Genomic DNA, 57,377 nt, shown 5'->3' with positions numbered 1-57,377 from the left:
CCGGGTATATACGTATATGTTGATGAAGATGGGGTGATCGTTTCAGACGATCCATTACATGAATAGCAATTTTTTCGGTTATTCTATCGTCTAAGGGGGGATAGACGATGGATAAAAAACGAACGATCATAGAAGATGGAGTAGCGTTCGCTGAACAAGAAATCAATCGTTATTTTTATGAGCATCAAGGTGAAGAAGTTGTCCCTTTTTATATTGGCAACAATACACCTGCCATTCGTGTTAGTAAGCAAGAAGAATGAGTCGGGCGATCAGCCCGACTTTTTTAATGATCTGTTTTATCGTTTTGGTTTTTATTTTGTTCGCGCCCTTTACTGTTGTCTCCTACACCATCATGTATTTGTCCGTGCTGTGTCGGTGCGTTTTGATTTTTACTTCCCTTATTCACTTTTTTTGTCATGTTTTTTACTCCTTTCTGCTACAATAGACTTAACATGTTTAGTTTTTCGGAAAGGAGTGGAGTTATGCACACATGGCATAAAGAGGCAGAAAAACAATGGGATGAACGAGCAGAGTGGTGGCATCAAAGCAGCGAAGAGATGTGGGAGAGAGGAAGTAGAAAGTCGATTATTCCGTTTGTGACAACATATATGCGGAAGGACGGGTATATTGCAGATATTGGTTGTGGCGATGGATACGGATCATATAAACTGTGTGAACAAGGATATCGTGTCATTGGATTAGATTTATCAAGTGAAATGATTGAATTGGCGAAAAAACAAAGGCCTCATGAACATCTTCATTTTCAACAAGCGGATGTTATGAATTTGCCTTTCCCAGATGAGACGTTTGCAGGTGCCATGATCATTAATTGTTTAGAATGGACAGAACAGCCGCTTGCAGCGCTTGAAGAAGTTCGCCGTGTGTTAAAAACGAACGCATATGTATGTGTTGGCATTCTTGGACCAACGGCCGCTCCGCGAGTGAATAGTTATCGCCGTCTATATGGTGAAGCAGTCATTTGCAATACGATGATGCCTTGGGAGTTTGAACAGTTAGCGAAGGAAAATGGGTTCACTCTTATTGCTGAAGAAGGAGTATATAAGCGCGGAGTTGATGGTTCTTTCCTTCAACAGCTCTCAACTGAATTAAAACAAGCTGTTTCGTTTATGTGGTTGTTTATGTTGCAAAAAAAGTGAGGGAAGCTTATTGCCATAAGCCTCCCCCTTTTTCTTTTAGTTTTTTATTGTTAGCAATGTTAATCAATTGTTGCAGCCACTCTACTTCTGTTTCTAAATGCATAATGACCCCTTTTAATACGTATAATTTTGTCACGTATTCATTTTCACGCTTTTGTTCAAAGATCAATTTTAATTTTTCAAGTTGTTGTTTTGTTTCGTGTAATCGTTGCTTTAATACTGCACTTACTTTTTCCATATCAGCATATGCAGCAAACGACAGTCCTGCATAAATAGAGCGATGAATATGTTCGTGTTTTTGTAATTGTTCTAGTAATAGTTGTTCAAAATGTTGCTTTCCTTTTTCAGTAATGCAGTAAATTGTTTTATCCGGACGATTCGTATCACGTACAACATCGACTACTTCTACATATCCTTGTTTCTCGAGTTGCTCGAAAGCGTAATAAAGCGATCCGGCTGCTAGTTTGATGTAATGTTTCATATGACGTTCATTGACAATTTGTTGAATTTCATACGGATGTTTTTCTCCTTCCATCAACAAACCGAGAATGACGAGTTTCACGCTCATTTTATTTCCCTGCTTCTACACGTTTTTGTATTTCGAGTTTTTCATTCCCCATAAAGAAAATGAATAGAAAAGAAAGGGCAATCGGTATTAATGCAAGCGAAAACGCATAAGTAATCGATGATGCTAGCGCATCGACAATTTTTTGTAAAATGGGCGCCGGAATTTGAGCTCGTGTTCCCGCTTCAAACAGTGCGCGAGGGTCAAACGCATGTGTCGATGGCATCGAATGAAAAGCTTCTTTTAAGTTGTTAGTTAATGTATTTGTTTGAATAGTACCAAAAATGGTAATACCGAGTGTCATGCCAAGCGAGCGAAAAAACGAATTGGTTGAATTTGCTGTTCCACGAAAACGTGGCTCTAAATTGTGCATCGATGCAGTCGGTAACAAAGAAAATGAAAATCCTACTCCGAATCCAGCGACTGCCATATACACAGTTAACCATATGCGCGATGTGTCTGGTGTCATAAGACTAAGTAAGAGCATACCCGTAAAATAGGCGATTACAGAAATAAACATAATATTTCGATACGATGTTTTCGTTTGTGAAACACCAGCGAATGAACTGCCTGCGACAGACCCAAGCATCATTGGCATTAAGATGAGTCCGGCATTTTTCGCTGTACCGCCATAAACCGCTTGTACAAACACCGGGATAAAAACTGTTAAAATGACAAATGTAGCACCGTATAAAAAAGCGAGCAACTGTGCGACAGCAAACGTTCGCCGTTTAAAAAGTGAAAATGAGATAATGGGCTCCTTTGCTTTCGTTTCTACATACAAAAATGCTACTAAAAAAACGGCGCTAATTGTAAATAATGATACGATCGTGATCGAGTTCCAATCATATTTTTTTCCACCTAATTCAAGAGCAAACATTAGGCTAACGACTGTGACGACGAGGGTGAGTGCACCAAGCCAATCGATCGATTGTTTTGTATGTGGCGTTGTTTCTTTGTAATAACGAACAATGAAAAAAATAGACAATAAACCGATTGGGACATTAACGTAAAATACCCAATGCCAGCTTAAGTAATCGGTAATATAAGCACCGAGCAACGGACCAAGCACGCTTGACATCCCAAAGACCGCGCCGAGCAATCCAGTCATTTTCCCTCGTTTTTCTGGTGGAAACACGTCAAATACGATTGTAAATGCAATGGGCATTAATGCCCCGCCACCAATTCCTTGAATCGCGCGGAAAATGCTAAGTTGCACAATGCTTTGTGCTAAACCACAGAGCGCAGAACCGATTAAAAAGACGATTAACCCGAATAAAAAGAAACGTTTTCGACCATACATATCGGATAACTTTCCAAAAATAGGCATACCGGCCATGACAGTAACCATGTAGGCGGATGTAACCCAAACAAATTGATCTACCCCGCCCAAATCAGCAACGATTGTCCCAATTGCAGTTGCAACAATCGTATTATCCATCGCTGCCATTAAAATGGCCAATAGTAGCCCAGCAATAATAAACGATAAATGTCGTTGTTCACTTTCCATTTTATTACTCCTTTCTGTATGAAGAATATACAAGTTATTATATTCAAATTTGAGTAATATAGCAATAAAAATCCTCGCTGTGCGGCGAGGAATTATTCCCATACGTATGGCGTTTCTTGATAAACGTAGTAATTGAGCCAATTGACAAACAACAAGTTAGCGTGCGATCGCCATATGTTACGTGGTTGCTCATTTGGATCGTCATGTGGAAAATAATATTTTGGAATTTGAATGTCTAAGCCTTTGGCTACATCACGTTCGTATTCTTCCTTTAATGTCGTGGCATCATACTCTGGATGCCCTGTTAAAAACACTTGCTTTCCATCATTGGAAATAACAAGGCAGACACCTGCTTCTTCGGATGAAGATAAAATCGTTAGCTCTGAAACAGCTTCAATGTGCTCACGTTTTACATCTGTATGGCGCGAGTGTGGAATTTTATGAATATCATCAAATCCACGGGTGAGTTTAACGTGCTTTTGTTCTAACATATGATCAAATACACCGAAACATTTTTGTGGTAAGTCGTATTTTGGAATCCCATAATGATAGTACATCCCTGCTTGTGCACCCCAACAAATATGTAACGTGGATGTGACATTTTTCTTTGTCCATTCCATAATTTCAGTTAACTCATTCCAGTAATCAACTTGTTCAAACGGTAAATGTTCAACGGGTGCCCCGGTAATAATCATGCCGTCGTATTTTCGATGTTGAACATGTTGGAATGTCGTGTAAAATTGATCAAGATGATATTTTGATGTTGTTTTTGCCTCATGTGTTTCTGGTCGTAAGAAGGTTACATTCACTTGTAGCGGTGAATTCCCAAGTAAACGCAACAACTGTGTTTCTGCTTTTTCTTTTTGTGGCATTAAGTTTAAAATGATAATGTTTAATGGTCGAATGTCCTGGGAATAGGCGCGATCTTCATCCATAACGAAAATATTTTCTTGTTCTAGTATTTCTTTTGCTGGAAGATCACGTGGAATATTAATTGGCAATGTTCTCAACCTCCTACATCATATAAATACATTCATTATAAAAATTTTTAGAAAATTGTTCAATGTTTTTTATTTTATTGATTTTTCTATTTACATTGTTGTATTCTTGTAAAAGCAATAATGATTTGGAGGGATGTACGTATGTTTATGTCATATGAAGAATATATGCGTCAAGTAGTACAACCGATGCGCGATGAATTAGTCAACGGTGGATTTAAAGAATTGCGTACGAGTGAAGAAGTGGAACAGTTTATGGAACAAGTAGAGGGAACGACTTTTGTTGTCGTTAATTCTGTTTGTGGTTGTGCAGCAGGGCTTGCACGTCCAGCAGCTATTCAGGCGGTACAAATGAGCGAAAAAAAACCGGATCATCTCATTACTGTTTTTGCGGGACAAGATCGGGAAGCGACAGCAAAAATGCGTGAATATTTTGTCGGTATTGAACCTTCTTCTCCATCGATGGCGTTATTGAAAGGAAAAGAAGTTGTTCATTTTATTCCACGCCACGATATCGAAGCGAATTCGCTTGAAAATATTATGCAAAATATTATGCAAGCTTTTGAAAAACATTGCTAAGGGTGTCCTACAGACATCCTTTTTCTTTTGGGGTGAACATATGATTGTGACAACAGCTGGTAGAACGAATGAACAAATGATTGAGAAAGCGAAACAAATTGCGTTAGACTTACAAACTTCATATATTCCGCGTCGAAAACGTTCCATTACAGCTATTCAACAACATACGGCTCAAGCTGTTCTTGTTGTTGGGAAAGAAAGGTTAGAGGTTCATTTTCCGTACGGACACGAACCGCTATTTTTTCATCCTAATTCTGCTTCTTTTCGTGCAAAGCGTATTTTAAAAGGAGAAAGCGATCCGTTTTTACAAGCGACGAAGTTACAAAAAGGGATGACGTTTTTAGATTGTACGCTTGGATTGGCAGCGGATAGCATTATCGCTAGCTTAGTTGTCGGTGAGGATGGGAAAGTAGTAGGAATTGAGGGAAATGCGTATATTGCTTACTTAACAAAACAAGGTTTACGCCATTGGGATAGCGATGTGGTTGAACTTAATGAAGCGATGCGACGCATTCATGTGCACCATGCCGATTTTCGCTCATTTTTAGCGCAATGTAATGATCAGTCATATGACGTCGTTTATTTTGATCCAATGTTTGAAGTGACCATTGAGGAAGCAGATGGGATAAGAGGATTAAAACAAGTAGCATTATATACGGAGCTAACCACAGAAGTGATCGAACAAGCAAGGCGAGTGGCACGTCAACGAATCGTATTAAAAGACCATTGGCAAAGTTCGAGATTTCAACAATTCGGTTTTTCGGTTTATCGAAGAAAAACAGCAAAATTTCATTTTGGGACGATTGAACTTTCATGAAAGGTGCAAAATAAGACGGTAGGAGGTGAATAAAGTGGGGAAACGAAAAAAAGATGCTTCGAAAACGGGGTTGAGTTCACCGGAAATAAAAGGACAAGGAACAACTGAAAAGGAATCAAGTGGCATTGAAGTGGATTCAAGTCGTAAAAAAACAAAGCGGATGTAAACTACCACGTGATAGTGGTAGTTTTTTTTGTAAAAAAAGAAATTCAACTACTTTTCTAACAATTATATTCATTTTTTCTTTACAATTTCAAAAAAAACATTTACAATTGAAACGGTCCTCTCCTTTAACTCTTTTTTCCGTACAAAGTTGAATACGTTTTACAGCAAAAGACGCAGAACTTGATGGAGGTGTGGATATGTCGATGACAAAGAAAATTTTACTCGGAATGTTTGCAGGAATTATCGTAGGTCTTATTTTCAACTTAGCCCTTCCAACAGAATGGTTTGACCTCACAAAAACGTACGTGCTCAATCCACTTGGCACAATATTTATTAACTTAATCAAACTGCTTGTTGTTCCAATTGTACTTGTGTCGCTTATTTTAGGGGCAGCTGGTGTCGGTGATCCAAAAAAACTTGGTCGTATCGGTATGAAAACTATTGCATTCTTCTTAATTACTACTTCTTTGGCACTTATCATTGCTTTGACGTTAGGATCTGTGATTCGTCCGGGAGAAGGAAATTTTAATTTAGAAGGGGCAACGTTTGAAAAGAAGGAAGCTCCACCAGTTGTAGATACATTATTAAACATTATTCCAACTAACCCATTTCAAGCAATGGTAGAAGGGAATATGCTTCAAGTAATTGTCTTTGCAGTGCTTGTGGGGATGGCAATTGCTCGTCTAGGTGATCGGGTAAAACAAGTACGAGTATTCGTAGAGCAAGCCAATGATGTTCTCATGTACTTAGTCGAATGGGTGATGAAGTTCGCTCCATACGGTGCTTTTGCATTGATTGCTATCGCCATTGGAGGACAAGGATTCGACGCGATCGCAGCGATGGGGAAATATATGTTTGCTGTATTGTTAGCATTATTTGTTCATTTCTTCGTTGTGTATGGTGTAGCTGTATGGACACTTGGAAAAATGAACCCTATCGCGTTTATTAAAGGGTTTTCCCCAGCGATGGCTGTTGCATTTAGTACATCGAGTAGTAATGCTACATTGCCAGTATCTATGGAAACAGCACAAAAAAATTTAAACGTTCCAAAAAGCATTAGCGGTTTTGTGCAACCACTTGGGGCAACCATCAATATGGACGGAACAGCCATTATGCAAGGTGTTGCAACGATGTTTATCGCGCAAGTGTATGGTGTTGATTTGACATTTAGTGATCTTTTGACAGTCATTTTAACGGCAACACTCGCGAGTATTGGTACAGCAGGCGTTCCAGGTGTTGGTTTAATTATGCTTTCTATGGTATTGACATCCGTTGGTCTACCAGTTGAAGCTATTGCTCTTATTTTAGGAGTTGACCGTTTGCTTGATATGACGAGAACGGTCGTAAATATTACAGGCGATGCTGCATGCGCAGTAATTATAGCTAAATCAGAAGAAAAATATGAAAAGGCGAGCTAAACGAGGGGACATACCCCTCGTTTATTGTTTATAGTAAATAAGATGAGAAAAACAACGACAGTCGGATGAGCCAAATTTTTTTGCGACCCATTGCCCTCTGTATTGTTCAAAAAGTTGCTGTACACGTTCACATTCACTAAGTTCAGAGGAATATGTTTGGACATGTGTAATTTCACTGTATGGACGAATGTAATCAATATGCCAATGCTTGCGTTTTTCTACTTGGAGATGGCGTTGAATACGTGATTGTATGTTTCTTTTCGCGCTCCCTACATAAATATAATTTCCGCTTGGAAATACAATCGTCCCTAATTTTCCTACTTGTACAGTTGTATGGCTATGCAATGTAAAGAAAATAGCGTATACTGTATGTTGATTGTTAAACATTTCTCACACCCCTCAAAAATTTGTCATTGAAAAATGAAGATATTAGCAATAAAATAAAAAAGAAGCGTATGTATAAAAAAGGAGATGACGTTATGCTTTCAAATATTGGAGTACCTGGCTTAATTTTAATTCTTGTCATCGCTCTTGTCATTTTTGGACCGAAAAAATTACCCGAAATCGGACGAGCTTTTGGTGAAACATTACGTGAGTTTAAAAAATCAACAAAAGGATTGCGCGATGAAGTATTAGAAGAGCTTGATGAAAATAAAAAATAAAGAAACAAGTCAATCATAAGGCGGCAACGATGTGTTGCCGTTTTTAACATGGAAAAAGGTTGGTGTTTACGCTCGTGGAAGAAAAGAAAAGATACGAAGATGAAGAGATGACGTTGGTTGAACATTTAGAAGAGTTACGTAAACGCATTTTTATTGTTGTTGGAGCACTAATTTTATTTTTTATTGTAGGTTTTATCTTTGTTCAAGATTTATATCGTTGGCTGATTTCTGATTTAGATGTCAAGCTAACGATTTTAGGTCCCACTGATATTTTATGGGTGTATGTCGTACTAGCTGGCGTCTTTGCGATTACAATGACGATTCCGGTATTTGTTTGGCAAGTATGGATGTTTGTTAAGCCTGCTCTTACACCAAAGGAGCGAAAAATAACATTATCGTATATTCCAGCGACGTTTCTATTATTTGTGCTCGGTTTATGTTTTGGCTACTTTGTTGTATTGCCTATGGTGTTTCACTTTTTAATGAGTCTCGGTGAAGATTTGTTCGCAACGATGTTTACGACAGAAAAGTATTTTCGATTTATTTTAAACATGACGATTCCTTTCGCTGTATTGTTCGAATTACCAATCATCGTTATGTTTTTGACAAGTATTGGTTTAATTAATCCATATGCGCTACAAAAAGTAAGAAAATACGCGTATTTTATATTAGTTATTATCGCGGTAACGATCACGCCACCGGATTTTATTTCTGACTTTCTAGTAACTATTCCATTGCTGTTGTTATATGAAGTAAGTATATCGATCTCAAAATTTGTGTATAAACGAAAAGAAAAACAGTCGAAACAAGAAGCGTCTTCACAATAGAAGGCGCTTTTTCTTTTTCTGTTTTTCTACTTATTATAATAAAAACTATTTTCATGTTGTTAATATATTTAAGAACATTTTGTGACAATTATCCCTTAAAAATAACATAAAGGGAAATAATGATATATAATCAATTGTAAACGTTATCAAGTAAAGGGGAGGAGTTATGTGAAAAGAAAAACTATTTTAGAAGAAGTGCTTGATCGCGGCTTTACGAGACGCGATTTTTTAAAAATGTGTACGGCTCTTGCAGCAACTATGGGGCTAGACTTTTCGCAAACAGATCAAGTGGTTGCGGCGATGGAAAAAAATCAACGAGTTCCTGTGATTTGGCTACAGTTCCAAGACTGTACGGGTTGCTCTGAATCATTTATTCGTTCTACGCATCCAAAAGTAGAAAGTGTGCTTTTGAACATGATTTCCCTCGAATATTCAGAAGCACTTTCCGCCGCTTCGGGCCATCAAATTGAAGCCGCCCTTGAACATGTTTTGGAACATTATCCTGGAGAATACATACTTGCGGTGGAAGGAAGTTTGCCGACAGATGATGCATTTTTAACGGTTGGTGGTGTATCGGCAAAAGAAACGTTCCTTCGCGCTGCTAAAGGAGCAAAAGCGATTATCGCATATGGAAGCTGTTCATCGTGGGGGGGAATTCCTGCCGCATATCCGAACCCAACAAAAGCAAAACCGATTACGCATTTCGTGAAAGATAAACCAGTTATATTAGTCCCAGGATGTCCACCAATTGCAGAAGTCATGACAGGTGTAATTGCACATATCATCACGTTTGGAAAACTGCCAGAGCTTGACCATCTTGGCAGACCAAAAGCATTTTATCGTCATCGTATTCACGATAAATGTAATCGTCGGGCATATTTTGATGCCGGGCTATTTGCTGAATCGTTTGATGATGAGGGGGCACGACAAGGATATTGCTTGTATAAGGTAGGGTGTAAAGGACCAACAACCTATAACTCTTGTGCAGAAATGCGCTGGAACGGGGGAGTTAGCTACCCAATTCAATCTGGGAACCCATGTATTGGTTGCTCTGAAAAAGGTTTTTGGGATAACGGTCCTTTCTTTGTTCGTCGTGCTAAAATTCCTGCATCCCAAACGACGATTAATCCAGAAACGGTTGGAGCGATTGCAGTTGGTGTGACCGCTGCAGGTGTTGCTGCCCATGCTATGGTCACGGCAATGAAGAAAAAAGATGAACATCATGATCGAGGTGAATAAAGATGGCAGAACGTATTGTTGTCGATCCAGTAACGCGAATTGAAGGACATTTACGTATAGAAGTAGACGTTGATGAAAGTGGTGTCATTCAAGAGGCATTTAGTTCCGGAACAGCAGTCCGTGGCATTGAGCTAATTGTACGTGATCGCGATCCACGAGATGTTTGGGCATACGTGCAGCGCATTTGTGGCGTTTGTACAACAACTCATGCCTTAGCCTCTATCCGTTCCGTTGAAGATGCGCTCGATATTAAAATTCCAAAAAACGCACATCTCATTCGTGACATTATGAACGCAGCGGTCTTTTTACATGACCATGTCGTTCACTTTTATCATTTGCATGCATTTGACTGGGTTGATGTACTAAGCGCCTTGAAAGCAGACCCAAACGAAACGAGCCGTATCGCTCAGTCGCTTTCGAGTTGGCCGAAATCGTCTCCAGGTTATTTTAAAGACATCCAAGCGAAAGTACAAAAAGTTGTGGATAGTGGTCAGCTTGGTATTTTTGCCAACGGATATTGGGGACATAAGGCATATAAATTACCACCTGAAGTAAATTTACTTGCTGTTGCTCACTATTTAGAGGCGCTTGATTGGCAAAAAGAAATTGTGAAAATCCATACAATTTTCGGAGGGAAAAACCCACATCCTCACTATGTTGTTGGTGGGATGGCTACGCCAATTGATATTAATAGCGATAACGCCATTCATGCAGAACGTTTGATGCATGTCTCGCAAATTATTGACCAAGCAGTAGAATTTGTAAATAACGTTTACATTCCAGACTTACTAGCGATTGGATCGTTTTATAAAGATTGGACGTATGGTGGTGGCTTAAATAACTACTTATGTTATGGTGATTTTTCAACAGGTGATATTCGCGACGTCCATTTATATCGTTTCCCACGTGGTGCCATTTTAAATGGAAATTTAAATGAAGTACTTGATGTTGATCCAAAAGATCCAGAACAAGTAAAAGAGTTTATTGATCATTCATGGTATACGTATGATGGAAAAGAAGGTGGAGTTGGTAAACATCCATGGGAAGGCGAAACTTCGCTTCGTTATACAGGACCGAAACCACCATTTAAAACATTAAATACGGAGGAAAAATACAGTTGGTTAAAATCTCCGAGATGGAAAGAGCATCCGATGGAAACAGGGCCACTTGCACGTATGCTTGTTGGTTATGCATTAAAGAAAGATGAGTTTGTCGGATTAATAGATGATACGTTGAAAAAATTAAATTGGCCACTTGAAGCAATGCGTTCAGCACTCGGGCGCACAGTAGCACGTGGACTTGAGTCTATCCTCGTTGCGAAATGGATGCGTGACGATATGGATGCGTTACTTGCGAATATTCGCAATGGAAACCAAATTACATTTGATCGAACAAAATGGGAACCAAGCACATGGCCAAAACACGCAAAAGGAGTAGGATGGATGGAAGCACCACGCGGAGCGTTAGGCCATTGGATTGAAATTGAAAATGGGAAAACGAAAAACTATCAAGCTGTTGTTCCGACAACGTGGAACGCCTCACCGCGTGACCATAAAGGGCAAATTGGTGCATATGAAGCATCTTTAAAAGGAACACCGTTGCTTGACAAAGAAAAACCATTGGAAATTTTACGCATTGTCCATTCGTTCGATCCATGTTTAGCATGTGCGGTTCATTTAACAGACCTTGAATCAAAACAGACGACTCATATTCGTATTGGGTAGGAGGGGAGTGTATGTCAATCCCAACAAATCCAAAAATTGAGCAAAAACAAACACAAGTAGTTTGGAAACGGTCACGAAAAGCGAAAAACATTGAGCTAAACGATGAAATGGTGAAAGTGTACGTATGGGAATTACCTGTTCGTATTTTTCATTGGATCAATGCTTTTTCCATTATAGTTTTAATGATTACGGGCGTGTTTATCGGCCGCCCGTTTGTTTCCGCATCTATTCAAGAAGAAGCGTATTACTCGTTTTTAATGGGGTGGGCGCGCTATATTCACTTTTTTGTTGCTTTTCTTTTTACTATTAATTTAGCTGTTCGTTGGTATTGGGTATACAAAGGAAATGAACATGCGACATCGAATCCGTTTCGCTTTTCTTTTTGGAAAGAAGCATTCGAAACGATCAAATATTACTTATTTATGAAAAACAATAAAAAACATTACATTGGACATAATCCACTTGCTCAATTGAGTTATTGGATTTTTATCGGGCTTGGATCCATCATTATGATGCTTACAGGTTATTACTTATTATTCGAGCCACAGCCGGAGTCGATTTATGGAAAAATGTTTATGTGGGTGGCTCATTTATTTGGTGGTGATAGCTACTCCGTTCGTTCATGGCATCACCTTGTTGCATGGGGGTTTATGATTTTTACTGTCGTACATGTGTATATGGCGTTTCGAGAAGACTATTTACAACGAAATGGAACGATGTCGTCGATTTTTACCGGCTATAAAATAGAGCGAAAAAAAGAAGCATTAGGTGAACATGATGAAAAATAAAAAAATAACCGTTCTCGGAATTGGAAATTTACTTTATTCCGATGAAGGAGTGGGTATTCATATTTTGCCTTTATTAGAAGAAAAATTGGCGAAATACGATAATGTGGAAGTAATTGAAGGATCAACCGATGGAATGCGCCTACTTGAAACGATCGAAGAAACGGATTATTTAGCAATAGTCGATGCTGTCAATGCAGGAAAAGAAGCAGGAACGATCATTACATTAGTGGACGACGAAATTCCAGCGTATTTTGGAATTAAAATGTCTATTCATCAACTTGGTTTTCAGGAAGTATTGTCAGCGGCGAAATTACGTCAAACATACCCAAAGCAAATGGTTTTATTCGGAATACAACCAGCTTCTTTATCTCTCGGATTAGAACTATCACCGATTGTCCAAGCGCAACTTCCTTGTGTCGTCGAGCAAGTCGTTCATCAAGTAGAGAAGTGGTGTCATACGTCATGAATCGCCTGCAATTTTTAAAGATGATGCGTAATAGTTTCATTGAAACGATGAAAGAAGTTTCCGCCCCATTATTAGAGGAAGAGGTGGAAAAAGTGAAGAAATTATTTTTCGATCATCGCACGTGGCATACGATTGGCCCGTGCGATGATGTATGTGATGTCGAAATGAAAACAGTTGGTCGTATCCCGATCGTTGTTTATAAACATGATGGGACATTACATGTAAGAAAAGCCATTTGTTCACATTGTCACGTGATGCCTCATTACATTCAGCAAGATCATCGTTTTATTTGTTTATACTGTGATCGTGAATGGCACATATTCTCACAACATGGCACATTGCATATGCCACTTCTTCCAACGAAAAAAGAGGGAAATGTATGGTATGTGCAAATAGAAAGGGATTCGTATGCATGAGATGGCGTTAATGGGAGAAATCGTTCAGCTAATTGAACAAGATGCTCAAAAGAAAAAAGTGAAATGTGTAAAAAAAGTAGAGTTGGTTGTTGGTACGTTAAGCAATGCGCTTCCAGATGCATTACGGTTTGCTTTTGATGTGTATAAAATACAAGAAGATAATTGTTTAACGACCGATGCTGAATTAATCATTCATATGGAACAAGCAAAAGCCATTTGTACCATTTGTGGAAAAGAGTATGAACCAGTTACAAAAATTTCTCAATGTCCAACATGTTTGCTTCCAACTGGAAAAATGGTAGCTGGAGAAACATTTCGTATTTTGGCATATGAAGGGGGTTAATAATATGAAAATTACATTAGAAGTTGATGTGTTAACAAACAATAATCGGGCAGCTACGTTTAATCGCCAATTGTTTGAGGAAACAAATACGCTTGTAATCAATATAATGAGCTCACCCGGGGCAGGAAAGACGACCATTTTAGAAAAAACGATCGAAGTATTAGCAAATGAATTTCGCATTGGTGTCATCGAAGGAGATTTAGCAACGGAAAAAGACGCAGAGCGCATTCGTGCTCTTGGTGCGCAAGCGGTACAAATTAATACACACGGAGGATGTCATTTAGATGCCCGCATGATTGCGGCTGTGCTACCGCAATTTGATTTTCAACATCTAGATATTTTGTTTATTGAAAACGTAGGTAATCTTGTTTGTCCATCTAGTTATGATTTAGGACAGCAACATAAAGTGGCAGTATTAAGTGTACCAGAAGGAAATGATAAAATTCCGAAATACCCAACGATGTTTATGAGAACAGAGCTTGTTTTACTGAATAAAATCGATTTATTGCCATATCTTGATTTTAACGTAGAACAAGCAAAGGAAGACTTATCATGTATTAATCCGCAGTCTAAGTTACTACCGTTATCTGCAAAAAGCGGTGAAGGTATGGATGAATGGCTACATTGGATTCGAGAAGGGGTTGCTCAATGCAAAAAGCAGTCAACATCACAGTAAAAGGACGAGTGCAAGGAGTTGGCTTCCGTCCTTTTATTTTCGCGCTTGCCCAACGATATCAAGTAAAAGGAACTGTACAAAACAATATGGACGGAGTTTTTATTCATGTTGAAGGCGATGCAGATGCAGTCGACCAGTTTATTCACGTTTTACCTATCCAGGCACCGCGATTATCTCGTATTGATGAGATGGTTGTAACTATAGCACAATGGCGTGCGTTTAAAGATTTTTCTATTATTCCAAGCGAACGAAAAGGAAGTTCTTCGCTCGTGATTCCGATCGATACGGCTGTTTGCGATGATTGTTTACGGGAAATGAATGACCCAAATGATCATCGCTATCGTTATCCATTTATCAATTGTACGCAATGTGGTCCTCGGTACACGATTATTGAAAAATTACCGTATGATCGCCCGTTTACATCGATGCATTCATTTCAAATGTGTGAGCGATGTGAACAAGAGTATGAAGATCCTATGAATCGCCGTCATCATGCTCAACCTATTGCTTGTCCAATATGTGGCCCATCTGTTACATTATTGAAGGCAGATGGTCAAATCGTGCAAGGGGATGCGATTGAACAAGCGAAGCAATATATACGTGCGGGGGCGATTGTTGCGGTGAAAGGGTTAGGTGGTTATCACTTAGCTTGTGACGCGACTAACGAACAGGCAGTTCAACAATTACGTTTGCGAAAACAACGCCCAAATCGACCGTTAGCTGTTATGGCTGCTTCACTTGACATAGTAGAGCAATTATGTGAAATAACGAAAGAAGAAAAACAATTATTAATTTCACCGGAAGCTCCCATTGTTGTGATAAAACAGAAAAGAAACACAATGATTGCTCCATCGGTTGCTCCTGGGCTACAAACGGTTGGAGTGATGTTACCGTACACTCCGCTTCATCATTTATTGCTTGATAAGCAATTGCCTGTCGTTGTGATGACAAGTGCGAATCGTTCGGGAGTACCGATTATATATGAAGATGAACAAGTTTTGCGTGATTTACAAGGCATTGCTGATTATTTTCTTATACATAACCGTCCGATTGTTCATCCGATTGATGATTCAGTTGTTCAAGTAGAAAATGGTGTGATGCATTTTATTCGGCGAGCGCGCGGTTTCGTTCCAGATCCATTGTGGACGAAACACAATGTACATGAAATTGTAGCACTTGGTGGACAACAAAAAAACGTATTCGCGTTTGGTAGACATCATCAAATCTTTTTAGGTCCTCATATTGGTGACTTAGAGCATGTAGAGGTGATGGAACATTTCCAACGGGAATACGAACATTTACGCACATGGATGGGAGTGACACCGAAAGTAGTCGCTGTCGATTTACATCCAAATTATGAAACGTGGAATATTGTAAAACAATGGAATGTTGATGTTGTAGCTGTCCAACATCATCATGCGCACATGGTTTCATGCATGGAGGAAAATCATATCCACTCCCCTTGTTTTGGCCTCATTTTAGATGGAACAGGATATGGAGAGGACGGACATATATGGGGCTTTGAGTTACTATACGGAGATGCTACACAGTATAAAAGACTCGGACATTTAACATATACTCCACTTCCAGGTGGAGAACGTTGTATAAAAGAGCCTTGGCGTACGACAGTCGGCATGCTTGGTTATTATTTCGGCGAAGAAGGATACTCGTTGGCGGAGAAGCGATTTATAGAACAAGCGAACGACGTGCGTGTATTAAGACAAATGATTAAAAAAGGGTTACATTCCCCTTTAGCAGGTACATGTGGTCGACTGTTTGATGCGGTTAGCGCTTTTTTACACGTTTGTACACATAGTACATACGATGGAGAAGCAGCGATTCGACTTTCTGAATTAATCGATGATACAAAAATATATGAGACTTATCCATTTCATGTAAAGAAGTGCGATGAATGGGAGATTGATTTGACGGAGATGTGGCGGTCCATAATTAAAGATGTTGAAGCTCATGAGCAAACGAATACCATTGCTGGTCGCTTCCATGAAACGGTCGTTCAAGCGTCTGTTGAAATGATTCGTTTAGCTTTACAACAATATCCAACATACGAACGAAACATCGTGTTATCTGGAGGGAGCATGCATAACCGCTATATCACAAAACGTCTTCGACAAGAACTGAACAAACTCGGGTTATGTGTTTATACGCATCAAAAAGTACCTTGCAATGATGGGGGACTAGCGCTCGGACAGTTAATGATTGCGGCACATAGGAGGGAACGTGTATGTGTGTAGGAGTACCAGCAAAAGTGTTACATATTGACGGTTTTTCTGCATTAGTCGATGTGATGGGATCGCAAATGAATGTCGGGGTTATTTTTGTTCCTGAAGTGAAAATTGGTGATTATGTCATTGTACATGCGGGACAAGCAATGTCCATTATTGATGAGCAATATGCGAAAGAAAGTTTAGAAGAATGGAGGAAGCTAGTCGATGCTAGACGTGATGGATAGACCAACTCACTTAGCGCTCAGTCGAACGTTGCTCCAAGAAGTACGGATGTTAGCGAGTCAGTTCCAACAAACGTTCGGACGAGTGCCTTCGTTTATGGAGGTATGTGGTTCGCATACGATGGCACTTGCTCGTACGGGAATCAAAAAAGCGCTTGAAGGATATGTTCGTCTTATTTCGGGTCCTGGCTGTCCTGTTTGTGTGACTGATCAAGTAACAATTGATGCCATGATTTCTTTGACAGACGGCTCAGATCGAATCATTTGTACATTTGGTGATATGATGCGAGTTCCTGGATCTTACGGAACGTTGATGCAAGAGAAAACGGAAGGAAAAGATGTGCGAGTCGTCTATTCCCCCGTTGATGCAGTTCGTATCGCTGAACAACATCCGAATCAAGAAGTTATTTTTTTAGGCATAGGGTTTGAAACAACTATCCCCATTTTAGCAGCGGCAATAAAAGAAGCCGAAGAAAAAAAAGTACACAATTTTTCGATGTGGATGTCGACAAAGCTCGTCGAACCGATTTTGCGACAATTGCTTCACGATGAAGAAGTGCTATTAGACGGCTTTTTACTTCCGGGACATGTATCTATGGTGATGGGAAGAAAACATTTTGATTTTTTAGCAATCGAATACCGTATGCCTGCAGTAATTAGTGGATTTGAATCGTTACATATGTTAAGTGCGATTCGCCATTTATTAATGTTGGCACTCAAACAGCGTGCTATTGTATTAAACGATTACAAAAGTGTCGTGACTGAACAAGGAAACAACCAAGCGAAATATTGGATGAACCATTATTTCACATTGTGCGATGAGGCATGGCGTGGAATTGGTGTTATTCCCAAAAGTGGAATGGATTTTAAGAAGGAGTATGATCAATTTAACGCTAAGATAAAGTTTTCTGTTTCAACGCGTGAACCACGTCGAACAAAGTGTCGTTGTGGAGAAGTCATTCGGGGTCTCATTGATCCACCGCAGTGTGCATTGTTCGGAAAAGCGTGTACACCGCTAAAACCGATTGGTCCATGTATGGTGTCATCAGAAGGTAGCTGCGCGGCGTATTATCAATATATGAGGGAGGAATAATGAATGGAGCGAATTACGCTCGCTCACGGAGATGGAGGGGAATTAGCCCACAAACTAATTACAGATGTGTTTGTTTCTATGTTTCATAACGATCATTATGCCAAATTTGACTCTGCTACATTGACGTTAGGGGCACATGAGCTCGCTGTGACAACAGACAGTTTTGTCGTTAAACCTCTTTTCTTCCCGGGTGGAAATATAGGGAAATTAGCGGTGGCGGGAACAATAAATGACTTAGCGGTTGTTGGAGCGGTTCCGAAAGTTTTGACATGTGGTTTTATTATTGAAGAAGGTTTTTCAATTCGTGATTTAAAAACGATCGTTCAATCAATGGCAGAAGAAGCGAAAAAAGCGAATATGACGATTGTGGCAGGAGATACAAAAGTTGTTGAGCGAGGCAGTGCAGACGGATTATATATTAATACAACAGGGATTGGTGTCATTTCACGTCCGCTTGATCGGAAAATTTGTGAAGGAGACTCGGTCATTGTGAGCGGTTCAGTTGGTGATCACGGGGTAGCTATATTAGTTGCTCGTGGGGAATTAGGGCTTGTATCAACAGTTGAGAGCGATTGTACAACATTGTATCCCCTTATCTCCAAAGCGTTGAAAGCAAGCGGGCACATTCGGCTGATGCGCGATCCAACCCGCGGTGGCTTAGCAACAGCTCTTGTAGAAATTTGTGAAGATTTTGGTGTAACGATTGAGTTGGAAGAAGAACGTATCCCTATAAAAAAAGAAGTAGAAGGTGCATGTGAACTACTCGGTTTCGATCCGCTGTACTTAGCTAATGAAGGAAAAGTAGTCATGATCGTACCAAAAGAAGATGAACAGGCAGTTCTTGATGCACTTCGTTCCCAACCAGAAGGAAAAGACGCGACTGTGATCGGAACAGTTCGAGCAACAAACAAAGGGCAGTTGTTATTGCGGACACCACTCGGTACAACAAGACGGTTATACCGACTAACTGGACTTATGTTACCTCGTATTTGTTAGACCGTAGGGCAAATCCTACGGTTTTTTGTCTTCCCTACTTTTCTGCTTTATGTCATAATAAATGACAGTAAATAAAAAAGGGTGAGGGTATCATGAAGCAATATTTACAATTACTTGAAGATATTTTACAAAACGGTGTGTATAAAGACGATCGTACGGGAACGGGCACGCTTTCTGTATTTGGGCGTCAGTTACGTTTTGATTTACGAGAAGGCTTTCCTTTACTTACAACAAAAAAATTACATATTCGTTCCATTATTCATGAATTACTTTGGTTTTTGAGCGGGGATACGAATATTCGCTATTTAAAAGAAAATGGTGTAACGATTTGGGACGAATGGGCGGATGAAAATGGAGACTTAGGACCAGTATATGGTGCACAATGGCGTTCATGGAGGGGAGCAGACGGCCGGACGATTGATCAAATTAGCGAAGTAATCGAACAAATAAAAAGTAATCCAAATTCACGTCGCCTTTTAGTCAGTGCGTGGAATGTCGCGGAGTTAGACGATATGAAATTGCCACCTTGTCATTATGCTTTTCAGTTTTATGTTGAAAACGGAATGTTATCATGCATGTGGCAGCAACGCTCTGTTGACACATTTTTAGGTCTTCCGTTTAATATCGCAAGCTATGCGCTACTTACATACATGGTTGCCCAACAATGCGATCTGCAGCCAAAAGAACTTATTTTTACTGGCGGTGATGTTCATTTATATATGAATCATATTGAACAAGCGAAGTTGCAATTAACGCGAGAGCCGCGCCCGCTTCCGAAATTAATAATAAAACGAAAACCAGCTTCTATTTTTGAATATCGTTTTGAAGATTTTGAAATTGTTGACTATGATCCACATCCGCATATTAAAGCGGACGTGTCAGTATAAGGAAGTGAGTCGATTGATTTCAATTATTGTGGCGATGGATCGAAATCGAGTTATTGGTTATAACAATACGTTACCTTGGCACTTACCAGCAGATTTGACTTATTTTAAACGTGTAACTATGGGACATCCTATTGTTATGGGACGAAAAACGTTTGCATCGATTGGTCGTCCACTCCCAGGGAGAATCAATATAATATTGACACGAGACAAAACGTTTTTAGTGAATTCGAATGTTCAAGTCATTCATTCGATAGATAACATTCGACAAATCGAACAACAATATGGTCATGTGTTCATCATTGGAGGAGCACAAGTATTTGAACAAGCCATGCCGCTAGCGGATCGACTGTATGTCACACATATCGACGCAACGTTTACAGGCGATACATTTTTTCCGCCAATCGATGAAAAACAATGGGCGCTTCGTACCGCTCAACCTGGTGTGCAAGATGAAAAAAATCGTTACCCGCATACATTTTGCATATATGAACGAGCTCGCTAGTCGGCGAGCTTCATCTTTTTGATTAATTTTTAGAAAATTTACTTTTCTTTATCCGAAAATATGATATATTTTAGAATAACATAATTTTAACAATTACAAATGGAAAGGAAACGAGAAGATGGAACAACAGGTAAAACGAAAACATGGCGTATATGTAGAAGATATTTTAATTGCTTATCAAACGTTAAAAGATGTTGTGTATCATACCCCCTTGCAAAAAAATGAATTGCTTTCAGAACGTTATGATTGCCACGTATACTTTAAAAGGGAAGATTTACAAGTCGTTCGATCGTTTAAAATTCGCGGTGCATATTATCGAATGAAAAGTTTATGCGAAGAAGAAAAGAAAAACGGAATTGTTTGCGCAAGTGCAGGCAATCATGCGCAAGGTGTCGCTTATTCGTGTCGAGCACTCGGTGTGCATGGTAAAATTTATATGCCATCTACTACTCCACGACAAAAAGTATCACAAGTACAATTTTTTGGTCGGGAATTTGTTGATATCATTTTAGTTGGCGATACATTTGATGATTCTTATGAACAAGCGCTTGTTTGTGCCAAAAAAGAGCAACGAACATTTATCCATCCATTCGATGATGAAGCTGTCATTGCTGGGCAAGGAACGGTCGGAGTTGAAATTTTAAATGACTGCGAAGAATCGATAGACTATGTGTTCGCAAGTATTGGTGGAGGAGGGCTTATTTCTGGTGTTGGTACGTATATAAAAAGCATTTCACCAACGACGAAATTGATTGGTATCGAACCTGAAGGGGCTCCTTCTATGAAAAAATCGTTTGAAGCAAAGGAAGTAATTACTTTAAATGAAATTGATCCATTTGTAGATGGTGCAGCGGTAAAGCGTGTGGGTGAAAAAACATTTGCATTAGCAAAAGACATCGTTGACGATATTGTTGTCGTTCCTGAAGGAAAAGTATGTACAACGATTTTGCAGCTTTATAATGAAAATGCTATTGTAGTGGAGCCTGCTGGAGCGTTGCCTGTTGCTGCGCTTGATTTATATAAAGAGCATATTCGTGGCAAGACCGTTGTTTGTATTATTAGCGGAGGAAATAATGACATCGGACGCATGCAAGAAATTAAAGAGCGATCGATGATTTATGAAGGTCTTCAACATTATTTTATCGTGAATTTTCCACAACGTGCTGGAGCTTTACGTGAATTTCTTGATGAAGTGCTAGGACCGACAGACGACATTACATTGTTTGAATATACGAAAAAAAATAATAAAGATAGTGGTCCGGCACTCGTTGGTATCGAATTGAAATGTCGCGAAGATTATGGTCCACTTGTTGAACGGATGAAGAAAAAAGGTTTTCCATTTATGGAAGTGAATAAAGATAGTAGTTTGTTCCATTTACTCATTTGACAAAAATTTTTTATAAATCGATGACGAAATGTGACATACTTCAACACAAAAATCGTGTATAATATAAATAAATCGGTCAAAAAAGAGGATTGATATTTTGTTATTCAAAAGCCTAGAGTTTAAAAACGTAGATGGGCAAAAAGTGAAAATTATCGAAATTCCGGTATTGGAGGACGATAACCTTTATCAATTTATTGTCAAAGTGCGGTTGCAAACGTTTATTGCACAAGTGTATGCTAATAAAAATCCAAAGAAGGTGTATTCGTTTAAAGACTATTTAAAACGTGTGTTGAAGTGGCCGGTATATGAACAAATATTTAAATCTGAAATTTTAAAAAACAATGCATAAATGACGAAGGAGCTGTTTTGCTAATGTGCAAATCAGCTCTTTTTTTATAAAAAATTTTATGAAAACGACGACATACAGGACGATTTTATTATATAATTTCACCGTACGAAATTTTAGAATGAAATACAGGAAGTGAAAAAATGAGTAAAGTGAAAATTGTAACAGATTCTACAGTCGATTTGTCAAAGGAAATAATTGAAGCGTGGGACATTCGTGTTGTTCCATTATCTATCTCGATTGATGGCCAAACATATTTAGATGGTATTGACTTAACCCCACAACAATTTATTGAAAAAATGAAACAAGCAAACGAACTTCCAAAAAGCTCCCAGCCATCTGCAGGGCAGTTTTTGCAAGTATATGATGAACTTGGAGAAGCGGGGTACGACGTCATTTCGATTCATATGACCGGTGGAATGAGCGGTACTGTGCGTTCAGCAGAAAGTGCAGCGGCTATGACAAAGGCGAACGTCACAGTCATCGATTCGCGTTTCATTTCCCTTGCGCTTAGCTTTCAAGTGTTAGAAGCGGCAAAAATGGCTGCTGAAGGAAAAACGGTAGCAGAAATTGTTTCACGTCTTGATGTGATCCGCGCAAATACACATTTATTTGTCGTTGTTGATACACTTGAAAATCTTGTCAAAGGTGGACGCATTGGAAGAGGAAAAGCGATGATTGGGTCGCTATTAAACATTAAACCGATCGCTTCATTAGAAGATGGGGTGTATACGCCTGTAACGAAAGTTCGCAGTCATTCTCAAATCGTCAAATATTTAACAAATCAATTTGTTGAACATACGAAAGGAAAAACGATCCGAGCAGTAGGCATTGCTCACGCAGACGCTCTTGATTTAAGCGAACGATTAAAACAGTCAATTGCAGAAGCAACAGGATGGACAAAAACAGACATCGTATATACAACCCCAATTATTTCAACACATACAGGTTCAGGAGCAATAGGGTTTATGTACTATACGGAATAGGAGGACATAAAAGGTGAAACGTATACGTTTATGGTTGTTCGTTGCGCTGTTATTCTTGCTTGTTGCCTGCCAGCAATCGATTCCAGATGCAAAAAATTGGCCAATTGAAGATTTTACATTTACCGATCAATATGGTCAAAAGTTTGGGCTAGCTGATTTAAAAGGAAAAGTGTGGGTAGCTGATTTTATTTTCACACGATGCGCTGATGTGTGCCCACCGATGACAGCAAATATGGCGAAATTACAAAAAATGGCCAAGGAAAAAGGATTAGATGTTCATTTTGTTTCATTTAGTGTAGATCCTGAAAACGATACACCAGATGCGTTAAAAGCGTATGTCGAAAAGTTTCAAGGAGATTTAGGGAATTGGCACTTACTTACAGGATACGCTCAACAAGACATTGAGCGTTTTGCTCAAAAAAACTTTAAAGCAGTTGTAAAAAAGCCACAAGAAGGGGATCAAGTCATCCACGGCACAGATTTTTATCTTGTTGATCAAAACGGGACAATTGTAAAATACTATAGCGGTCTAAACAATGTGCCTTTTGAAGAGATTTTAAAACATATTGACATGTTACAAAAATAACATGATACAGACAAAAATGATGACCCTGTCATTTTTGTCTTTTCTTTTATAGAGAGGGGATCCTATATGAACAGATTGCTTCTTCTATTTTTTTGTGTATGTTTAGTCGGATGTTCCTCTACCTCTACAACTACTGCCCCAACGACCATGCAAGAAAACGAACAGGAACAAATAAAGCCACGTGATTTACATGTTGTGGCGTTAGGCGATTCGTTAACGGAGGGGGTAGGGGATGGTAAAGGTGGCTACGTCACATTAGTCAAGCAATATTTAGAACAACGTGAAGATGTAAGTGAAGTGTTCGTGCAAAACTTTGGTAAGCGAGGGTTACGTAGTGAACAACTAACAGATATTATCACGAAAAATGAACTGGTCATTCAAAAAGCAGATCTTATTTTGATCACAATTGGCGGAAACGATGTCATGAAAGTTGTTCGTTCACATTTTTTATCTTTAACATATGAGTTGTTTGTTAAAGAACAACAGGCGTTTGCTTCTCGACTTGATGAGCAATTGCAACTGCTTCGCTATATCAATCCAGATGCTTATATTGTACTCGTCGGGTTATACAACCCGTTTTCCACAGCTTTCCCAAATATACCAGAAATGAATGAGATTATACAGATGTGGAACGAGGGGAGTGAAGAAGTGCTCTCCCGTTATGATGATGCGCTCTTTGTACCTATTGTCGATTTGTTTGAAGAGCGTGACAATATATTGTATGACGATCAATTTCATCCGAACACCCGTGGCTATGAACTAATTGCAAAACGTATATATGAATACTTACAACAACATGAATGGATAGGAGAATAAATAGTGAAGTGGAAAGTATTGTTTTTTGGATTATTAGGAATAAATAGTTTAGTGGTGGCGTTATTATTTTTTTATATGTTTCAATCATCGTCTTCTCCACATATTCCGAACGTTAGTGTGAAAGGTCCGACATTTATTGTTCAAACATCAAAACAACATTTAAATACGCTAGTGAACGACTATATTCAGAAGCATGGAAAAAAGGGGAATTTTTCTTACAGTGTTCAATTAGCTGATCGTTTGTATATAACAAGCGCCATTCCGGTATTCGGAAAGACAGTCGATTTGACCATGGCATTTGATCCAACTGTGGATGAAAACGGACACGTTGTACTTGCTCATCCGACGATGACGTTTGGGCAACTTCGTTTACCTGTGCCATATGTGTTAACGTATATTAATAAACATGCTTCATTGCCAAATTGGGTGAAAATCGATGCGAAACACGAGCGCATTTATATTGTTGTAAGTAACATTCGCATAAAAGAAGGATTCGTGTTAAAGGCGAAAACGTTCGATTTAAATAAAAATGATATCACCTTTACAGTCACGATAACAAAATAAAAGGATGTCTCTCGTTTGAGGGACATCCTATTTGATTCGTAATCCTTTAGGATAAAAGTTTTTTACAACTCCTTTGACTTCTTTGCCCCAACCAAGTGAATATCCATCAACAGTGATTAATATCCACCCCCGATCGTTATTCGTCTGTAATGTTTCTCCTTTCATATATCGGAGACTTTCTTCAAACGTGAGAGACAGATATGCTTGTACTTGCTGTTTTGTTAATGCCATTGCTAATGCGTGGTTTGGTTCAAAGCGATTTTTTTTCCATTCTCCGATATGAAGACCAGGGCGAACGACTTTTAAGCCGTCTAAACGTGGGCATAAATAAGGAAGAGCAAATATATGCGTCCCAAATGCGTAAAGCGTCCCATCTATTGTCGTTTGGATTATATTGTTTATAAACGTTTCATAATCACGCCGTATTGCTTTAGATACGTTAGAAGTGGCTACTTTTCCATTCCATCGTTTTGCTTCTCCTCGTTTGCGCATTTTGGCAACGAAATGCCCTTCTCCTTGGAGATGATGAGGCCAAAGCCTTGCAGTATGTGCGATTTGTTCGTTATATGTGTTCGTCCAATTGACAACACCTGGTTGAATCCCGTGTTCTTTTTCGATTGGAACGAGTTCCATGTCGTTGTAAGTCGCTAAAAACCAGTCGATGATTTGTTCATTTTCTTCTGGGGAAAATGTGCACGTCGAATAAACGAGCGTGCCTTCTTCATTTAACATCTGATAAGCACATGATAAAATGTGTCGTTGTGTTTGTGCACATTTTTGAACGTGTTCTAAACTCCAAAATTCGATCGCTTCCCCATCTTTTCGAAACATGCCTTCTCCCGAACATGGGGCATCCACTAAAATTTTATCGAAAAATCCTTCAAATGTTTCCGATAATTTTTCAGGAGTTTCATTTGTCACAACAGTATTTGTAATTCCGAGTCGCTCAATATTTTCAGATAAAGCTTTGACGCGTTTTGGATGGATTTCGTTTGCTAGTAAAAATCCTTCGTTATTCATTAAGGCAGCTAACTGTGTTGTTTTTCCTCCTGGTGCTGCACATAAATCGAGCACTCGCTCTTCTGGAGATGGTGAGAGCACTTCAGCTACGAACATGGCACTTGGTTCTTGAATGTAGTACAATCCAGCAGCATGGTACGGATGTTTCCCAGGCTGAGCGTTGTAATAATAAAATCCTGTAGGACAAAAGGGGATCGGCTCAAGTTCCCATGGGCTCATGTTTGAAAATGTCGATGGTGATACTTTCAATGAATTGACCCGCAAACCATTGACTTTTCCTTCATTGTATGTCGCAAAAAAACGCTCCGCTTCATCTTGAAGCAAAGCATTCATTTTGGTTACAAATTCCTTTGGTAAATGACATGTAGTCACTATAACCACTTCACTTTCGGTTCTGTTTTGTTTAAAATACGCTTAATATTCGCTCGGTGACGATAAAAGACAAAAAGTGTTAATAATATGACGACAATGCGCAAAGGAACATCATCGGTCCATACAAATGCATAAGCGGTCGCATACACGCCTGTTAACATGGACGAAAGCGAGACGTATTTTGATATATATAGAATGAGAAAAAAGACAGCTAACATCGTCATAAAGAGAACGGGTGAATAAAATAACAATACTCCACCAGATGTAGCAACCGCTTTTCCACCGCGAAATTGGGCAAACACCGGATATGTATGACCAAACACAGCACACATACCTGTAATAAGCGGGTGAATATCTACAGAAAACAATACAGGCAAACTTGCGGCTAACGTCCCTTTTAAAATATCCGCAATCGTAACAATTAATCCCGCTTTTACACCGAGTACGCGAAACGTATTTGTTCCACCTAAATTGCCGCTCCCATGTTCACGTATGTCAACTCCGTACCCTACTTTTCCAACGATCAACGCGAACGGAATTGAACCGAGTAAATAACCGATGATCATAAGCAAAATAGACATCCTATGCACCCTTTACCTCGTTAATATTGCCCCATACAGAGGTCATGCTTTTATTGTAACATGCTTTTTTAAAAAATGAAGGCAGGATTATTTTTTTATATGAAGAAATACTAGTTTATCATAGGGAGGTAGATGACATGAATCCAAGTCGTGAACAAATCAAACAAATTTTAAATAAGGCAAAGCGAATTGCTGTGGTAGGATTGTCAGATCGTCCGGAGCGTACGTCTTATATGGTTGCAAAAGCGATGAAAGAAGCAGGATATGAAATCATTCCAGTTAACCCGCTTATTAAAGAATGGGAAGGTATTCCGGCTGTTGCTACGTTAACGGATATCGAAGGACATGTAGATATTGTAAATGTGTTTCGTCGTTCCGAACATTTACGTGAAATCGCTGAGCAATTTGTTCAAATAGATGCAGACGTGTTTTGGACGCAATTAGGTGTATATGATGAAGGCGTGTATCGTGATTTAACAGAAAAAGGATATACGGTTGTGATGGATCGCTGCATCAAAGTAGAACATGCGCTCACACGGTAAAAACGACCATTCTTTTTGCAATGGTCGTTCTTTTTCTTCATGACGTTGGACGTTTTACGAATGTATGTTAAAATAGAGAAAGTCGAAAAAACAGAAACAAATGTTCTTGTTGTGAAAGGGGAATGATTGTGACAGATAAGAAACTTCTTACATATAACGAAGACGCTATTCAAGTGTTAGAAGGGTTAGAGGCGGTTCGTAAACGGCCGGGGATGTATATTGGAAGTACAGATAGTCGTGGTTTGCATCATCTTGTATATGAAATTGTAGATAATGCAGTTGATGAGGCGCTTGCTGGATACGGGAAGCGTATTATTGTAACGATACATAATGACCAAAGTATTAGCGTGCAAGATGAAGGGCGTGGGATGCCTACAGGTATGCATAAATTAGGAAAACCAACCCCAGAAGTCATTTTAACGGTTTTACATGCAGGAGGAAAGTTTGGTCAGGGAGGATATAAAACGAGTGGCGGTTTGCATGGTGTTGGGGCTTCGGTTGTTAATGCTTTGTCTGAGTGGTTAGAAGTGACAATTCAACGCGATGGATTTATATATTATCAACGGTTTGAAAACGGCGGAAAGCCTGTGACTACACTCGAGAAGATTGGGGTAACAAAACATACAGGAACAACAGTTCGATTTAAACCAGATCCAACGATTTTTAGTACGACGACGTTTCATTATGAAACGATTAGCGAACGATTGAGAGAATCTGCATTTTTATTAAAAGGCTTAAAAATTGAATTATACGATGAACGAACAGGCTTGCGCGATACGTTTTGTTACGAAAGTGGAATTGAGGCGTTTGTACAATATTTAAACGAGGAAAAAGACGTCCTGCACCCTGTTGTATTTTTTACCGGTGAGCAAAGTGATATTGAAGTCGAGTTTGCCTTCCAATTTCATGATGGATATGCGGAAAACATGCTTTCGTTTGTGAACCATGTTCGAACGAAAGATGGAGGGACGCATGAAATTGGGGCTAAAACAGCGATGACTCGCGTGTTTAATGAATATGCACGAAAAGTAGGTTTATTGAAAGAAAGGGATAAAAACTTAGAAGGAACAGACATCCGCGAAGGATTATCTGCTATCATCTCTGTTCGCATTCCAGAAGCACTTTTGCAATTTGAAGGGCAAACGAAAGGCAAATTAGGAACACCTGAGGCTCGTTCGGCTGTTGAAGCGGTCGTTAGTGAAAAACTGACGTACTTTTTAAATGAAAATCCGGATGTTGCAACGATGTTAATTAAAAAGGCGATTCGTGCGTTTCAAGCGCGTGAGGCTGCACGAAAAGCACGGGAAGAAGCACGATCTGGAAAAAAGCGCAAAGGAAAAGAACATGTATTAAGTGGAAAATTAACCCCTGCCCAAACACGAAATCCACAAAAAAATGAATTGTATTTAGTCGAGGGAGACTCGGCGGGTGGCTCAGCTAAACAAGGTCGTGATCGTCGTTTTCAAGCCGTATTGCCTCTTCGCGGCAAAGTCATTAACACAGAAAAGGCGAAACTAGCTGATATTTTTAAAAATGAAGAAATTAACACAATTATTCATGCCATTGGCGGTGGTGTAGGGGCTGATTTTTCGCTCGATGATATTCACTATGATAAAGTCATCATTATGACTGACGCAGATACGGACGGGGCACACATTCAAGTGTTGTTGTTAACTTTTTTTTACCGTTACATGCGACCACTCATCGAAGCTGGTAAAGTGTTTATTGCCCTTCCACCACTTTATAAAGTAAGCAAAAAAATTGGCAAAAAAGAAGTGGTTGAATATGCGTGGACAGATGAACAACTACAATCTATTTTGAAAAAGATAGGAAAAGGATATACGATTCAGCGATATAAAGGACTTGGTGAAATGAATGCAGATCAATTATGGGAGACGACAATGAATCCCGAAACGCGAACACTTATTCGTGTTCGTATTGATGATGCAGCACGTGCTGAACGTCGTGTAACGACATTAATGGGTGATAAAGTGGAGCCGAGAAGAAAATGGATTGAGTCGAATGTGCAATTTGGTTTGGAAGAAGATATGAATATTTTAGAAAACGATCATGTGATGACAGCCGAGGGGGAATAAGTACATGGAACGAGTATTAGATTTACCGTTTGAAGATGTATTAGGAGACCGATTTGGTCGATATAGTAAATATATTATTCAAGAACGTGCTCTGCCTGATGTGCGTGATGGATTAAAACCGGTGCAACGTCGCATTTTATATGCGATGCATGTAGACGGGAATACGTGCGACAAACCGTTTCGCAAATCAGCCAAAACCGTCGGAAATGTCATTGGTAATTTCCACCCGCATGGCGATTCTTCTGTATATGAAGCGATGGTTCGCATGAGTCAAGAATGGAAAGTAAGAAACGTGCTCATTGAAATGCATGGGAATAACGGAAGTATTGATGGAGATCCACCAGCAGCGATGCGTTATACAGAAGCTAGATTATCTGCCATCGCATCTGAATTATTGCGCGACATCGATAAGGAAACAGTAGAGTTTGTACCGAACTTCGATGATACAAGCAAAGAGCCGGTTGTGTTGCCAGCGATGTTTCCGAATTTGCTTGTCAATGGTTCAACAGGCATTTCAGCTGGTTACGCGACAGAAATTCCACCGCATCACTTAGGAGAAGTCATTGATGCAGTCATTATGCGTATTGATCATCCAAATTGTACGGTTGATGATTTAATGACTGTACTAAAAGGACCGGATTTTCCAACTGGCGGTATTATTCAAGGAAAAGAAGGCATTAAAACAGCTTACAAAACTGGAAGGGGAAAAATCATTATTCGTGGTAAAGCCACGATTGAGCAAGGAAAAGGTGGCAAACAAGCGATTGTTATTACAGAAATTCCTTATGAAGTGAATAAAGCGAATTTAGTTAAAAAAATTGATGAATTGCGTCTAGAAAAAAAATTGGACGGAATTGTTGATGTGCGTGACGAAACAGATCGTACAGGATTACGCATTGTCATTGAAGTGAGAAAAGACGGGAATGCAGAGGGCATTTTAAACTATTTATATAAAAACACAGATTTGCAAATCACGTACAATTTTAATATGGTTGCTATTCATGAGCGTCGCCCAAAGTTATTAAGTTTACCACAACTATTAGATGCATATATTGAACATCAAAAAGAAGTGGTTGCTAATCGTTCGCGTTATGAATTACGAAAAGCAAAAGAGCGTGCTCATATTGTAGAAGGATTAATGAAAGCTGTATCCATTTTGGATGAAATCATCGCAACGATTCGCGCTTCACAAGATAAAAAAGACGCCAAAGGGAATTTGATGAATCGCTATGGATTTACAGAGCCTCAAGCGGAAGCAATTGTTACATTGCAGTTGTATCGTCTAACAAATACAGATATTGATGATTTGCGTGAAGAAGCAAATGTGTTAAATCGCAAAATCGAGGAATTAACAGCTATTTTAGATAGCGAGAAAAAACTTCTATCTGTAATTAAAGCTGACTTAAGAAAAATGAAAAAAATGTACGGTGACGAGCGGAGAACGATGATTGAAGAAGAAATAAAAGAAATTAAAATCGAAATGAACGTTGTTGTTCCAGAAGAAGATGTGATCGTCACAGTTACAAAAGATGGATATATCAAACGAACAAGTCTTCGCTCTTACAGCGCCTCTAACGGACAAGATATTGGACTGAAAGAGGGAGATAGGTTACTCGGGATGTTTGAGATGAATACCACACATACGTTGCTGTTATTTACAAACAAAGGAAATTACTTATATTGCCCTGTTTATGAACTTCCTGACATTCGCTGGAAAGATCTCGGTCAGCACATCTCTAATATAATCCCGCTTGATCGTGATGAACAACTAATTAGCGCCATCCCGATTGTAGATTTTTCAAACGGATATTTATTATTTATTACGAAACAAGGATTAGTGAAAAAAACAAACCTCGTTCATTATAAGGCGCAACGGTATTCTAAGCCACTTGTAGCTATGCGATTAAAAGAGGATGATGAAGTTGTCCATGTGTATCGAACAGATGGGTTTGGACGTATATTTCTCATGACGCAATACGGATACGGTTTGTTATTTCAAGAAGAAGAAATCGGAGAAGTTGGTGTTCGAGCGGCAGGAGTAAAAGGAATCCATTTAAAAGATGGAGACTGTGTCGTTTCTGGTCAACAGGCGACAGAAGAAAATGTTGTTTTTGTGACAAAACGCGGGGCGGTGAAAAAAATAGCTAGAACGGAAATCGACGAATCGACCCGCGCGAAACGGGGCCAGCTTCTTATTAAAGAAGTGAAAACAAATCCACATCGAGTAGTAAATTGTCATTTCCTTTCACATGGACATGTTGTTTTAAAAACAGAGAAAGGGATCATTGAAGAAGTCAACGTTGACGAACTACGATTAAGCGATCGATATGGCAATGTGACATACGTGCTTGATTATGATGAAGTTGGTAACGTTACGGATACATGGGTGAAATGGTCATAATTCCCTTGCATTCATTTATGATTTCAATTATATTGAAGAAGGTATAGTTTGTGTGTGGGGGATTTATGATGAGATTTAAACGTCAAGAACCTTTTCGATATCAATTCGGTCAACCGCTCCCATGTACGTTTCGTATCACACGTATTGGTGAGCGAGAAGTCGAAACAGATAAAGGAGCAGCTGAAATTCACGATATTAGTCCACGTGGCATTCGACTGGAGACAAATTTAAATTTACCGATCGACTCCGCAAAAGGTGAACTCGAAGTGGAGTTACAGTTTACGATTGTTGATCAACCAATAGCCGTTCGAGGCATTGTGATTTGGAAAAAAGCATATGCAAATGAGTTTCAATACGGTCTTTCATTAGAGATTTCTAAACAAGAAGAAATGCGATTAATTGGTGAAATTAAAAGACATGCAGCGATGTATGCACGAAAAAAAGAAAGTAAATAAATGTGAAAAAGATGTCCACATGGGCATCTTTTTTCTTTGAAAATTATTTGAGAGCGGTTGACTAACTTGTATATACAGGTTAAAATAAAGACAACCAATAAACTTGTATATACAAGTTGGTGGCGTTCGTTGCAAACGCTTTAACTAAGGAGGAGTAAATCATGAGACAATCTGTAGGGCAAATTGTTCAAGCCGTCGGTGGGAAAGAGAATATCATCGCGGCTACACACTGTGTGACGCGTCTTCGTTTTGCGTTAAAAGATGAAGGAAAAGTAGATAAAGAAGCGTTAGAAAACATTGATATTGTTAAAGGTTCATTTTCAGTAAACGGTCAGTTCCAAGTCGTGATCGGACAAGGACTAGTTGATAAAGTGTATAACGAAATGGTTGAAATGACTGGGATTGGTCGGGCAACGAAACAAGATATTAAAGACGCTGCAGAAAAAAAATTAAACCCGCTACAACGGGCAATTAAGACGTTAGCTGATATTTTTATTCCGATTTTACCTGCTATCGTCACAGCCGGTTTATTGATGGGGATTAACAACATTTTAACAGGCCCAGGAATTTTTTATGAAGGAAAATCAATTGTTGATGTTCATAAACAGTGGCGTGATGTTGCTGATATGATTAACTTAATTGCCAACACAGCGTTTGTCTTTTTGCCAGGATTAATTGGGTGGTCAGCGGTAAAAAAATTTGGTGGAAGCGAGTTACTTGGAATTGTACTCGGATTGATGCTCGTTCACCCAGCGTTATTAAATGCATGGGCATACGCTTCCGCTGTTCAAGAAGGAACTGTGCCATATTGGAATTTATTTGGGTTTGACGTTCAAAAAATTGGTTATCAAGGTCAAGTATTACCTATTTTAATTTCATCATATGTGCTAGCGAAATTAGAAATATTTTTGAAAAAACGTATTCCAGAGGCGTTTCAATTGTTGCTTGTTGCGCCAATCGCTTTACTTGTAACAGGATTTATTTCTTTCATCGCAATTGGCCCTGTGACGTTCGGGATTGCGAATGCTTTAACAGATGGTCTTGTCTCGCTATTTGATCGTTTTGCTGCGTTAGGTGGTCTTGTATACGGGGGATTATATGCCGTTCTTGTTGTCACAGGAATGCATCATACGTTTTTAGCAGTGGATTTGCAATTAATCGGTAGCACAGGTGGAACATTTTTATGGCCGATGCTTGCGTTATCAAACATTGCACAAGGTTCAGCAGCATTAGCGATGATGTTTGCAACAAAAGATGAAAAATTAAAAGGATTATCATTTACATCCGCTGTATCTGCTTACTTAGGCATTACAGAACCAGCGATGTTTGGTGTAAACTTACGATTCCGCTATCCATTCATTTCAGCTTTAATTGGTTCAGCGATTGCGGGAATTTTTATTACGATCAATAAAGTGCAGGCATCTTCTATTGGTGTCGGTGGACTTCCTGGCTTTTTATCGATCTTCCCTGACAAGTGGGTACCGTTTTTCATCGGTATGGCCATTGTGCTTATCGTTCCGTTTACATTGACATACATCTTGGCAAAAACGAAAGGCGGTAAGTAATATGCATCCATGGTGGAAAACAGCAGTCGTGTATCAAATTTACCCGAAAAGTTTTAAAGATACAAACGGTGACGGAATTGGTGACTTGCAAGGAGTTATAGAAAAACTCGATTATTTACAAACTCTCGGGGTTGATGCCATCTGGCTCACCCCGATCTACGAATCTCCGCAGCGTGATAATGGATATGATATAAGCGACTATTATCGAATTTACGAGCCATACGGTACAATGGAAGACTTTGAAAAACTTATTGAAGAAGCACATAAGCGCAATATAAAAATTGTTATGGATATTGTTGTAAACCATACATCAACAGATCATGAATGGTTTAAACAAGCACGTTCATCGAAAGATAACCCGTATCGTCATTTTTACATTTGGAGAGATGAGCCGAACAATTGGCAATCGAAATTTGGAGGCTCTGCTTGGGAATATGATGAACAAACAGGGCAGTACTATTTACACTTGTTCGATGTTACACAAGCTGATTTGAATTGGGAGAACGAAGAAGTACGCAAGCATGTATACGATATGATGCATTTTTGGTTACAAAAAGGAGTAGACGGCTTCCGTTTAGATGTTATTAATTTAATTTCGAAAGATCAGCGCTTTTTAGACGATGATGGCTCGTTTCCTCCAGGTGACGGTAGAAAATATTATACAGATGGTCCACGCATTCATGAATTTTTACAAGAGATGAATCGAGAAGTGTTTTCGAAGTACGATATGATGACAGTAGGGGAAATGTCATCAACGACAATTGATCATTGTATTTTATATACAAATCCTGATCGTCATGAACTCAATATGACGTTTAATTTCCATCATTTAAAAGTCGATTACCCAAATGGAGAAAAGTGGGCAGTTGCCGATTTTGACTTTTTGCAATTAAAAAAGATTTTATCAGAATGGCAAGTGAATATGCATAAAGGCGGTGGGTGGAACGCTTTATTTTGGTGCAATCATGACCAGCCGCGCATCGTCTCTCGTTATGGTGATGATGTACGGTATCATAAAGAATCTGCAAAAATGTTAGCAACAACGATTCATATGATGCAAGGAACACCTTATATTTATCAAGGTGAAGAAATCGGAATGACCGATCCAAAATTTGTACGAATTGATGACTATCGGGATGTCGAATCATTAAATATGTACCGAATATTAAAAGAGCAAGGAAAAAGTGAACAAGAGGTATTGCATATTTTACAGCGAAAATCACGTGATAATTCGCGAACACCGATGCAATGGAGCGATGAGCTGCATGCAGGCTTTACAACGGGAACGCCTTGGATTTCTGTCGCGAATAACTATAAAGAAATTAATGTTCAACAAGCATTACAAGATCCAACATCTATTTTTTATCATTATCAAAAACTCATTCAGTTGCGTAAACAGTATGACATCATTACAACAGGAGACTATGAGCTCATTTTAGAAGATCATCCTTCCATTTTTGCATATATTCGCAATGGAAACGATGAAAAGCTTGTTGTAATTAATAATTTTTACGGACAAGAAACGGTTTTTGAATGGCCAAAACATATGGATATAAGCGAATATACAAGTCAAGTTTTATTATCGAACTACGATGATTCACCAAATGAATTTAAACAAATGACGCTACGTCCGTATGAATCCATTGTTTATTACTTGAAAAAATAATGGTAAAATATTTTTCGGTGATAAACAATGAGTGAAAATAAATACTTGTCGATTTACAATGACTTATTATCAAAAATTGAAAAAGGAATTTTTAAACCAGGGATGAAAATTCCTTCTGAAAATCAACTTGTTGAACAATATGAAACATCGCGAGAAACGATTCGAAAAGCGCTCAATTTACTTTCAGAGCATGGATATATTCAAAAAATTAAAGGAAAAGGTTCAATTGTATTAGATGTACGTAAATTTGATTTCCCGATTTCTGGGCTAATTAGTTTTAAGGAATTGGCACAGAAGCTTGGAAAGCCATCGCGGACAATTGTTGAGCAGCTTGAAATGATCAAGCCTGATGAAGTGTTAAAAAAACATCTTCATGTCACGGCACGAGAAGATATTTGGAAAGTTGTGCGCGTGCGAGAAATTGAAGATGAACGCATTATTTTAGACAAAGACTTTTTTAATAAAAAATTTGTTCCATTTTTGTCTAAAGATATATGTGCGCGGTCCATTTATGAATATTTGGAGAAGGAATTGCAATTAAAAATCAGCTTTGCGAAAAAAGAATTTTTTGTGGAAGAATGCACAGAAGAAGATCGTATGTATTTGCATTTAAAACAATATACACACGTTGTCGTTGTAAGAAATTATGTTTATTTAGACGATGCGAGTTTGTTTCAATATACAGAGTCCCGTCATCGTCTTGATAAATTTCGATTCGTTGATTTTGCGCGGCGCATTCATTTGCATTGAAAATAATGGTGTGGGCTCAAGAGAGCGGTAATGCTCTTATCTGGGGAAACATGAAAAAAGAGACCACCACGAAAACCCAGTAAAACCAAGGGGATTCAAAGGTGGTCTCTTTCACATACTTCAGTGAAGTTTCATTGAAAAGGGACTTTTGAGTCAGCCCCATTATTTTGTTTCACGATGTAATGTGTGGCGTTTCAAACGTGGGCAATATTTTTTTAATTCAAGTCTTTCAGGGTTGTTGCGCTTATTTTTTGTTGTTATGTAGTTACGATCGCCAGTTTCTGTACATTGTAAAACGACTTTCACACGCATAGGGGCACGCTCCTTTTAAAGAAAATAGTAATCATTACGCTTTGTATCGTAATATAAAAAAACACTTTTGTCAACAATCGTAGCCGGAATGATTCCGACTACGATTGAAGATGCTCTTTCATAAATTGTGGCAGACAAAAGCATTGGCTTAATACATCAGCATTTACGTATTTCGTTTGTTTTGCAAATGTGGTAAGGCGCTCAAATGAAACAGCTTGTTTTGCGCCAAGAGTAAAGCTCCATAGGCCACCAGGATATGTCGGAACAGTAGCCGTATATACGTGAACGTGTGGGAATAAATGACGAATGTTTGTATATGTTTGTTTTAATACGTCCATATGGAAAATTGGCGATTGGCTTTGACAAACCATCATTCCATCTTCTTTGAGTGCTTCATGCACACTTTTATAAAAATCATATTCAAATAATACTTGAGCAGGGCCGATCGGATCAGATGAGTCAATGATAATGACATCGTACGTATTCACGTGATCTTTAACGAATTGAACACCATCTTTATATACATACTGCACACGTGGATCTGAAAGATTTCCCGATACTTCAGGTAAATGTTCTTTACAGGCTTGAACAACAAGTTCATCGATTTCGACGAGATGTATTTCTTCTACCTCTTCATATTTCGCCACTTCACGAGCTGCTCCACAATCGCCCCCACCAATAATTAAAACTTTCTTTGGCGACGGATGAAGAGAAAGAGGAACATGTGTAATCATCTCATTGTAAATATGTCCATCAATAGAAGTTGTTTGTACAACTCCATCAAGCACAAGCATTCTTCCAAAGTCGTATGAGTCCAAAATCATTACATGTTGAAATGGTGAACGCTCTGAGTAAACGATCTCTTTAATACGATAACTAATTTTTAAATTTTCACGCTCATCTTCTGTTAACCATAGCTGTCCGTTTTGCTCTTTTATGTAGTTCATAGCTTCCTCCTCTAACAATGTATTTTGCACCTTTTTTATATTAATACATTTGTGCATGAGTTTGCAAAGGATGAGAACAATAGTTGAAAAAATTGCAATAGCCATTTTATTCGCAAACGTTTACAAAAATAAAGTGTTGACAGTTCTTTTAACATTTACACAAACGCATTGAAAAACAGAAAAAAGAGGAGTAGGATAAATGTGAAAAACATCACAAAAGAGAAAGAGAAGTGAGAGAACAATGGAAGCTTTACAGACATGTAAAGAGCTCGCATTAAAGAAGCGATCCATTTTGCAAAAATCACCGCTTCAATACGTGATTCGTGCTGCTTTAGCAGGTGTATATATCGGGTTTGCTCTTATTCTTTGTGTTCGTTTGGGTCAATATTTTTACGAGACACATTCACCAGCAACATATTTAGTAAGTGGCATCTTTTTCGGTATTGCCCTTGTTCTTATTATGTACGGAGGGGCAGAGTTATTTACAGGGAATACAATGTATTTTACTGTGAGTACGCTTCAAAAAGAAACAACGATCGGAGATACGCTTCTCAACTGGATAATGTGTTATGGTGGGAACTTGCTTGGTGCGATTTTCTTTGCCTTTTTAATCGCACAGTCGGGTATTTTTCACGATATTCCGACGGATCATTTACTATTTGCGATTGCATTGAAAAAAATGCATGCAACAACGACACAATTGTTTGTCAAAGGGATTTTGTGTAACTGGCTTGTTTGTTTAGCTATTTTTATTCCGATGCAAATGAAAGAAGATATCGCAAAAATATTTGCGATGATTTTAATTGTTTTTGTCTTTTTTGCTTCTGGATATGAACACTCTATTGCAAACTTTGTTATTTTTTCACTTGCTTTGGCTGTTCAACACCCAGATACGATTCATGTGGCAGGAATGATCCATAACATCGTACCTGTAACGCTTGGGAATATCGTTGGTGGCTCATTATTTATGGGCGCGTTATACACGTATCTTTCATCTAATAAACAGTCTACTCCTGCGTGGAAAGGGGCGTTTGGAGTAAGAAAAATATTGAATAAGTAAAAAATAGTCGGGATATGTTCTCGACTATTTTTTTATTTGTTATAATAAATGCTATTATTTTATCTCATTTTTCTGTTTACGGGGGGAGTTACAATGTATTTTCAACAAAAACATGTCCAAAAGTTTATGGATAAATATGAAGATCGGGCAAGGTTACTTATTTCATGTCCAGATCAACCTGGGATTGTGGCAGCCGTTACCACTTTTCTGTATGAACAAGGGGCCAATATTGTGGAGTCGAGTCAATATTCGACAGATCCTGAAGGTGGTACATTTTTTTTACGAATCGAGTTCGACGCCCCAAATATATCGAAAAGAAAAGAAGCGATAGAAGGAGAATTTGCAACAATAGCGCAACAGTTTGAAATGAAATGGCGATTGAGTTTACATACGCATATGAAAAAAGTGGCCATATTTGTTTCAAAGGAAGAGCATTGTTTATTAGAATTATTATGGGAGTGGCAAGCGGGAGAGTTACTTGCAGATTTCGCACTAGTTATCAGCAATCATGAGCACATGAGAGAAATAGTGGAGTCGTTTGGCATTCCGTACTATTACATACCTGTGACAAAAGAAACAAAACAGGAAGCGGAAGAAAAACAAATACAGTTGTTAAAGGAATACGATATTGATGTGATTGTGCTTGCCCGTTATATGCAAATTTTGTCACCTCGTTTTGTTGCGACGTTTCCAGCGCGAATCATTAATATTCATCATTCGTTTTTACCAGCGTTTGTTGGTGCTCGGCCATATGAACAAGCTTATCGACGTGGGGTGAAGTTGATCGGTGCTACTTCTCATTATGTAACAGATGATTTAGACGAAGGACCAATTATTGAACAAGACGTCGAGCGAGTCGATCATAAACATCATGTAGAAGACTTAAAACGAATTGGACGTATGATTGAAAAAACTGTTCTTGTTCGTGCACTAAAGTGGCACTTAGAAGATCGTGTAATTATTCATGAAAATAAAACGATCGTGTTCAAATGAAGGAGGGGGAATCCCTTCTTCTTTTTTTTAGAATTTATATAATAAAACTATGTTCTAAATAAAAACTGAATAAAAATAAAAATGTTCAATTATAATGGAAATAGAGAAGGATTTTTCTTTTTAGTAAAGAATGTGTCATGTGAAAGGAGGAGAAAGGATGAGTGAGAAAAGAAAACCAAGCGGATTTTTATTAAAACAACGTGCATTTTTAAAGTTATATTTAATTACTTTAACTGAACAAGAACGATTGTATGGATTAAAACTGTTAGATGTGCTTCGTGAAGAGTTTCAGCCATTTGGATATCGTCCAAATCATTCGGAGGTATACAAAGCGCTACATGATTTAATCGAAGATGGAATTTTAGAACAAGTAAAAAAGAAAAAAGAAGGAATGAAATATCAAGAGGTCGTTTATTATCGTTTCACCGAGGAAGGATATAAAAAAGCCCAACTGTATAAGAGACAATTAAAAACAGAACTAGATCGTTGTGAAGCGCTTATTCGTAAAGCGATTAAAGATAATTTTAGTTGACAAAACAATCATGTTTCATTTAATATACTGATAAGGGTATATGAAAAGGAGTTTGATGAATATGACATATGATAATCAAGTAAAGAACCGTTTAAAACGGATTGAAGGACAAGTTCGTGGTGTGCTTAAAATGATGGATGAACAGAAGGATTGTAAAGAAGTAGTTGCTCAGTTGTCAGCTATTCGTAGTGCTGTTGATCGCGCCATCGCGGTTGTTGTAAGTGCTAATTTAGAGCGTTGCATTCGCAAGGATGTAGAAACAGGATCGTTAGAAAGTGAAAAACTCATTCAGGAGGCAGTTGAGCTACTCGTCAAAAGTCGATAATGCCGAGTGGCTCCCTTTTTCATTTGTTTGTTAACATAATATAATTATGTTAAACATATCTTTCATTTGTACAAATTCGTTTATTTTTTGTACAATACGTACGTACAAAACATAGAAAGGAATGACATCATGATTTATACACAATCACTCACGCTTCCTGAAACAATTGAAGAGATCGTTAAAAAAAGAAGAGAGATGTTTAAAAATGAAATAAATGAACAAGTTGAACATATTGCATACACCCCCGCTCATGAGTCTATTATATATGACGCAATCATCGCCTTAGCGTTAGGAAAAAATGTGTTGTTAAAGGGGCCAACAGGATCAGGGAAAACAAAATTAGCCGAAACGTTATCGCTTTTCTTTGGACAGCCGATGCATAGCATCAATTGTTCGATTGATTTAGATGCTGAGGCGATGCTTGGCTTTAAGACCATTCAACAAACACATGGACAAGCGACGATTGAATTTATCCCAGGGCCTGTTATTCAAGCGATGACAAAAGGGCATCTGTTGTATATCGATGAAATTAATATGGCTAAACCAGAGACGTTACCGATTTTAAATGGGGTGCTCGATTATCGAAAAATGATTACAAATCCGTTTACTGCTGAAGTTGTCAAAGCAAAATCAACGTTTGGTGTCATTGCGGCAATTAATGAAGGATATGTGGGAACAGTTCCTCTAAATGAAGCATTAAAAAATCGCTTTGTTATCATTGATGTACCATATGTTCAAGGGGAGACATTAAAACGTATTTTACAACAGCAAACGAAGTTAACAAATGAAACATTATTAAATCGTTTTGTTACACTGTCAGCGGATTTAATTGTTCAAGTGCAGCAAGGATTTGTATCAGAAGAAGCAGCTTCCATTCGAGCGTTAATCGATGCTTGCGATTTAGCGGTGTACATTCCACCACGACGTGCCATTGAACGAGCCATTGTCGAGAAATTAGAAGACGACCGGGAAAAAGCTGCGGTGCGCAACTTAGCCGAAACGTTGTTTGATGAATGAGGGTGGCTACATGAATCGTTTTATTATGTTTAATGATAAAAAAATCGATTCTTTTTTGTTTATGGAGCTATCTGATTTAGTGAAAACATTAACAAAAGATGAACAAATGGAACTCGAGTTTGGATACCAGTCGTATCTTGATCGACAGCATAAAAAAGTGATTGTTAGTCATTTTTGGGATAACCGCCCAAAAGAGCAGTACGTATACGGATTAAAAAGTGATTTGTTTTTGCGAACGATTGGAAACTTTTATAATACAAATGACAAAGATATTCTTCTTTTTCTTCATCAAATAAAAGCATATTCTATTCCGAGCTTTGCTAAACAGTTGTTCGTATTACTTGAAGATATACGATTGGAAGATATATGTCGGTTTGTACGTCCTGGTACAAAAAAAGCGTTTGCTATTCGGAAACATGTATATCGACATTATTTCGAAACACAATGGAATGTAAATATGACAAAAAGTGTTTATACAGATGCGCTGTTTAATTATTTATATTTACTACTAACAGCGGAGCAACCCGTACACGATATTTTTCTTCCTGAACGTTTACGCTTAGCTCTTCCATTTGTTGAGCGTGAAATACGAAATGTATATGATGCAAAATCGACCGCGCACATTGCACGTATTGTACTTACCATGATAGATGTGTTAGATGAATTGTTAGATGCTGATATGTTAAACACATATTTTCATCTCCCAGAGTATATTTACGTTGACCAACAAGAAGATCGGGAAGATATTCGTCGCAAAGATCCATTGAAAAATCATGACGTACTTGATAAAAAGTCGGAAGATGAAAATATTTTTCAAGAGACGATGTATACATGGCATCGTGAAACGAGCGATATGACGAATAGTTTTTTACAGTTTGATCTCGAACAAGGTTCACAGACTGACTTACTCGGGGAAGGGGTTCGGCAAGGAGAAGCGGGAGATCAAGCACTTGGAATTGTACATGGTTCGTCACAAAAAACGACGCGTAACGATTATACACATCTAGAACAACAAGAGCAGCGCCAAGGATTTTTTGGGCGTTCGGAGCACGAATATGGCAAAGAAAATCGTTACGTTAGGCCGATATTTGTGGATGCCTTGCCACCGACAATCGAGCAAATGAAACAGTATGAATGTGACCGAGAAGCTATTGCACCGTATCAAAAAAAATTGACACGATCCATTGAAAAAGTGCTTGAACATAAAAAAATACACCCCCGTACAGATTTACATGTAGGACGTTTAAATAAAAAGCTACTACGCTTTTTTACGGAGGAACATCCGCGTTTATTTTATAAAAAACACGAAACATCTCCGTTGTTAGATGCTGTTTTTGTTTTGCTTGTCGATTGTTCTGCCTCAATGTATGACAAAATGGAAGAAACAAAAAGAGGAATTGTTTTATTTCATGAATCCCTTAAAGCGTTGCGAGTTCCACATAAAATCGTTGGTTTCTGGGAGGATACGAGCGAAGCCACAGCATCTTATCAACCTAACTATTTTCAAATCGTTATTGATTTTGATGATTCTCTAAGAAAAGATCATGGAGCAAAAATTATGCAACTAGAGCCTCAAGAAGATAACCGTGATGGTTTAGCTATTCGATTAATGACAGAAGAGTTACAGAAAAGAAATGAAAAACAAAAATTTTTGCTTGTTTTTTCTGATGGAGAACCAGCTGCTTTCGGATATGATCAGAACGGGATTGTAGATACGCACGAAGCGGTTATAGAAGCGAGAAAATTAGGAATTGAGGTAGTAAATGTGTTTTTAGCAGAGGGGATAATTACCGAAAGTCAACAAAAAACGATTGAAAATATATATGGACATTATCATGTAATTGTTCCCAATGTAGAACAGTTACCGACATTTTTAGCCCCTTTACTAAAAAAATTATTGTTATACAAATTGTAAAAACACCCAGGATGACGGGTGTTTTTATGTTAATTTAAAAAATTTTTTAGTTAACAAAAAATTTTTTTAAAAAAAGATTGTATTTGAATAGTATGTGAGAAAATAAAAAACTTGTTATTAAGATTGTTTTGAAATAATATATAAAAATAATTTATTTTCAATTTTGTTCCTTTAACGCTGTAAATTGTATTCGTTTTTCTATTTTTTACTATTGACGCATAATTTTAATTTTCAGATAATACTATTACAAGATTAATAATCTTACTAATTATCTTAATTATTCATTTTTAAGGAGGAAGTGTATGGAGTTCATTAATCAAGTCGTTGGATTTTTAAACAACATTCTCTGGTCTTATGTCATTATCGGTTTGTTGCTTGGTCTCGGTTTGTACTTCACGATCGGGACAAAATTTGCGCAAATCCGTTTGATTGGAGAAATGTTCCGCGTTTTAAAAGAAAAATCTCCTGAAGGAAAAGGGAATACTGAGATTTCTTCACTTCAAGCGTTTTTCATCGGTGCAGCTACACGTATCGGAACAGGTAACGTTGCCGGGGTTGCCATGGCGCTAGCAATCGGTGGTCCGGGAGCGGTATTTTGGATGTGGCTTGTTGCGATTTTAGGTGGAGCGAGTGCGTTTGTTGAAAGCACATTAGCACAAATTTTTAAAGTAAAAAGCGATGTTGGTTTTAAAGGCGGTCCAGGATACTATATGGAAAAACAATTGGGCGCGCGTTGGATGAGCACGATTTTCGCTTTTACCATTATCGCTAGCTTTGGACTAACATTTAACGCTGTACAAAGTAATACGATTGCCACAGCATTTAAAAATTCATTTAGCTTGAATCCATATGTAACCGCTTTCCTTTTAGCGGCATTAACAGCAGTGATTATTTTCGGAGGAGTTACACGCATTGCTCGTTTCTCTGAAATTATCGTTCCGATCATGGCGTTTTTCTACATCGGATTAGCATTGTATGTGATGGTGACAAACATTACTGAAATTCCAGCGGTTATTGCTTTAATTTTCAAAAGTGCTTTCGGCTTAGAACAAGTTGTTGGTGGTGGTATGGGTGCCGCAATTATGATGGGAGTAAAACGTGGATTGTTCTCTAATGAAGCTGGTATGGGTAGTGCACCAAATGCAGCCGCGACCGCAACTGTATCACATCCGGCGAAACAAGGATTTATTCAAGCGTTAGGGGTATTTTTCGATACATTGCTTGTATGTAGTGCTACAGCATTTATCATTTTATTATCAGATACGTATAAAACAGGTGAACTTGTTGGAATTGAATTAACACAAGCAGCGCTCTCTGAACACTTCGGTTCTTGGGCAGGTATTTTCTTATCGGCAGCTATTTTCATGTTTGCTTTCAGCTCGATCATCGGAAGTTATTACTATGGTGAAGCAAACATTGAGTTTATTAGCAAAGGAAAAACAGCATTATTCGTTTACCGTGTACTAGCAATTGGAATGGTTATTTTCGGAGCGCTTGCTAGCTTGCAAATTGTTTGGGATTTAGCTGACTTAGCAATGGCGCTTATGGCGTTAACAAACTTAGTAGCGATTGGTTTACTTGGTCGTATTGCATTTAAAGCACTTGATGATTACATGGCAAAACGGAAACGCGGAGAAGAACCAGTGTTTTACGCTGACGATATCGAAGGATTAAAAGGTGTTGAATGCTGGCCGACTCGTCAGGAAGCACAAGTGAAAAAAGCTGTGGGTAAATAAGTTTGAACTTAAATTAAATGGGACAAGTCTAAGGGTGTTTCCTTAGGCTTGTTTTTATTTACAAACTGCATTGTAAAAGTTTACAATGTTGTAACAGTTTCAAACTTCATTATAATACAGGCTTGCATTATAATAATAAACGAAATGGATATATGAGTAGGAAATAAGAAAAAAGGGAGGAGGATGTATATGAAACAATACATTTTCACTTTTAGCACACATCGCCAACAACCAGTTGTATGGGAAGAAGCTGTTATTGCAGATGGAATGATGGATGCGTGTATAAAAGCAAAAAAATTATGTCGCCAATATGAACATGAAAAACAAATTCCGATCCGTGTTCAGTACAAAGGTGTTCGCTACTACAATGAAGATATTGCATAAGCGACATAAGAAAGGACGGATTATATAGTGTTTGTTTCATCATAAGCCGCAGCTAGTTACTAACATATCTATGAGTAGCTGTGGCTTATAATTTTTTCTTTCGTCTCAAAAACAAAAGTTTACTTATTATATGAGATATAATTCATTTAACTTCCTATAATTTATGTTATGTAAACTTAAAAAATGAACATGAAAGAAGGCAGGTTTTATTCTGCCCTCTTGTTATTCAGCTTTAGAAAAATAGTATAAAAACCAAACAGCGTGATTTTGTTCATCAGCTGCTGCTCGGCGAAATACTTTCTTTATATACGGATTCGTTGTATAATCTGCTATTTCTAAATAAAAATCGACGGTTTGTTGTTCGTCTTGCAACGCCAATTCTAGTCCGTTTTTATAATCATTTGGGCATCTTTCAATCATCTTCGGTTGAGGACGTCTTCCGGTCAAACTCATATAAATATACTCGAACTGTTGTAAATGTTTAATTTCATCCTGTCGAATTTCAACAATTTGTTTTCTGATATTTTCTTCTTTTGCCAAATTAGCTAATATTGCATAACAATGAATTGCACTGTACTCTCCATTAATGGATTTTTCAAGATCCTTCATAAACCTTATATTGTTTTGTTCATTCATGATGAAAGCCCTCCTATTTTTCCTCATTCTATCGTATGAGCCATTAATGAATGGGTGCATGTTCTTTTCTTATTTTCAAACCCCTCCCCTTTCCGCTATACTGAACAAGTAGTCTTGTGTTTAGGAGGAAAATATAAAATGAAATCACTCGTTCTTGCCGAAAAGCCGAGCGTGGCGCGGGAAATTGCTCGCGTGCTGGGCTGTCGGGAACAACATAAACATTACTTTGAAGGACCGAAATATATCGTCACATGGGCGCTTGGTCATTTGATTGAGCTGAAAATGCCAGAGCATTATAACCAAACATATAAAACGTGGCGGCTAGAAGATTTGCCGATTATCCCAGAAAAAATGGGCCTCAACATCATTCGACAAACAAGCCATCAATTTCGCGCTATCGAAGCACTAGCAAAACGACAAGACATTAAAAACTGCATTATCGCTACCGATGCTGGACGGGAAGGCGAACTCGTCGCACGGTGGATTTTAAAAAAGATCCAATGGAAAAAACCGCTCCTTCGCCTTTGGATTTCGTCGCAAACCGACCATGCGATTCGTGACGGGTTTCAACATTTAAAACCAGGAAAACAGTTTGATCGTTTATATGAATCAGCTGTTTGTCGGGCAGAAGCAGATTGGTTGATTGGATTAAACGTGACGAGAGCGCTAACGACCAAATACAATGAACCACTTTCCGCAGGTCGTGTCCAAACACCGACGCTTGCGATGATGATGGAGCGGGAAAAAGAAATTCAGTCGTTTAAACCGGTGCCATACTGGACAATTCATGCGAACATTGGATCTGTTGCTGCCACTTTAGAGCGCAACGGAGAAAAGCGAATATTTTCGAAAGAGTTGGCGGAACAGCTATATGAAAAACTAAAAAACAAGCAAGCAACCGTTATTTCTGTCGAACGAAAAGCAAAAAAAGAAGCGCAACCACTCCCTTACGACTTAACCGAATTACAACGGGACGCAAACAAGCGATTTGGCTTTTCTGCGAAAAAAACGTTAAGCGTGTTACAACGGCTATATGAACAGCATAAACTCGTAACCTATCCGCGCACCGATTCGCGCTACTTAACGACCGATATGGAAAACACGATGTTTGATCGACTAGAGGCAATGAAATCTGGGTATGTAGACGAAATTGCTCCGCTTTTAAAACATAAAGGGAAGGTGATGGCTCGACGGGTATTTGATAATGAAAAAGTAACAGACCATCATGCGATTATTCCGACGGAAGAGCGACTTGATATCGGTAAGCTTTCTGCCGATGAACGAAAACTATATGACTTAATTGCTCGTCGCTTTTTAGCTCTTTTTTATCCAGCTTGCGAATACGAAACGGTTCATGTTGTTTTTGATATCGCTAACGAAGCATTTGTCGCGCGCGAAACGAGAGTAGTGAACGCAGGGTTTCGCCGCGTTTTAGAAAAGCAAGAGGGGAAAGCGGCTTTCCCCACTTTTACGAAAGGGCAAACGGTTTCTGTTCGGTTAGAGAAAAAAGAGGCGCTAACAGAACCTCCTCTTCGCTACTCGGAAGCAGATCTTTTGACGCAAATGGAAAAATACGGACTAGGTACGCCAGCGACGCGCGCTGACATTATTGAACGTCTCATCGAAACAGAAACGGTTGAGCGAAAAAACGGGCGGTTTTATCCGACACCGAAAGGAAAACAATTAATTGAACTTGTAAACGAGGAATTAAAATCGCCACAGTTGACTGCAAAGTGGGAAAAAGAATTAGAAGCAATCGCCCGCGGAAACGGTGACCCGAAAGCTTTCCTTCAAAACATCCGCAAGCAAACGGAGCGGTTGGTAGCGGAAATAAAACAAAGTGAACGAACGTATCGCGCCCATAATTTAACTGGCTCGATGTGTCCAGAATGCGGGTCGTTTTTAAAAGAACGGGCGACAAAAGAGGGACGCATGCTCGTATGCTCGAATATGGCATGCCGATTCCGAAAACGAAAAGATCCAAAGCTTTCAAACCGACGCTGCTCACAATGTAAAAAGCGGATGGAAATTCACGAAGGAAAAGCAGGTGTCTACTTCCAATGCCGACCTTGTAATGTCATCGAAAAAGCCGAAGAACAGAAAAAAGCGAAACTCGGACATAAGGAACGAGCGTTATTGAAAAAATATAGTGCTGACAATGATTCGTTTGGCACGAGTTTAGGTGATTTGTTAAAGCAAGCGTTAAATAAGAAAGAAAACTAGAGCCGCTTCCATCTGGAAGTGGCTTATCCTGCGCAACAAGATAATTTTCCAACATCTTGGTCAAACGTTAACGCTGCGAGTTTTAATCCTTCTGCCATCGTTACATACGGAGCAAGCGTTTCACGAAGGTCGTCGATAGTTAAGCCGAATTTGACTGCGAGTGTCGCTGCATAAATGACTTCCCCTGCATGTTCTGCCACCACGTGAGCGCCTAATAATTTCCCTGTTTTTGCATCCGCGACTAATTTAAAAACACCGGTCGTTTCGTGATTCACAATTGCTCGTGGGACGGCTTCCAATGGCAAAACAGACGTTTTTACTTCGTATCCGCTTTCTTTTGCTTGCTGTTCCGTTAGCCCTACCGTGGCGACCGCTGGAGAACTAAACGTAACAGCTGGGATGGTGTCAAGCTGAATTTTTTTCTTTTGTCCGCCAATCGCGTTTGCTGCGGCGATCATTCCTTCGTATGCGGCGACATAAACAAATTGTGGACCAAGCGTGACATCCCCTGCCGCGTAAATATGCGAATTTGTCGTTTGTAAATAATCATTGACAATAATTTCACCACGTGAACCGGTTTTCACTCCAGCTGCTTCCAAACGCAACGCCTTAGTATTCGGTGTTCTCCCAGTAGCAATGAGCAACTCATCCGCTTCGACTACTTGTTTTTTTCCATCGATTTCGATATATATTTTTTTCACATTTCCGTCTTGTTCAATGCGTTCAAAGGACACTCCTGTGAGAAGGCGGATGCCTTGATTCGTGAGCGCTTCTGTCATTGCTTCGGAGATTTCTCGATCGTACGTTTTTAATAGCCGTTGGCTTCGTTGCATCAACGTAACGTCAGAACCGAAACGATGAAACAGTTGCCCAAGTTCGATACCAATATAACCAGAACCGATGACCGCTAGTCGTTTCGGTACTTCTTTTCGTTCGAGTAGCGTCGTGCTTGTCACGTAATCCACATCCGCAAGTCCAGGGATATTCGGGATGGCCGAAGAAGCACCTGTGGCAATAAGGAAGCGGCCCGCTGATAATTTTTTCCCATTGACTTCTACTGTGTTTTCGTCGACAAATGCCGCTTCCCCTTGAATAAGCGTAAATCCGTATTCGTCGATGAGATTTACATATTTCGTTTGGCGTAGGTATTGGACTAATTCATTTTTTTGCTCGATTAATGCGGCTAAATCCACATCTCCTGCAGATGTATGCAGCCCAGCGAACGGAGGATTTTTCGCAAGGAAGTTAATTTCCCCTGCCCGGAGCAGCGTTTTCGAAGGTACACAACCGATATTTACGCATGTCCCTCCTACCGTTCCTCGTTCGATCATCGCTACTTTTGCGCCACATTTTCTTGCCTCGATCGCCGAGGCAAAAGCGGCCGAGCCGGAGCCGATGATGATGTAGTCATATGTTTCCTCTGCTTTTTCCACTGCTTCTATTGGTTCGTAACCAGCTGCCGCTATGGCTTGTTTTGCCGCTTCTATATGAGTAGGAGAAAGTTTACATACCGCTTCCCCGCGGCGAAAACTAACATGAATGTGTTTTGCGCCCATTTGTTCAAGAATAGAAGCAATGTGTTTTGCACAGCTTGGACACGTCATCCCTTTGATATGCATCGTATACGTTTTCATGATACTCATTCCTCCTCAATCAATGACTCAATAATCGGGCACTCATATAATGCTTTTTCGTCCGGGCATCGATGTTGTAAGTCTTGTAGCACTCGTTCCATTCGTTGCAAGTCTTTGATTTGCCTTTGCAATTGGTTTCGTTTTTTCGATACAAACTCATACATATTTGCACATCTTTCTTTATCTTGATCGACAATGCCAAGCAGTTGATGAATTTCTGTTAACGAAAATCCGAGCTGTTGCAGACGTTTAATGAATTGGATGCGGTTCACTTCTTTTTCTGAATATAAGCGATATCCTGCTTCTGTGCGAGCAGGTGGCGAAAGCAACTTCCTGCGCTCATAATAGCGGATCGTTTCTTTATTCACTCCACATTGTTTTGCTAGCTCGCTAATTCGATACATATGAATCCCCTCCTACCCAAGTATAAACCTTGGACTATAGTACGTAGTCAAGAGAGTAAACTATTGACAACAGATGAAAAGTTCGAGATAATCAGACATAAGAACATACATTCGTTCGTCATAAAGGAGTGGGCTTATGGATCAAAAAATTGTGACATGTCTTATGTTTTCAGGGCAGGCAGAAGAAGCGATTCGTTTTTATACGTCCGTTTTTTCTCCAGCGGAAATCGAACAAATTGTGCCTCAAGAAAACGGAATAATGTTTCACGCAACGTTTCGATTAAAAGGGCAACGGTTAATGGCGATTGATAATCACATTGACCATCATGAGTTTACGCCTGCGATGTCGCTATGTGTCACGTGTGATACGGAAGAAGAAATTGACCGTGTTTTTGAACGGCTCTCTCAATCAGGAAAAGTGCTCGTGCCCCTAGGTTCCTATCCATTTAGCAAGAAATTCGCCTGGGTGGAAGACCAATATGGGGTATCATGGCAACTTTCGCTTGGCTAGACGAAAAAAGCTGTTGGGCTTGTTCCAACAGCTTTTTTATCTCATCCGTTTCTGCATCCACACTTGTTTGACGGTTGTTTGAAAGCCGATTTCTTTTAAAAGTGAGTAGGTGGGCGACGAATAAGTAATCGGTATGTTTGCTACTACTTTCACGATCTCGTCTGGACAATTACTAAACACTTTTGTAAGCAAAAGCCGAAGGATATGTTCTTTGTCGTTTCTTTCGGGGGAAGCTTCGCACTGAAATAAAATCGTTTTTTCATGCTTGCCTTTCTGATCAAAAACGCGGCGATAATATGCGTAACCGATGTCGCATCCCCGTTCGTCTTTTACAAGAAGTGCTTCGCCATTTTTGGCGCTTTGCCATTGCGTTTGCCACGGATGTAGCCCTTTATAAAACGAAAGATGGCTTACTTGTTGTGGAATAGTGACCTCCACTTGAAATGGTTCGGCGTCTAATAAATGTGGCATCGCTTTTTGGAATTGCAAATATTCGAGTTCATCCACGATGCCGTATCCTAACTTTTTATATAACGAAATGGCTCGCTCGTTTTCGCTAATCGCTTCCAATGTCGCAAGCTCGACGCCTACCTCTTGGTATATGTTAATTGTTGCTTCCATGAGCGCTTTTCCAACCCCTGTTTTTCGAAATGCAGGCGCTACTCCTGTGCCTCCGTTCCAAGCCATTAAAGTTCCTTGAAATTCACGAATGCCGTTTAGCACGATTCCAACGGGTTCCCCATGTTGAAAAGCAATAATAGATAACAAAGGAGAAAGCTCTTCCCCTACCAATCGATGCAAAAAGCTTTCTATCGTCAGTTGGATCGGAAAATAATACCCTTCAAATCCAGCGTTCCAAGCACGTACTGCTTCTTCTAACGTACATTCCGATAATCGTTTTATTTGTAGCATAGTCCCTCCATCATGCCGTAATATTTTCTTTCGACGGTGTTTTTTTGTTCCCCTCTTCCACCGTTAAAGAGGCTCTTATTGTTATTTCTTATTGTTATTTATCATGCAACTGTTTTATGAAAAGTCGTTCCCACCACTTCCATGGCAGCCAGTTTTTCAATCGGAGCATCCATTTGACTCCTCTACCGACAGGATAACGTAAACGGGGAGTTGGAGATTGAACGACTTTTACAATTTGATCAATGACTTCGTCAGGAGGAGGTGCAGTTTTGGCGATCCGATTCACATGCTGCAAAATCGTTTTCATCTCTTTTGCGTACGGTGAATCTGAACGAACGGATCCCCCTTGTTGAAGCCCTTTGGACCAAATATTCGTTTTGTACGAACCTGGCTCGATTAAGACGACATACACCCCGTGTGGCAACATCTCTAGACGGAGTGACTCGCTAAATCCTTCAACAGCAAACTTAGAGGCAACATACGGTCCCAGCGACGGAAAACCAATCTGACCGCTAATACTACTAATGTTAATGATTTTGCCACTGTGCTGCGCTCGCATTACGGGTAATACCGCTTTGGTGACCGCAACTAATCCGAAAACGTTCGTCGCAAATTGCCGCTCCCACTCCTCAAGAGCGAGTTCTTCCACAAAACCACCAACAGCAAATCCTGCATTGTTAACTAATACGTCGATTCGTCCGTAGCGATTGATGACATCGCTCACGACCGATTCCGCTGCGGCGAAATCAGTGACATCAAGAGGCGCTACCTCAATCTGGTCCCAAACGCCTGCTTTATGTGCCGCTGCTTTAAGCATTTCCTTATTTTCTATGTTCCGCATTGAAGCGATTACTCGATACCCTTCTCTAGCAAGCGCGATGCTTACAAGCAGTCCAAATCCACTCGATGCACCTGTTACTAGCGCGACCGATGGAAAGTTTTTCACCTTATTTCCTCCCTTGCTGTTATTTAAACACACGATTTAGATTCCCCACCATTATGCGCTGATGGAGGTCGTCTTTTTCTTGTCTTGTTGTTCCTTTCCCATGGCAACGAGCATAGCGCTGCTTAACACAATCAGTCCACCGATCATTTGCATAAAGGACATACGTTCCTGCAAAAAGACCATTGATAGAAGGAACGTCACGATCGGTTCTATCATACTTAAAATTGCTGCTTTTGTCGGGCCAATGATATTCATTCCTGCAAAAAACGCCAGCATTGCTAAAACGCTCGAAACGAACGATGTTCCGATCACCGGAATCCATCCTTTCGCATCAAATTGGAAATGTAGCGTTTCCGTACTGATTCCCCAGACAAAAAAAGACAGAGCTGCAAAAAGTGCGATGTAGGCGCTTGCTGTCATCGGTGGAACGTGTGCTATCACTTTATTTCCGACAATAATGTAAATCGAGTAAATTACCGCTGCTCCAATAGCTAACGCAATACCAATTGGATGGATTTTTCCTTCTGGTGCTCCTAGAACGAGCAACATTCCTGAAAAAGAAATCAAGATCGCGATGACGGTTTGTCTCGTCAACTTTTCTTTATTGATAAAAAACGAAAACACAGCGACGAATATAGGGTTTAAATACAACAATAAAGCAGCGAGCGATGACGGAATGTACTTTACGGCATGAAAATAAAGCGAAGATTGTAGCATATAGAAAATGCCGCCAAGTAAAAATAGATAAAATAACTGGGACCACGATACTTTCTCGTTTTTCTTTTGGAACCATGCATACATAAAAAAGAACAGAGCAGCCAAGGCAAAACGTAAAAACAACAATGTCGTGACATTGACGCCACTATTGTATGCATGCAATGCAAAGATTGGAATGAACGCAAATCCGGTTGCTGATAACAATACGAGCCCGTAGCCTTTCCACATGTTTCTTGCACCTCAAATATGATTATTCTTTACAACAGTCATATGTTCGCTCCTTTTTTGATGAGAGAAAACACCATTTTTTCTTGTTTGCTGTAAATATTAAGGAAAATACCACTAAAGACAAACGCTGCTCCAATAATATGAGTGAACGTTAAATGTTCATTAAAAAACATTGTTCCCATTACGGTAGCAGAAATAGGCATGACATTAATGAAAACGGAAGCAGTTGAAGCACCTACTTTTTGGATGCCATTATACCACCAAACAAAGCTGATTGCCGAAACAACAATAGCAACGTATAGAACGCTCAACCAAACATCCCATCCGCTCGCTTCAATGGATGCAAGGGAAGTGTAATATAGCGCAAACGGCGCTAGAAATACTGTCCCAAAACCTGTTGCATATGTTGTCGCTGCAAGAGGACTAAACTTTTTCATCGCAATTTTTCCAATGACAGAGTATGTACTCCAGCTGAGACATGCTCCTACTAACACGAGATCGATTGGTGCGACACCCATTTCGATAAGTACAGACGGATGACCGTTTGTAATGATATATACCGCCCCAAATACAGCAAGAAACATGCCAAATATGCTTCTCATGTTCAATCTTTCTTTTAAAAACAATGCCGACATCAGCGTAATGAGCGGTGCGTTAACTGCAATGACTAGTGAACTTTTGACGATTGGTGCGTATTTCGTAGCCATAAAAAAGAAAATATTGTACAAAAACACTCCTGTTAAACCAAGAAGTGCTAACACCCCCCAGTCTTTTTTGGATGGCGTTGATCTATTCGGCTCTTTCCAATGTAATAACGGAAATAAAATCAAACTAGCGCCAAAAAAGCGAAAAAAAGCAACCGACACAGGATGTAAAGTTGTCGTTGCAATTTTTCCAGCGACAAAGGCCCCGCCCCAGATGGTAGCGGTTAAAAACAAAAGAATATACGTTTTCATATTTCTTGTTAGCATGAAACATCCTCCTGACTCATTGTTAAATTTCTGTTATAATCAATTTTACAAGTATTTGGTCATAGGTGTTATTGATAATAATTGATATTGTTCATCAATATTTTTGATGGGGAGCTGGAAGTATGAATCTTGACTATTTGCATACATTTCGTGAAGTGGCGAAATGGAATAGCTTTACGAAGGCTGGTGAGATGTTGGGGTACGCTCAATCTAGCGTGACAACACAAATAAAAAAACTAGAAGAGGAATTTGGTGTTGTTTTGTTTGAACGTTGGGGCGGGAAAATTAAACTGACATCTGCCGGAATCGAACTGCTTGAATATGCAAATAAAATTGTTAGTTTGATTGATGAAGCAAAGCAAAGTCTTTCCGAGCAAGCAGACCTCGCTGGGAGTTTATCGATCGGTACGATTGAGTCAGTAGCTGGGTTTTATCTTCCACCTTATTTACAAGCATTTAAGCAAAGGTATCCGAGAGTAAATTTGCTGTTGCAACAAAATATTTGTAATCGACTTGTCAAAGGAGTAAAGGAAGGGAAATATGATTTAGCTATTATTCTAGATGAAAAACGAGAAGATCCAGATCTAAATGTTACTGTGATTAAACAAGAGCCGCTAGTTCTTGTTGCTAAACCGGATCATCATTTAGCCCAATTAGATAAAGTGGATATACGTATGTTAAGTGATGAAAAGCTTATTGTGACCGAACAAGGATGTAGTTATCGAGAAGTCATTGGAAATTTGTATCGTAATCATAGTATTCGTTTTGAATACACGATTGAATTAGGTAGCATTGAAGCAATTAAACGCTGTGTCGCTTATGGACTTGGTATCGCTTTTTTGCCGCTCATGGCGGTAGAGACCGAACTAGCAAAAGGGAGTTTAGTTCGTATTTTTCTTCCAGAGGCGGATATGCACCTCTCCCTTCAACTTATATACCATCGTAAAAAATGGTTGTCACAATCAATGAAGCAATTGACAAGTCTTTTAGTTGAAAAGATTTAAGAAAAGACAAACGAGGAGACATTTCTTCTTCTTCGTTTGTCTTTTCAAGTTTACATAATAAGATTATGTTATTCAATCGAAAGGGAACAATGTTTTACTCTCCTGTCTCCGCAAATCGTTTAATTCGCTCCCCGATTTCATTGCGAACGCGTTGGAAAACAGCCCATTTTTCTTCTTCCGTTCCTTCTGCTTTCGCTGGATCGTCAAACCCCCAATGTACGCGTTTCACGTGCGGTGGCGTAACTGGGCAATGATCAGCCGCATGTCCACATAATGTAACGACTAAATCAGCTTTGTTTAAAATTTCTGGATCGATGATATCAGATGTTTGGCTCGAAATATCGATCCCTACCTCTTTCATCGCTTTCACGGCGTTTGGATTTAAACCGTGAGCTTCAATGCCAGCGCTATATACCTCCCATTCGTCTCCAAGATATTTTTTAGCCCATCCTTCGGCCATTTGGCTACGGCAAGAGTTTCCTGTGCATAAGAAATAAATTACCTTTTTCATCGCAATCGACTCCTTTTAATGAATAATAAGTAACCATACATATAACCCAACGAGAGTAATAAATAATGTAGGGATAGTTAAAATAAAGCCGTTTTTAAAATAAGTACCCCACGTAATTTTTACTCCTTTTGTTGACAGTACGTGCAACCAAAGAAGAGTAGCAAGTGAACCGATCGGTGTAATTTTTGGTCCTAAGTCGGATCCGATCACATTAGCATAAATAAGCGCTTCGCGAATGATTCCTGTCGTATTTGTATCAGCGATAGCTAGCGCATCAATCATAACCGTTGGCATGTTGTTCATCACAGAAGATAAAATGGCTGCGATAAAGCCCATGGCAATTGTCGCAACAAACAATCCTTCATTTGCTGCCATTTCAATTAAGTCAGCCAAAATGGTTGTCAATCCTACATTACGCAATCCATACACGACAACATACATTCCGACGGAGAAAAACACAACAGCCCAAGGTGCTCCTTTTAATATTTGTTTGACATGTACAGCGGGACTACGTCTCCCCATCCATAAAAACAATAATGCCACAGCACCAGCAATAAACGATACAGGGATGTTTACAAATTCACCGACAAAATAACCGATAAATAAAACAGTAAGAACGATCCATGACAATTGAAACATGCGCACATCTTTAATCGCTTCGTATGGTTGTTTAACATGTGATAAGTGATAACGTTTCGGAATATCTTTTCGAAAGTATAAATACAGCACCCCGATGCTCGCTGCGAGCGAGAAAAAGTTTGGAACGATCATCCGTGATGCGTACTCACCAAAACTAATACGGAAAAAGTCCGCAGATACAATATTGACAAGATTGCTGACGACGAGCGGCAACGACGTCGTATCAGCGATAAATCCGCTTGCTAAAATAAATGGCAGTACGTTTCGCTCATCAAATTGTAATGCGCGCACCATAGCTAATACGATTGGCGTTAAAATAAGCGCTGCTCCATCGTTAGCGAAAAAGGCAGATACGAGCGCTCCGAGAATTGAAACAAATATAAACATGCGCA

General features: G+C 39.1%; 64 protein-coding genes (2 of these 64 cut by a window edge). 46 read left to right on the top strand and 18 right to left on the bottom strand.

Annotated features, from left to right (window positions below):
* Both rraA and HNQ84_RS06955 read left to right on the top strand, forming a co-directional pair.
* On the top strand, positions 1–66 hold the final stretch of the coding sequence (gene rraA, locus HNQ84_RS06960) for a ribonuclease E activity regulator RraA (RefSeq protein WP_435621620.1). The gene continues 411 nt to the left of window position 1, outside the view; only the last 66 of its 477 coding nucleotides appear in the window; its start codon lies off the left edge, out of view; its stop codon occupies positions 64–66.
* Between the two features lie 41 nt (positions 67–107).
* A complete protein-coding gene (locus tag HNQ84_RS06955; RefSeq protein ID WP_183248712.1) occupies positions 108–260 on the top strand; it encodes a hypothetical protein in 153 nt (50 codons plus the stop codon).
* Positions 261–283: 23 nt separating this feature from the next.
* Here the strand turns inward: HNQ84_RS06955 and HNQ84_RS06950 are convergent, their stop codons facing one another.
* Complete coding sequence (locus HNQ84_RS06950) at positions 284–418, bottom strand: hypothetical protein (RefSeq protein WP_435621619.1); 135 nt, start codon at positions 416–418, stop codon at positions 284–286.
* Positions 419–482: 64 nt separating this feature from the next.
* On the opposite strand from HNQ84_RS06950, the gene HNQ84_RS06945 reads away from it, so the two are divergent.
* Positions 483–1,157 carry a class I SAM-dependent methyltransferase gene (locus tag HNQ84_RS06945; protein WP_435621618.1) on the top strand — a complete coding sequence of 225 codons (675 nt, stop codon included), beginning with the start codon at positions 483–485 and terminating at the stop codon, positions 1,155–1,157.
* A 7-nt stretch (positions 1,158–1,164) separates the two neighbouring features.
* Here HNQ84_RS06945 and HNQ84_RS06940 read toward each other — a convergent pair whose 3' ends face one another.
* The 3 genes from HNQ84_RS06940 to metA form a co-directional block, all read right to left on the bottom strand.
* Positions 1,165–1,725 (bottom strand): helix-turn-helix transcriptional regulator, encoded by a 561-nt coding sequence (locus HNQ84_RS06940; protein WP_435621617.1) that lies wholly within the window; start codon positions 1,723–1,725, stop codon positions 1,165–1,167.
* Between the two features lies 1 nt (position 1,726).
* Positions 1,727–3,232 carry an MDR family MFS transporter gene (locus HNQ84_RS06935; protein WP_435621616.1) on the bottom strand — a complete coding sequence of 502 codons (1,506 nt, stop codon included), beginning with the start codon at positions 3,230–3,232 and terminating at the stop codon, positions 1,727–1,729.
* A gap of 92 nt (positions 3,233–3,324) precedes the next feature.
* Positions 3,325–4,233, bottom strand: a complete 909-nt coding sequence (metA, locus tag HNQ84_RS06930) for a homoserine O-acetyltransferase MetA (RefSeq protein WP_183248708.1) — start codon at positions 4,231–4,233, stop codon at positions 3,325–3,327.
* Between the two features lie 141 nt (positions 4,234–4,374).
* Here metA and HNQ84_RS06925 point away from each other — a divergent pair, with 141 nt between their 5' ends.
* The 4 genes from HNQ84_RS06925 (at position 4,375) to HNQ84_RS06910 (ending at position 7,209) form a co-directional block, all read left to right on the top strand.
* Positions 4,375–4,809, top strand: coding sequence for a BrxA/BrxB family bacilliredoxin (locus HNQ84_RS06925; RefSeq protein ID WP_183243219.1), 435 nt, complete (start codon positions 4,375–4,377; stop codon positions 4,807–4,809).
* Positions 4,810–4,849: 40 nt separating this feature from the next.
* On the top strand, positions 4,850–5,626 hold the full coding sequence (locus HNQ84_RS06920; RefSeq protein WP_435621615.1) for a class I SAM-dependent methyltransferase: 777 nt from the start codon (positions 4,850–4,852) through the stop codon (positions 5,624–5,626).
* A gap of 34 nt (positions 5,627–5,660) precedes the next feature.
* Positions 5,661–5,792, top strand: coding sequence for a YuzL family protein (locus tag HNQ84_RS06915; RefSeq protein ID WP_435621614.1), 132 nt, complete (start codon positions 5,661–5,663; stop codon positions 5,790–5,792).
* 196 nt (positions 5,793–5,988) lie between these two features.
* Positions 5,989–7,209 carry a dicarboxylate/amino acid:cation symporter gene (locus HNQ84_RS06910; protein WP_435621613.1) on the top strand — a complete coding sequence of 407 codons (1,221 nt, stop codon included), beginning with the start codon at positions 5,989–5,991 and terminating at the stop codon, positions 7,207–7,209.
* 21 nt (positions 7,210–7,230) lie between these two features.
* Here HNQ84_RS06910 and HNQ84_RS06905 read toward each other — a convergent pair whose 3' ends face one another.
* On the bottom strand, positions 7,231–7,596 hold the full coding sequence (locus HNQ84_RS06905; protein WP_055441536.1) for a GIY-YIG nuclease family protein: 366 nt from the start codon (positions 7,594–7,596) through the stop codon (positions 7,231–7,233).
* 92 nt (positions 7,597–7,688) lie between these two features.
* On the opposite strand from HNQ84_RS06905, the gene HNQ84_RS06900 reads away from it, so the two are divergent.
* The 21 genes from HNQ84_RS06900 to HNQ84_RS06800 all read left to right on the top strand — a co-directional run bounded on the left by HNQ84_RS06900 (position 7,689) and on the right by HNQ84_RS06800 (position 24,980).
* The gene (locus tag HNQ84_RS06900; RefSeq protein WP_012575061.1) at positions 7,689–7,871 is read left to right on the top strand and encodes a twin-arginine translocase TatA/TatE family subunit; all 183 of its coding nucleotides are present in this window, start codon (positions 7,689–7,691) and stop codon (positions 7,869–7,871) included.
* A 107-nt stretch (positions 7,872–7,978) separates the two neighbouring features.
* Positions 7,979–8,698, top strand: coding sequence for a twin-arginine translocase subunit TatC (gene tatC / locus HNQ84_RS06895; RefSeq protein WP_435621648.1), 720 nt, complete (start codon positions 7,979–7,981; stop codon positions 8,696–8,698).
* 168 nt (positions 8,699–8,866) lie between these two features.
* The gene (locus HNQ84_RS06890; RefSeq protein WP_183243229.1) at positions 8,867–9,937 is read left to right on the top strand and encodes a hydrogenase small subunit; all 1,071 of its coding nucleotides are present in this window, start codon (positions 8,867–8,869) and stop codon (positions 9,935–9,937) included.
* 2 nt (positions 9,938–9,939) lie between these two features.
* Positions 9,940–11,661, top strand: coding sequence for a nickel-dependent hydrogenase large subunit (locus tag HNQ84_RS06885; RefSeq protein ID WP_435621612.1), 1,722 nt, complete (start codon positions 9,940–9,942; stop codon positions 11,659–11,661).
* Positions 11,662–11,672: 11 nt separating this feature from the next.
* Positions 11,673–12,449 (top strand): Ni/Fe-hydrogenase, b-type cytochrome subunit, encoded by a 777-nt coding sequence (gene cybH, locus HNQ84_RS06880; RefSeq protein ID WP_055441540.1) that lies wholly within the window; start codon positions 11,673–11,675, stop codon positions 12,447–12,449.
* Positions 12,439–12,915, top strand: coding sequence for a HyaD/HybD family hydrogenase maturation endopeptidase (locus HNQ84_RS06875; RefSeq protein WP_435621647.1), 477 nt, complete (start codon positions 12,439–12,441; stop codon positions 12,913–12,915). The genes cybH and HNQ84_RS06875 overlap by 11 nt, the downstream gene beginning before the upstream one ends.
* Positions 12,912–13,331, top strand: a complete 420-nt coding sequence (locus HNQ84_RS06870; protein ID WP_435621611.1) for a Rieske (2Fe-2S) protein — start codon at positions 12,912–12,914, stop codon at positions 13,329–13,331. Before HNQ84_RS06875 ends, HNQ84_RS06870 begins: the two co-directional genes overlap by 4 nt.
* Positions 13,324–13,674: a hydrogenase maturation nickel metallochaperone HypA/HybF gene (locus tag HNQ84_RS06865; protein WP_435621610.1), complete on the top strand. Its 351-nt coding sequence runs from the start codon at positions 13,324–13,326 to the stop codon at positions 13,672–13,674. Before HNQ84_RS06870 ends, HNQ84_RS06865 begins: the two co-directional genes overlap by 8 nt.
* A 4-nt stretch (positions 13,675–13,678) precedes the next feature.
* Positions 13,679–14,350, top strand: coding sequence for a hydrogenase nickel incorporation protein HypB (gene hypB, locus HNQ84_RS06860; protein WP_435621609.1), 672 nt, complete (start codon positions 13,679–13,681; stop codon positions 14,348–14,350).
* Positions 14,323–16,602, top strand: a complete 2,280-nt coding sequence (hypF, locus tag HNQ84_RS06855) for a carbamoyltransferase HypF (RefSeq protein WP_435621608.1) — start codon at positions 14,323–14,325, stop codon at positions 16,600–16,602. The genes hypB and hypF overlap by 28 nt, the downstream gene beginning before the upstream one ends.
* On the top strand, positions 16,593–16,820 hold the full coding sequence (locus HNQ84_RS06850) for a HypC/HybG/HupF family hydrogenase formation chaperone (RefSeq protein ID WP_435621607.1): 228 nt from the start codon (positions 16,593–16,595) through the stop codon (positions 16,818–16,820). The genes hypF and HNQ84_RS06850 overlap by 10 nt, the downstream gene beginning before the upstream one ends.
* Positions 16,801–17,910 carry a hydrogenase formation protein HypD gene (hypD, locus tag HNQ84_RS06845; RefSeq protein ID WP_435621606.1) on the top strand — a complete coding sequence of 370 codons (1,110 nt, stop codon included), beginning with the start codon at positions 16,801–16,803 and terminating at the stop codon, positions 17,908–17,910. The genes HNQ84_RS06850 and hypD overlap by 20 nt, the downstream gene beginning before the upstream one ends.
* A 3-nt stretch (positions 17,911–17,913) precedes the next feature.
* Positions 17,914–18,906, top strand: coding sequence for a hydrogenase expression/formation protein HypE (gene hypE / locus HNQ84_RS06840; protein WP_435621605.1), 993 nt, complete (start codon positions 17,914–17,916; stop codon positions 18,904–18,906).
* Between the two features lie 92 nt (positions 18,907–18,998).
* Positions 18,999–19,793 (top strand): thymidylate synthase, encoded by a 795-nt coding sequence (gene thyA / locus HNQ84_RS06835; protein ID WP_183248680.1) that lies wholly within the window; start codon positions 18,999–19,001, stop codon positions 19,791–19,793.
* Complete coding sequence (locus tag HNQ84_RS06830; RefSeq protein WP_435621646.1) at positions 19,753–20,295, top strand: dihydrofolate reductase; 543 nt, start codon at positions 19,753–19,755, stop codon at positions 20,293–20,295. Before thyA ends, HNQ84_RS06830 begins: the two co-directional genes overlap by 41 nt.
* A gap of 118 nt (positions 20,296–20,413) precedes the next feature.
* Positions 20,414–21,682: a threonine ammonia-lyase IlvA gene (ilvA, locus tag HNQ84_RS06825; RefSeq protein WP_183243255.1), complete on the top strand. Its 1,269-nt coding sequence runs from the start codon at positions 20,414–20,416 to the stop codon at positions 21,680–21,682.
* Positions 21,683–21,779: 97 nt separating this feature from the next.
* Positions 21,780–22,031, top strand: coding sequence for a YpmP family protein (locus HNQ84_RS06820; protein ID WP_055441550.1), 252 nt, complete (start codon positions 21,780–21,782; stop codon positions 22,029–22,031).
* 140 nt (positions 22,032–22,171) lie between these two features.
* Positions 22,172–23,014, top strand: a complete 843-nt coding sequence (locus tag HNQ84_RS06815) for a DegV family protein (protein WP_435621604.1) — start codon at positions 22,172–22,174, stop codon at positions 23,012–23,014.
* A gap of 13 nt (positions 23,015–23,027) precedes the next feature.
* Positions 23,028–23,600 (top strand): SCO family protein, encoded by a 573-nt coding sequence (locus tag HNQ84_RS06810; protein ID WP_080730350.1) that lies wholly within the window; start codon positions 23,028–23,030, stop codon positions 23,598–23,600.
* 66 nt (positions 23,601–23,666) lie between these two features.
* A complete protein-coding gene (locus HNQ84_RS06805; RefSeq protein WP_435621603.1) occupies positions 23,667–24,416 on the top strand; it encodes an SGNH/GDSL hydrolase family protein in 750 nt (249 codons plus the stop codon).
* 3 nt (positions 24,417–24,419) lie between these two features.
* Positions 24,420–24,980 carry a YpmS family protein gene (locus tag HNQ84_RS06800; RefSeq protein ID WP_435621602.1) on the top strand — a complete coding sequence of 187 codons (561 nt, stop codon included), beginning with the start codon at positions 24,420–24,422 and terminating at the stop codon, positions 24,978–24,980.
* A gap of 27 nt (positions 24,981–25,007) precedes the next feature.
* Here HNQ84_RS06800 and HNQ84_RS06795 read toward each other — a convergent pair whose 3' ends face one another.
* A complete protein-coding gene (locus tag HNQ84_RS06795) occupies positions 25,008–26,372 on the bottom strand; it encodes an RsmF rRNA methyltransferase first C-terminal domain-containing protein (RefSeq protein WP_435621601.1) in 1,365 nt (454 codons plus the stop codon).
* Positions 26,372–26,953: a glycerol-3-phosphate 1-O-acyltransferase PlsY gene (gene plsY / locus HNQ84_RS06790; protein WP_183243267.1), complete on the bottom strand. Its 582-nt coding sequence runs from the start codon at positions 26,951–26,953 to the stop codon at positions 26,372–26,374. Before plsY ends, HNQ84_RS06795 begins: the two co-directional genes overlap by 1 nt.
* Before the next feature lie 137 nt (positions 26,954–27,090).
* On the opposite strand from plsY, the gene HNQ84_RS06785 reads away from it, so the two are divergent.
* The 7 genes from HNQ84_RS06785 to treR all read left to right on the top strand — a co-directional run bounded on the left by HNQ84_RS06785 (position 27,091) and on the right by treR (position 36,428).
* A complete protein-coding gene (locus HNQ84_RS06785) occupies positions 27,091–27,495 on the top strand; it encodes a CoA-binding protein (protein ID WP_435621600.1) in 405 nt (134 codons plus the stop codon).
* Between the two features lie 122 nt (positions 27,496–27,617).
* Positions 27,618–29,591, top strand: a complete 1,974-nt coding sequence (gene parE, locus HNQ84_RS06780; RefSeq protein WP_435621599.1) for a DNA topoisomerase IV subunit B — start codon at positions 27,618–27,620, stop codon at positions 29,589–29,591.
* A 4-nt stretch (positions 29,592–29,595) separates the two neighbouring features.
* A complete protein-coding gene (gene parC, locus HNQ84_RS06775) occupies positions 29,596–31,992 on the top strand; it encodes a DNA topoisomerase IV subunit A (protein ID WP_435621598.1) in 2,397 nt (798 codons plus the stop codon).
* Between the two features lie 68 nt (positions 31,993–32,060).
* The gene (locus HNQ84_RS06770) at positions 32,061–32,447 is read left to right on the top strand and encodes a PilZ domain-containing protein (protein ID WP_435621597.1); all 387 of its coding nucleotides are present in this window, start codon (positions 32,061–32,063) and stop codon (positions 32,445–32,447) included.
* A gap of 161 nt (positions 32,448–32,608) precedes the next feature.
* Positions 32,609–34,012 carry a PTS system trehalose-specific EIIBC component gene (gene treP / locus HNQ84_RS06765; protein ID WP_435621596.1) on the top strand — a complete coding sequence of 468 codons (1,404 nt, stop codon included), beginning with the start codon at positions 32,609–32,611 and terminating at the stop codon, positions 34,010–34,012.
* Position 34,013: 1 nt separating this feature from the next.
* Entirely contained in the window at positions 34,014–35,678 is a 1,665-nt protein-coding gene (gene treC / locus HNQ84_RS06760) for an alpha,alpha-phosphotrehalase (RefSeq protein WP_435621595.1), read from the top strand.
* Positions 35,679–35,705: 27 nt separating this feature from the next.
* Positions 35,706–36,428 (top strand): trehalose operon repressor, encoded by a 723-nt coding sequence (gene treR / locus HNQ84_RS06755; RefSeq protein ID WP_032101737.1) that lies wholly within the window; start codon positions 35,706–35,708, stop codon positions 36,426–36,428.
* A 162-nt stretch (positions 36,429–36,590) separates the two neighbouring features.
* On the opposite strand, the gene rpmG is transcribed toward treR, so the two are convergent.
* Both rpmG and speE read right to left on the bottom strand, forming a co-directional pair.
* Entirely contained in the window at positions 36,591–36,740 is a 150-nt protein-coding gene (rpmG, locus tag HNQ84_RS06750; RefSeq protein WP_003397205.1) for a 50S ribosomal protein L33, read from the bottom strand.
* Between the two features lie 98 nt (positions 36,741–36,838).
* Positions 36,839–37,687 (bottom strand): polyamine aminopropyltransferase, encoded by an 849-nt coding sequence (gene speE, locus HNQ84_RS06745; RefSeq protein WP_435621594.1) that lies wholly within the window; start codon positions 37,685–37,687, stop codon positions 36,839–36,841.
* Positions 37,688–37,928: 241 nt separating this feature from the next.
* On the opposite strand from speE, the gene HNQ84_RS06740 reads away from it, so the two are divergent.
* From HNQ84_RS06740 to HNQ84_RS06705, 8 genes are all read left to right on the top strand, one after another.
* Positions 37,929–38,747, top strand: coding sequence for a formate/nitrite transporter family protein (locus HNQ84_RS06740; protein WP_435621593.1), 819 nt, complete (start codon positions 37,929–37,931; stop codon positions 38,745–38,747).
* Positions 38,748–38,840: 93 nt separating this feature from the next.
* A complete protein-coding gene (gene purU / locus HNQ84_RS06735) occupies positions 38,841–39,740 on the top strand; it encodes a formyltetrahydrofolate deformylase (RefSeq protein WP_435621592.1) in 900 nt (299 codons plus the stop codon).
* Positions 39,741–39,897: 157 nt separating this feature from the next.
* Positions 39,898–40,272, top strand: coding sequence for a replication termination protein (locus HNQ84_RS06730; protein ID WP_003397201.1), 375 nt, complete (start codon positions 39,898–39,900; stop codon positions 40,270–40,272).
* Positions 40,273–40,333: 61 nt separating this feature from the next.
* Entirely contained in the window at positions 40,334–40,597 is a 264-nt protein-coding gene (locus HNQ84_RS06725; protein WP_043966402.1) for a metal-sensitive transcriptional regulator, read from the top strand.
* A 195-nt stretch (positions 40,598–40,792) separates the two neighbouring features.
* Positions 40,793–41,614 carry an AAA family ATPase gene (locus tag HNQ84_RS06720; protein WP_425486535.1) on the top strand — a complete coding sequence of 274 codons (822 nt, stop codon included), beginning with the start codon at positions 40,793–40,795 and terminating at the stop codon, positions 41,612–41,614.
* 10 nt (positions 41,615–41,624) lie between these two features.
* Positions 41,625–43,529, top strand: a complete 1,905-nt coding sequence (locus HNQ84_RS06715; RefSeq protein ID WP_435621591.1) for a vWA domain-containing protein — start codon at positions 41,625–41,627, stop codon at positions 43,527–43,529.
* Positions 43,530–43,831: 302 nt separating this feature from the next.
* A complete protein-coding gene (locus HNQ84_RS06710; protein ID WP_435621590.1) occupies positions 43,832–45,265 on the top strand; it encodes an alanine/glycine:cation symporter family protein in 1,434 nt (477 codons plus the stop codon).
* 189 nt (positions 45,266–45,454) lie between these two features.
* A complete protein-coding gene (locus HNQ84_RS06705) occupies positions 45,455–45,649 on the top strand; it encodes a hypothetical protein (RefSeq protein WP_435621589.1) in 195 nt (64 codons plus the stop codon).
* 222 nt (positions 45,650–45,871) lie between these two features.
* Here the strand turns inward: HNQ84_RS06705 and HNQ84_RS06700 are convergent, their stop codons facing one another.
* A complete protein-coding gene (locus tag HNQ84_RS06700) occupies positions 45,872–46,285 on the bottom strand; it encodes a ferritin-like domain-containing protein (RefSeq protein WP_435621588.1) in 414 nt (137 codons plus the stop codon).
* A 138-nt stretch (positions 46,286–46,423) separates the two neighbouring features.
* Here HNQ84_RS06700 and HNQ84_RS06695 point away from each other — a divergent pair, with 138 nt between their 5' ends.
* A complete protein-coding gene (locus HNQ84_RS06695; RefSeq protein ID WP_435621587.1) occupies positions 46,424–48,508 on the top strand; it encodes a DNA topoisomerase III in 2,085 nt (694 codons plus the stop codon).
* A gap of 23 nt (positions 48,509–48,531) precedes the next feature.
* Here the strand turns inward: HNQ84_RS06695 and merA are convergent, their stop codons facing one another.
* Positions 48,532–50,142 (bottom strand): mercury(II) reductase, encoded by a 1,611-nt coding sequence (merA, locus tag HNQ84_RS06690; protein WP_435621586.1) that lies wholly within the window; start codon positions 50,140–50,142, stop codon positions 48,532–48,534.
* Positions 50,143–50,147: 5 nt separating this feature from the next.
* Positions 50,148–50,546 carry a mercury resistance transcriptional regulator MerR gene (merR, locus tag HNQ84_RS06685; RefSeq protein WP_435621585.1) on the bottom strand — a complete coding sequence of 133 codons (399 nt, stop codon included), beginning with the start codon at positions 50,544–50,546 and terminating at the stop codon, positions 50,148–50,150.
* A 136-nt stretch (positions 50,547–50,682) separates the two neighbouring features.
* Between merR and HNQ84_RS06680 the strand changes: the two genes are divergently transcribed.
* Positions 50,683–51,057, top strand: a complete 375-nt coding sequence (locus tag HNQ84_RS06680; RefSeq protein WP_183248620.1) for a VOC family protein — start codon at positions 50,683–50,685, stop codon at positions 51,055–51,057.
* A 36-nt stretch (positions 51,058–51,093) separates the two neighbouring features.
* On the opposite strand, the gene HNQ84_RS06675 is transcribed toward HNQ84_RS06680, so the two are convergent.
* The 4 genes from HNQ84_RS06675 to HNQ84_RS06660 all read right to left on the bottom strand — a co-directional run bounded on the left by HNQ84_RS06675 (position 51,094) and on the right by HNQ84_RS06660 (position 54,831).
* Positions 51,094–51,969: a GNAT family N-acetyltransferase gene (locus HNQ84_RS06675; RefSeq protein WP_435621584.1), complete on the bottom strand. Its 876-nt coding sequence runs from the start codon at positions 51,967–51,969 to the stop codon at positions 51,094–51,096.
* A 94-nt stretch (positions 51,970–52,063) separates the two neighbouring features.
* Positions 52,064–52,915 carry an oxidoreductase gene (locus HNQ84_RS06670; protein WP_435621583.1) on the bottom strand — a complete coding sequence of 284 codons (852 nt, stop codon included), beginning with the start codon at positions 52,913–52,915 and terminating at the stop codon, positions 52,064–52,066.
* Between the two features lie 51 nt (positions 52,916–52,966).
* The gene (locus tag HNQ84_RS06665; RefSeq protein ID WP_435621582.1) at positions 52,967–53,860 is read right to left on the bottom strand and encodes a DMT family transporter; all 894 of its coding nucleotides are present in this window, start codon (positions 53,858–53,860) and stop codon (positions 52,967–52,969) included.
* 38 nt (positions 53,861–53,898) lie between these two features.
* Positions 53,899–54,831 carry a DMT family transporter gene (locus tag HNQ84_RS06660; RefSeq protein ID WP_435621581.1) on the bottom strand — a complete coding sequence of 311 codons (933 nt, stop codon included), beginning with the start codon at positions 54,829–54,831 and terminating at the stop codon, positions 53,899–53,901.
* 122 nt (positions 54,832–54,953) lie between these two features.
* Between HNQ84_RS06660 and HNQ84_RS06655 the strand changes: the two genes are divergently transcribed.
* On the top strand, positions 54,954–55,835 hold the full coding sequence (locus tag HNQ84_RS06655) for a LysR family transcriptional regulator (protein ID WP_435621580.1): 882 nt from the start codon (positions 54,954–54,956) through the stop codon (positions 55,833–55,835).
* Positions 55,836–55,929: 94 nt separating this feature from the next.
* Here the strand turns inward: HNQ84_RS06655 and arsC are convergent, their stop codons facing one another.
* On the bottom strand, positions 55,930–56,346 hold the full coding sequence (gene arsC, locus HNQ84_RS06650) for an arsenate reductase (thioredoxin) (RefSeq protein WP_183248607.1): 417 nt from the start codon (positions 56,344–56,346) through the stop codon (positions 55,930–55,932).
* Positions 56,347–56,361: 15 nt separating this feature from the next.
* Positions 56,362–57,377: the 3' portion of an arsenic transporter gene (locus tag HNQ84_RS06645; RefSeq protein ID WP_435621579.1), read on the bottom strand. It continues 283 nt past the right edge of the window; 1,016 of the gene's 1,299 nt are visible here — the last part of the coding sequence; its start codon lies off the right edge, out of view — the gene reads right to left on this strand; the stop codon is at positions 56,362–56,364.

The organism is Anoxybacillus eryuanensis (assembly GCF_051200995.1).
Classification (GTDB): Bacteria; Bacillota; Bacilli; order Bacillales; family Anoxybacillaceae; genus Anoxybacillus; species Anoxybacillus tengchongensis.
This window is presented reverse-complemented; position numbering and strand designations above follow the sequence as displayed.

What these genes read in the sequence shown, in the direction of transcription:
- HNQ84_RS06955 (WP_183248712.1), top strand. Translation starts at nt 108, where the DNA reads ATGGATAAAAAACGAACGATCATAGAAGATGGAGTAGCGTTCGCTGAA.
- HNQ84_RS06950 (WP_435621619.1), bottom strand. Translation starts at nt 418, where the DNA reads ATGACAAAAAAAGTGAATAAGGGAAGTAAAAATCAAAACGCACCGACA.
- HNQ84_RS06945 (WP_435621618.1), top strand. Translation starts at nt 483, where the DNA reads ATGCACACATGGCATAAAGAGGCAGAAAAACAATGGGATGAACGAGCA.
- HNQ84_RS06940 (WP_435621617.1), bottom strand. Translation starts at nt 1,725, where the DNA reads ATGAGCGTGAAACTCGTCATTCTCGGTTTGTTGATGGAAGGAGAAAAA.
- HNQ84_RS06935 (WP_435621616.1), bottom strand. Translation starts at nt 3,232, where the DNA reads ATGGAAAGTGAACAACGACATTTATCGTTTATTATTGCTGGGCTACTA.
- HNQ84_RS06925 (WP_183243219.1), top strand. Translation starts at nt 4,375, where the DNA reads ATGTTTATGTCATATGAAGAATATATGCGTCAAGTAGTACAACCGATG.
- HNQ84_RS06920 (WP_435621615.1), top strand. Translation starts at nt 4,850, where the DNA reads ATGATTGTGACAACAGCTGGTAGAACGAATGAACAAATGATTGAGAAA.
- HNQ84_RS06910 (WP_435621613.1), top strand. Translation starts at nt 5,989, where the DNA reads ATGTCGATGACAAAGAAAATTTTACTCGGAATGTTTGCAGGAATTATC.
- HNQ84_RS06905 (WP_055441536.1), bottom strand. Translation starts at nt 7,596, where the DNA reads ATGTTTAACAATCAACATACAGTATACGCTATTTTCTTTACATTGCAT.
- HNQ84_RS06900 (WP_012575061.1), top strand. Translation starts at nt 7,689, where the DNA reads ATGCTTTCAAATATTGGAGTACCTGGCTTAATTTTAATTCTTGTCATC.
- tatC (WP_435621648.1), top strand. Translation starts at nt 7,979, where the DNA reads ATGACGTTGGTTGAACATTTAGAAGAGTTACGTAAACGCATTTTTATT.
- HNQ84_RS06885 (WP_435621612.1), top strand. Translation starts at nt 9,940, where the DNA reads ATGGCAGAACGTATTGTTGTCGATCCAGTAACGCGAATTGAAGGACAT.
- cybH (WP_055441540.1), top strand. Translation starts at nt 11,673, where the DNA reads ATGTCAATCCCAACAAATCCAAAAATTGAGCAAAAACAAACACAAGTA.
- HNQ84_RS06875 (WP_435621647.1), top strand. Translation starts at nt 12,439, where the DNA reads ATGAAAAATAAAAAAATAACCGTTCTCGGAATTGGAAATTTACTTTAT.
- HNQ84_RS06870 (WP_435621611.1), top strand. Translation starts at nt 12,912, where the DNA reads ATGAATCGCCTGCAATTTTTAAAGATGATGCGTAATAGTTTCATTGAA.
- HNQ84_RS06865 (WP_435621610.1), top strand. Translation starts at nt 13,324, where the DNA reads ATGCATGAGATGGCGTTAATGGGAGAAATCGTTCAGCTAATTGAACAA.
- hypB (WP_435621609.1), top strand. Translation starts at nt 13,679, where the DNA reads ATGAAAATTACATTAGAAGTTGATGTGTTAACAAACAATAATCGGGCA.
- hypF (WP_435621608.1), top strand. Translation starts at nt 14,323, where the DNA reads ATGCAAAAAGCAGTCAACATCACAGTAAAAGGACGAGTGCAAGGAGTT.
- HNQ84_RS06850 (WP_435621607.1), top strand. Translation starts at nt 16,593, where the DNA reads ATGTGTGTAGGAGTACCAGCAAAAGTGTTACATATTGACGGTTTTTCT.
- hypD (WP_435621606.1), top strand. Translation starts at nt 16,801, where the DNA reads ATGCTAGACGTGATGGATAGACCAACTCACTTAGCGCTCAGTCGAACG.
- hypE (WP_435621605.1), top strand. Translation starts at nt 17,914, where the DNA reads ATGGAGCGAATTACGCTCGCTCACGGAGATGGAGGGGAATTAGCCCAC.
- thyA (WP_183248680.1), top strand. Translation starts at nt 18,999, where the DNA reads ATGAAGCAATATTTACAATTACTTGAAGATATTTTACAAAACGGTGTG.
- HNQ84_RS06830 (WP_435621646.1), top strand. Translation starts at nt 19,753, where the DNA reads ATGATCCACATCCGCATATTAAAGCGGACGTGTCAGTATAAGGAAGTG.
- ilvA (WP_183243255.1), top strand. Translation starts at nt 20,414, where the DNA reads ATGGAACAACAGGTAAAACGAAAACATGGCGTATATGTAGAAGATATT.
- HNQ84_RS06815 (WP_435621604.1), top strand. Translation starts at nt 22,172, where the DNA reads ATGAGTAAAGTGAAAATTGTAACAGATTCTACAGTCGATTTGTCAAAG.
- HNQ84_RS06805 (WP_435621603.1), top strand. Translation starts at nt 23,667, where the DNA reads ATGAACAGATTGCTTCTTCTATTTTTTTGTGTATGTTTAGTCGGATGT.
- plsY (WP_183243267.1), bottom strand. Translation starts at nt 26,953, where the DNA reads ATGTCTATTTTGCTTATGATCATCGGTTATTTACTCGGTTCAATTCCG.
- HNQ84_RS06785 (WP_435621600.1), top strand. Translation starts at nt 27,091, where the DNA reads ATGAATCCAAGTCGTGAACAAATCAAACAAATTTTAAATAAGGCAAAG.
- parE (WP_435621599.1), top strand. Translation starts at nt 27,618, where the DNA reads ATGATTGTGACAGATAAGAAACTTCTTACATATAACGAAGACGCTATT.
- parC (WP_435621598.1), top strand. Translation starts at nt 29,596, where the DNA reads ATGGAACGAGTATTAGATTTACCGTTTGAAGATGTATTAGGAGACCGA.
- HNQ84_RS06770 (WP_435621597.1), top strand. Translation starts at nt 32,061, where the DNA reads ATGAGATTTAAACGTCAAGAACCTTTTCGATATCAATTCGGTCAACCG.
- treP (WP_435621596.1), top strand. Translation starts at nt 32,609, where the DNA reads ATGAGACAATCTGTAGGGCAAATTGTTCAAGCCGTCGGTGGGAAAGAG.
- treC (WP_435621595.1), top strand. Translation starts at nt 34,014, where the DNA reads ATGCATCCATGGTGGAAAACAGCAGTCGTGTATCAAATTTACCCGAAA.
- treR (WP_032101737.1), top strand. Translation starts at nt 35,706, where the DNA reads ATGAGTGAAAATAAATACTTGTCGATTTACAATGACTTATTATCAAAA.
- rpmG (WP_003397205.1), bottom strand. Translation starts at nt 36,740, where the DNA reads ATGCGTGTGAAAGTCGTTTTACAATGTACAGAAACTGGCGATCGTAAC.
- speE (WP_435621594.1), bottom strand. Translation starts at nt 37,687, where the DNA reads ATGAACTACATAAAAGAGCAAAACGGACAGCTATGGTTAACAGAAGAT.
- HNQ84_RS06740 (WP_435621593.1), top strand. Translation starts at nt 37,929, where the DNA reads ATGGAAGCTTTACAGACATGTAAAGAGCTCGCATTAAAGAAGCGATCC.
- purU (WP_435621592.1), top strand. Translation starts at nt 38,841, where the DNA reads ATGTATTTTCAACAAAAACATGTCCAAAAGTTTATGGATAAATATGAA.
- HNQ84_RS06730 (WP_003397201.1), top strand. Translation starts at nt 39,898, where the DNA reads ATGAGTGAGAAAAGAAAACCAAGCGGATTTTTATTAAAACAACGTGCA.
- HNQ84_RS06725 (WP_043966402.1), top strand. Translation starts at nt 40,334, where the DNA reads ATGACATATGATAATCAAGTAAAGAACCGTTTAAAACGGATTGAAGGA.
- HNQ84_RS06720 (WP_425486535.1), top strand. Translation starts at nt 40,793, where the DNA reads ATGTTTAAAAATGAAATAAATGAACAAGTTGAACATATTGCATACACC.
- HNQ84_RS06715 (WP_435621591.1), top strand. Translation starts at nt 41,625, where the DNA reads ATGAATCGTTTTATTATGTTTAATGATAAAAAAATCGATTCTTTTTTG.
- HNQ84_RS06710 (WP_435621590.1), top strand. Translation starts at nt 43,832, where the DNA reads ATGGAGTTCATTAATCAAGTCGTTGGATTTTTAAACAACATTCTCTGG.
- HNQ84_RS06705 (WP_435621589.1), top strand. Translation starts at nt 45,455, where the DNA reads ATGAAACAATACATTTTCACTTTTAGCACACATCGCCAACAACCAGTT.
- HNQ84_RS06700 (WP_435621588.1), bottom strand. Translation starts at nt 46,285, where the DNA reads ATGAATGAACAAAACAATATAAGGTTTATGAAGGATCTTGAAAAATCC.
- HNQ84_RS06695 (WP_435621587.1), top strand. Translation starts at nt 46,424, where the DNA reads ATGAAATCACTCGTTCTTGCCGAAAAGCCGAGCGTGGCGCGGGAAATT.
- merA (WP_435621586.1), bottom strand. Translation starts at nt 50,142, where the DNA reads ATGAAAACGTATACGATGCATATCAAAGGGATGACGTGTCCAAGCTGT.
- merR (WP_435621585.1), bottom strand. Translation starts at nt 50,546, where the DNA reads ATGTATCGAATTAGCGAGCTAGCAAAACAATGTGGAGTGAATAAAGAA.
- HNQ84_RS06680 (WP_183248620.1), top strand. Translation starts at nt 50,683, where the DNA reads ATGGATCAAAAAATTGTGACATGTCTTATGTTTTCAGGGCAGGCAGAA.
- HNQ84_RS06675 (WP_435621584.1), bottom strand. Translation starts at nt 51,969, where the DNA reads ATGCTACAAATAAAACGATTATCGGAATGTACGTTAGAAGAAGCAGTA.
- HNQ84_RS06665 (WP_435621582.1), bottom strand. Translation starts at nt 53,860, where the DNA reads ATGTGGAAAGGCTACGGGCTCGTATTGTTATCAGCAACCGGATTTGCG.
- HNQ84_RS06660 (WP_435621581.1), bottom strand. Translation starts at nt 54,831, where the DNA reads ATGCTAACAAGAAATATGAAAACGTATATTCTTTTGTTTTTAACCGCT.
- HNQ84_RS06655 (WP_435621580.1), top strand. Translation starts at nt 54,954, where the DNA reads ATGAATCTTGACTATTTGCATACATTTCGTGAAGTGGCGAAATGGAAT.
- arsC (WP_183248607.1), bottom strand. Translation starts at nt 56,346, where the DNA reads ATGAAAAAGGTAATTTATTTCTTATGCACAGGAAACTCTTGCCGTAGC.